The following is a 54530-nucleotide window of genomic DNA, read 5'->3' as shown; positions in this document are numbered from 1 at the left end:
AACGACTTCTCGTCCAGATCCTGCATGGCCTTGGCGTAGGTGACGAACGACGTGAGCGCGCTCGCCGCGGACTGCTGCCCAGGACCGTTGTAGTGCTGCGACACAGGGGCCTGCCTGCCCATCTGTGCGCCCTGATGCGAGGGATTCAACATGGCTCCTCTCGGAAGAAGGGATACCGCATGCGACATGGAACGCGCGCGAGTGTAGTGATGCCGGTCACGACCGCATTCGGCGCCCGGTCGTGACCGCCTTCGGCGGGGTGGTCGGGGCAGGATGCGGCCACGTCGCGGCGCCTGGGATGATGGCCGAATGCAGGGCGCGCCGACACCGACCACCACCACCCGCGAGCAGTTCCGGTTGCTCGCCGCCGAGCACCGGGTGGTCCCGGTGACCCGAAAGGTGCTGGCCGACTCCGAGACTCCGCTCTCGGCCTACCGCAAACTGGCCGACGACCGGCCGGGCACCTTCCTGTTCGAGTCCGCCGAGAACGGGCGCTCCTGGTCGCGCTGGTCGTTCATCGGCGCGGGCAGCCCGTCGGCACTGACGGTCGTCGACGGTGTGGCCGCCTGGCTCGGCACCGTCCCCGCCGACGCGCCCTCGGGCGGCGACCCGCTGCGCGTGCTGCACGAAACCCTCGAACTGCTGCGCACCGAACGGCTACCCGGGCTGCCTCCGCTCACCGGTGGCATGGTCGGCTATCTCGGCTACGACGCGGTCCGCCGCATCGAGCGACTGCCCGAGCTGGCCGAGGACGATCTGCAGCTGCCCGAGTTGGTGCTGATGCTGGCCACAGACCTGGCCGCCTTCGACCATCACGAGGGCGCGATCACGCTGATCGCCAACGCGGTGAACTGGAACGGCACCGACGAACACGTCGACGCCGCCTACGACGACGCCGTGGCCCGGCTCGACCGGATGACCGCCGCGCTGGCCACCCCCGCGTCGTCGACGGTGTCGGTCTTCGACCAGCCCGAACCCGACTACCTGCGCAGGCGGACCACCGAGGAATTCTGCTCGGGCGTACGTCGGCTCATCAAGGAGATCGAGGCGGGCGAGGCGTTCCAGGTGGTGCTCTCGCAGCGCTTCGAAATGGATTACACCGGCTCTCCGCTCGCGGTCTACCGGATGCTGCGGGCCTCGAACCCGAGCCCGTACATGTACTTGATGCACATCCCCGACGGCGACGGCGGCACCGCGTTCTCCATCGTCGGCTCGAGCCCGGAATCGCTGGTGACCGTGAAAGACGGTGTCGCCACGACACATCCGATCGCGGGCACCCGCTGGCGCGGAGCGAGCGCCGAGGACGACATCCTGCTCGAGAAGGACCTGCTCGCCGACGACAAGGAGAACGCCGAGCACCTCATGCTCGTCGACCTGGGCCGCAACGATCTGGGCCGGGTGTGCCGTCCCGGCACGGTGCGCGTCACCCAGTACCGGCACGTGGAGCGCTACAGCCACGTGATGCACCTGGTGTCGACGGTGTCGGGTCAGCTGGCCGAAGGCAAGATAGCGCTCGACGCCGTGCGCGCGTGCTTCCCGGCGGGCACCCTGTCCGGTGCGCCGAAGGTGCGCGCGATGGAGCTGATCGAGGAACTCGAACCGACCAGGCGCGGAATCTACGGCGGCGTGGTCGGCTACCTCGATTTCGCCGGTGACGCCGACACCGCCATCGCCATCCGCACCGCCCTGCTCAAAGACGGCACCGCCTACGTCCAGGCGGGCGCAGGCGTCGTCGCCGACTCCGACCCCGTCGCCGAGGACACCGAGGCGCGCAACAAGGCCATGGCGGTCCTCAAGGCGATCGCGGCCGCCAAGACCCTGCGCACCTATGAGGGCGGCGCCGAGTGAGTGCGCGGGACGCCGACACACCGAACGGCAGCGACCCGGCGCGCGACAGCGGCTCGGTGGGTGACAGCGGCTCAGCGCGTGTCGTTGGCCCGGTGGGTGATAGCGGCTCGGCGGTCGACGGCGGCGCAGCGGGCGACAGCGGCGTGAAGGGCGACGGCCTTACAGCGGGCGCGCAAGTGGCCGCACCTGCCGCCAAACCGGTGGTTCCGGTGATCTTGCTGGCCGTGGCGGCGGCTGGATTGTGGGCGTCGTCCCGGATGACGTGGGTGACGGTGCAGTCGGCCGACGGCCTCACCGAACCCCGCACCGACAACCTCGTCGGCGGCACCTGGTTCGGGGCGCTCACTCCGCTCGCACTGGTGCTCGTCGCCGCGATCGCCGCCGTGTTCGCGGTGAAGGGCGTACTGCGTCAGCTCCTCGGTGTGGTGGTCGCGGTGGTCGCCGCGGTGGCGGCCGTTCCCGGTTTCGCCCTGACCATCGGGGCGGGCAGAACCGCCGAACGGGCGGGCACGCTCGCCGAGCTGCCCGGCCGGGCGACGGTCACCGGTGCCGAAGCCCACGTCTTCCCGGCCGTGCTGTCGGTGCTGGCGGCGGCGTGCGCCCTGGCCGCGGGCGTATTGCTGACCAGGCGGGCCGAGACCACCGCCCAGCTGTCCGGCAAGTACGACAACCCGGTCTTCCGCCGGGCCGACGCCAGCGCCCAGGTGAACAAGTCCGACGGCGCCGCGCCGCTGTCGGACCGGGTGCTGTGGGATGCCCTCGACGCGGGCACCGACCCCACCGACACCGCCGACACCCCGGACGACGACGACCGCCCGGGCCGGCGCGAGCCGTGACCGGGCACGTGACCCCCGGCACCCCCGCCGCAGTGACACGCGCGGCGGCCATTTATTCTTGTCAGGCATCGGTGAGACAGCGCCCGGGGGGACTCTCGGGTGAGAAGTTCGTCTCCCCAGAAAGGATTCGAGCCAGATGACGGTACTCGACTCGATTCTCGACGGGGTTCGGGCGGATGTTGCCGCTCGCGAAGCCCTCCTCGATTTTCAGGCGATCAAAGCTGCCGCGGCCGCCGCGAAGGCGCCGCTGGACGCGCGCGCCGCGCTGCACGAGGACGGGATCGGTGTCATCGCCGAGGTGAAGCGAGCCAGCCCCTCCAAGGGCACGCTGGCCGACATTCCCGACCCGGCCGTCCTGGCCAAGGCCTACGAAGACGGTGGCGCCCGCATCATCAGCGTGCTCACCGAGCAGCGCCGCTTCGGCGGTTCGCTCGACGATCTCGATGCCGTGCGCGCCGCGGTGAACATCCCGGTGCTGCGCAAGGACTTCGTCGTCGGCCCGTACCAGATCCACGAGGCCCGCGCCCACGGTGCCGACGTGATCCTGCTGATCGTGGCCGCGCTCGAACAAGATGTGCTGTCCTCGCTGATCGACCGCACCGAATCACTGGGCATGACCGCTCTCGTGGAAGTACACACCGAAGAAGAAGCCGACCGCGCCCTGGAAGCGGGCGCCTCGGTGATCGGCGTGAACGCACGCAACCTCAAGACCCTCGAGGTCGACCGAGACGTGTTCGCCCGGATCGCGCCCGGCCTGCCCTCGGAGATCATCAGGGTGGCCGAATCCGGTGTCAACGGCACCGCCGATCTGCTGGCCTACGCCGGTGCGGGCGCCGACGCGGTGCTCGTCGGTGAGAGCCTGGTGACCAGCGGAAATCCGCGGGCCGCCGTCTCGGATCTGGTGACCGCGGGCGCCCACCCCTCGTGCCCGAAGCCGGCCAGGCGGAGCATCCGATGAGCGCGCTGCCCCAGGCCAGCGCGGGGGTGGCCCAACACAGCGACTACGAACCCGACGCGGGCGGGCACTTCGGTGTCTACGGCGGACGGCACGTGCCCGAGGCGTTGATGGCCGTGATCGAGGAGGTCACCGCCGAATACGACAAGGTGCGCTCCGATCACACCTTCCTCGACGAACTCGACCGGCTGCAGCGCGACTACACCGGTCGCCCCTCGCCGGTGTTCGAATGCACCCGCCTGGCCGAACACGCCGGTGGCGCAAGGATTTTCCTCAAGCGTGAGGACCTGAACCACACGGGTTCGCACAAGATCAACAATGTGCTCGGCCAGGCCCTGCTCGCCAAGCGGATGGGCAAGACCCGCGTCATCGCCGAGACCGGTGCCGGTCAGCACGGCGTCGCTACCGCCACCGCCTGCGCGCTGCTCGGCCTCGACTGCGTGATCTACATGGGTGCGGTCGACACGGCCCGCCAGGCGCTCAATGTGGCCCGGATGCGTCTGCTCGGCGCCGAGGTGATCTCGGTGACCAGTGGTTCGCAGACCCTCAAGGACGCCATCAACGAGGCGCTGCGCGATTGGGTCACCCACGCCGACGACACCTACTACTGCTTCGGCACCGCCGCGGGCCCGCACCCGTTCCCGCTGATGGTGCGTGATTTCCAGCGCGTGGTCGGCATGGAGGCGCGCGAGCAGATGCTCGACCGCGCCGGTCGCCTGCCCGACGCCGTGGTGGCGTGTGTGGGTGGCGGCTCCAACGCCATCGGCATCTTCCACGCCTTCATCCCCGACGCGGGCGTGCGGCTGATCGGTTACGAAGCGGCCGGCGACGGCGTCGAAACCGGAAGGCACGCAGCCACTTTCACCGGCGGCACGCCGGGTGCGTTCCAGGGTGCCTACTCGTACCTGCTGCAGGACGAGGACGGCCAGACCATCGAATCGCATTCGATCTCGGCCGGTCTGGACTACCCGGGTGTCGGCCCCGAGCACGCCCATCTCAAGGACATCGGCCGCGCCGAGTACGCGCCGATCACCGATACCGAGGCGATGGACGCGCTGCTGCTGCTCTCCCGTTCGGAGGGCATCATCCCGGCGATCGAGTCCGCCCATGCCGTGGCCGGTGCGCTGAAGCTCGGCAAGGAACTCGGCGAGGGCGCCATCATCCTGGTCAACCTGTCCGGTCGTGGCGACAAGGACATGGACACCGCGGGCCGCTGGTTCGGTCTGTTCGACGACTCCGCCGAGGAGAACAAGCAGTGAGTCAGCAGTCCCGTCTGGCCAACACCTTCGCGGCCGCACGGAGTGAGGGCCGGGCCGCTCTGATCGGATACCTGCCCGCGGGCTATCCCGATCTGGCCGGTTCCATCGACGTGGTCCGGGCGATGGTCGAATCCGGTTGCGACATCGTGGAAGTCGGCGTCGCCTACTCCGACCCGGTGATGGACGGCCCGGTCATCCAGCACGCCGCCGAGCAGGCGCTGCGCAGCGGTGTGCGCGTGCGCGACGTGTTCTCCGTGGTGGAAGCGATCACCGACGCCGGTGGTCAGGCCGTCGTGATGAGCTACTGGAACCCGGTCCTCAAGTACGGCGTCGACAACTTCGCCCGTGACCTGGCGGCCGCGGGCGGCGCGGGCATCATCACCCCGAACCTGATCCCCGACGAGGCCGACGACTGGTTCGTCGCCTCCTCCACCCACAACCTGGACCGCATCTTCCTCGTCGCCCCGTCCTCCACGGAGGAACGCTTGGTCAAGACCCTGGAAGCCTCCCGCGGATTCATCTACGCCGCCTCCACCATGGGCGTCACCGGCGCCCGCGACGCGGTCTCCTCGGCCGCACCCGCCCTGTGCTCCCGCATCCGCGCCCACTCCGACATCCCGATCGGCGTCGGCCTCGGCGTCCGCTCCGGCGCCCAGGCCGCCGAGATCGCCGCCTACGCCGACGGCGTCATCGTCGGCTCGGCGTTGGTATCAGCCGCCGCCGAAGGCCTCGACGCGGTGCGCGCCCTTACCTCGGAGCTGGCCGAAGGGGTCCGCGCCGCCACGGTGCGCTCGTAGTCGACTCACGTTGGGGTTCGGACACGAACCGCCGGGACGATGAATGATGCTCGAGGCGGGGAGGCAATCCTACGAACGGGAGCTGGGCCTTCGAATTCTTTCATAGAGTGTACGACATATAATGGTACGGCTGGTGCAGCATTGCGGTGCGTTCAGGTGTCCACATAAAGGAAGCTGAATTTATTTCGAGGTTGCCTGAACGGTGAATCGCCCAAACATCTCCGGATTCCATGAAGTAAACGATCATGTCATCCGATGTGATCCCAAGCAGTTTGGTCGCGATGAACAACATGTCGGTGACTTGAGCATCGAGGCTTTCGGTCTTATCCAATCTAAAAAGGATCGATACTGTCGGCTTGAATCCAAATTCCTCCTCGACGGGGTCTCCCCATGCTGGAGATCGAGCGGTGCTTACGCGAATATGTAGCCCGCGCCGAATCGCAACACCCTCGATGAGACCGGTCGTAATTGCTTGACCAGAAATCCCGCCCGAGAGGCAGATCGAATCCACCAAGGCGGCAATTTCTGACACGCTTCGGTCTGTTGCAATTGCCACCATGTAGTCTAGTGCCATCTAAGTCTCCATTGTCCGAATGTTAAGGGAAGACCGGCACTACATTACCAGACTGGTCGATAACAAGAACCTCCTGCAGTCCCTGGACTGGCCACTGCTTCAACTGATTCGATATGTCTTCTGGACTTGCAGTGCTGTCGCTGAGATTGAGGACTATCCGTTCAGTTTGTCCGGATGATACTTTGCCGTCGATGACGCCCGCTATATTCCTTACGTTTCCTGTCGATGGGGCGTAGCAATCGAAGACTTTTCCCTCTATCTTATAGTCTGGATTCTTGTCGCCGGGCACCGATGGATTCTGTTCAACTTGATAACCATTTCCTGCGAGGATGCTCGCCGATTCATTTTCGCGTGTGAGGGATCGAATATTGTTGGGATCCTTTTCGTTCGGGTTGATGTAAGTAGGTGAGCCGGTCGGCTTACCTCCGAGAGTTCCGGTTGGTTTGGTAGCGGTATTCTCATCGCCACGCTGATCGGGATCCGAGGCGGTGATCACTATCGGCAGTTCGGTAATGGTTAGCAGTTCGCCATTGGTCACCTCGGTTGTGGCGAAAGCGATGGTGCTCAGGGTGGTGAGGAATGTGTTGGCAGGTCCGGCTATGGCCCAGGCAGCGTCGTTGAGGAAGTCGATATCTATCTCGACGTTGTTGTCGTTGGGTGACTGTTGTTGCTTGCTTGGTGCCTTCTCCTTCGCTGGCTGCTCTTTGACATTTATCGTCGAACGCCCGATAGATATCGCAGTGACGACAACTACCGCTGCGAACTGGGTGTTGATCTCCGTGCGCATTGTCGTCAAGGCAGTGCTGTGGGCTTCGACCGCGTTGGCGATGTCGTCGGCGGCGGTGCGGATTTCGCGGAGTTTGTGAGCGAGTTTGCGAAGGTTTTCTATATGGTTCGGGATATCGTCCGGAACCTTGGCTTCGAAGCCTTGTTGAAGCCCAGAGGCAACATTTAATAGCCGTGCCACACCGTATTCGAGTGGGTCCGAATTCGCGAAGGTCTTCCACATACTTGCGGCGCGCGCGAGCTTGTCGGTATCTCCGTCGGGGACTTGGCCGCCGTTGACAAAAATGGTGACCTTGTTCTGAAGTTCGGTCCAGTCTGTCTGAAGTCCGTTGGTATAGGCTCCTGATGACGCGATACCGACTACTGTGCCCGCTCCATAGGGAAGCTCCGTCGGAATTCCGGTGGGCAATGACGGTGGGGTGCCTTTGTTGGGGTCCCGATTGGCTGTGTATTCTCCGTACTTCCAGTTGTAGCTGGACGCGGTCAGTATGTCCCCGTAGCGTTGCAGAGCTCGCGCGAAGTTGGTCGCGACCATTGTCAGTGCGGCGGCACGATCGTTGTAGGCTTTCGACCACGACTTGACTGCTTCATAACCGCCAGCCATCCCGTTTGTTTCCAAAAGTACGGTTTGCGGCGTTTCGTAGACGGTTTGGAATTTCTTCGACAAGTCGTAGCATGCCGTGGCCGCACTTTCGTAGGACTGCGGCGAGATTGCAGCCATAGAAGTCAGCCACCGCTCATTCTCAAGTTGGCTTCCGCTGCCGCACTGTAGGCGTCGCGGGCTGTGACGGCAGCGTTGTACATCTGGGTGAGTCCTTCGACTACCGTGGCAGCCCCGGCAGCCCATTCGCGGTAGGCTTCCTCTTGAGCGTCGGCGGCGGCCCCCTGCCAGTTCTGCTGGATGGCGGCGACTCGGTTGTTGATGCCGTCGAGGCTATCGGTGAGGAAGCCGATGAATCCATTGGCGCGGCTGATGAGCTGGTCCAACTCATCGATGTCGAAGGTGAAGTCGCGGGAGTCGTCGGCCATCACATGTTCAATTGTGGTAGGTCGAGCGAACTCAAAGTGTCGGAGTTCGAGATGTCCTGGCTGGCAACGGCTTTGCTTGCGACGCCCAACAGCTCGCCCATGGTCGCCAGGGCGTTCAGTACGTCTGCGGCGCCCTGCTTGGTTTCGGTCCAGCCGTCCTCGAATGCCTCTGCCGCCGCGCCGCTCCAATTGTCCAGGGCGGTCGATACCTCGCGGTCAAGCGTGCCGAGTCCGTTGATCAAAGACTCCGCAACCTGCTGGATATAGGCACCGGCATCGGTCACCTCGGCCGGAACAATCGCGAAAACCGCTCCAGGCGTATTGTTTTCATCCGCCATACGTCCCCCGTTGTCAAGCCATCGGAGCCAGCCTAGACGCGGCCGCATGGGGTTGCAACGGGACGCAGTCAGCGAAGCTCGGGGATATCTGGAATCCGCGCGACGATCTCGGCGCAGTCTTCGTTGTATGCGCGAGGTGCTGCCCTGGCGGCTTTCGCCCGGCGGATACGTTCGGCTTCCCTAGTCGCGTCGTCGGGGAACGAGTCGCGGTCCGACGGCCGCGCGGGAACCGCGGCGCGGAAGCGCTCGTCTGCGACGGTGGCTCCGGTGAGCGAGTCCGCTTGTCCGGTGAACGCTTGTGCGATCGCGCCGGTGTGCCTGACGATTCGATCGAGGTCGGCGCTGCGTTGCTCGGCCTCTGGGCTGTTGTATTCGCCCGCGCGGATGGGATACACCCGGCGAGTTGGCAAACCGCGACGAGCAACGAACCGGTGTCAGACCAGCCAGGTCATCACGGTGTATCGGACTATCAACTCGATGCCGGCCCGACCGACGACGGTGTTGCCTTCTGCTGGCTCGACTAACCCGACGATGGTCGCGATCTGCTGCAAAACCATGACAGCGAGAACTTCACGCGGTTCCGGGCGGCCCGGAAAATTCATGCGACAGATCAGCACCGAATCGATATCGTGAGCCGGACCCACCCGGCCACGTGGTAACCGACGCCCCCCAGCGGTGACCGCGACCATCTCGGGTCACAGTCCCGACCCGCCGGTCCCTCCACTAACGTGGTCACCGTGAACTCAGTCCTGGCCTACATCCCGAGTCCGCCGCAGGGTGTCTGGCAGCTCGGGCCCTTTCCGTTGCGGGCGTACGCGCTGTGCATCATCCTCGGCATCATCGTCGCCATCTGGTGGGGTGAACGCCGGTGGCAGCAGCGTGGTGGGCAGGCCGGGGCGGTGCTCGACGTGGCCATGTTCGCGGTGCCGTTCGGACTGGTCGGCGGGCGGATCTATCACGTGGCCACCGACTGGCACAAATACTTCGGGCCGGACAAGAACCCCGTCGAGGCGCTCTATATCTGGCAGGGCGGGCTCGGCATCTGGGGTGCGGTGTTCTTCGGTGGCATCGGCGCCTGGATCGCCTGCCGCATCTACAAGATCCCGCTGCCGGCGCTCGGCGATGCCATCGCCCCGGCCGTGCTGCTCGCCCAGGCCATCGGCCGGCTCGGCAACTACTTCAACCAGGAACTCTACGGTCGCACCACCGAGGTGCCGTGGGGTCTCGAGATCTACGCCCGCTACGACACCGAGACGGGCGCGCGCGACATGATGAACGGGGTGTCCACCGGGCAGGTGCTCGAGGTGGTCCACCCGACGTTCCTCTACGAGATGGTCTGGAACGTGCTCGTCGTCGTGCTGCTCGTGCAGATCGACAAGCGCTACCGGATCGGGCACGGCCGCCTGTTCGCGCTCTACGTCGCCGGATACAGCTTCGGCCGGTTCTTCGTCGAGCTGATGCGCAGCGACGAGGCGACCCACGTGCTCGGTATCCGGGTCAATTCGTTCACCTCCGCGCTCGTATTCCTCGGCGCCATGGCCTACTTCGCGCTGGCGACCAAGGGCCGCGAGGACCCGGCCCTGCTGCAGCCCGGCGCGGCGCCGCGCCCGTGGCCGTGGCAGCTGTCCAAACTGCGCGCGCTCGGAGCGGCCGAGAACGCCGACGGCGGACAGGTCGACCTCGCGAAGAAGTCGGAACCCGCGGCGGAACACAAGGATTCGGCTGTGACCACCACCGAACCGGCCGAGGACGCGGCTGCCACCGAGAAGGAGTCCGCCACCGAGGCCGACGAGGCAGGCGAGCCGACGAAATCGGACGTGAAGAAGGCCTGATCCCTCGAGGAACCGAACTGATCGACGGGTGTTCGTCAACACGACGAACACCCGTCGCGATATTCCCGTGAGTGCTGCGTGCTCGTGACGACGAGGCACCCGAGAAGACAACGGCCGGTGGTACCGGCCACAATGACCGTGATCGTCGCGGGCGCACCGCCGTTCGGCCGATCACCACATGGCCGGGGGCCACGACGGGTACCCGCACGAATGATGGAGGACATGAGTGACCGACCCCTACAACCCCAATCCGCAATACGGCCCTGATCTGAGCAAGCAGCCCGATTCGGGCGCGCACCAGCAGTACGGTCAGCCGGCCTACGGCCAGCAGCCGTCGGACCCGTACGCCCAGCAGCCCGGCTACGGCCAGCCGCAGTACGGCGCGCCGCAGCCGCAGTACGGTCAGCCCGCCGACCCGTACGCCCAGCAGCAGCCGGGCTACGGCCAGCCGCAGCCGTACGGCATGCCGCAGGGGTACAACCCGGCCGACCCGGAGGCCCCCTACGGCCGGGACATGTACGGGGTTCCGTTCTCGGACAAGCAGAAGCTGATGGCCGGTCTGCTCGAGATCTTCCTCGGCAGCTTCGGTGTGGGCCGCTTCTACCTCGGCTACACCGGTCTCGGCATCGCCCAGATCGCCGTGGTCTGGCTGACCTGTGGTCTCGGCGCCATCTGGCCGCTGATCGACGGCATCATGATGCTCACCGGCAAGGTGCCCGACGCGCAGGGCCGCCCGCTGCGCGACTGATCCGGCACCCGTCGCCGACGGGTGTCCTGCCTCGGCAGGGCACCCGTCGCGTTTCCCCGCCCCCATTCCGATCGCGATGAGCGATACTCTGTGTCGGTCGTGCGCGGCGCCGTAGCGTCGCTTGGCCTGCGCGTGTTCCGGCGCGCAGCGGAGAAAGGGATGTCCGTGCGCAAAGTTCTTGCCGCCGTCGTACTCGCCGTCGTCGCGGCGACGGGTCTGTCGGCCTGCTCGTCCGCGTCCGACCCGAATGTGCTGAAGGTGGGCACCGAGGGCACCTACGCGCCGTTCAGCTACCAGGAGAACGGCGAGCTCACCGGATACGACGTCGAGGTCGCCCGCGCGGTCGGCGAGAAGCTCGGCAAGCGGGTCGAATTCGTGCAGACACCGTGGGACTCGATCTTCGCCGGACTGGAATCCAAGCGCTTCGACCTGGTCGCCAACCAGGTGACGATCAATCCCGAGCGCACCGCGAAGTACTCGCTGTCGCAGCCGTACACCACCTCCGAGGGCGTGATCGTCACGCGCGCCGACAACACCGACATCACCGGCCTGGCCTCGCTCGCGGGCAAGACCGCCGCCGAGACCGCGACCAGCAACTGGAACCAGGTCGCCAAGGACGCGGGCGCCAAGGTCGAAGCGGTCGAGGGTTTCGTGCAGGCGGTGCAGCTGCTGAAGGCCGGCCGCGTCGACGCCACGATCAACGACACGCTCGCCGTCGGTGAGTACACCAAGAAGAACGGCAGCGCCGACATCAAGGTCGCCGCCAAGACCGGCGAGGTCAGCAAGCAGGCCTTCGCGGCCCGCAAGGACGACGCCGCGCTGGTCGCCGATGTCGACCGCGCGCTCGCCGAGCTGGCCGCCGACGGCACCCTGGCCCGCCTGTCGGACAAGTACTTCGGCACCGACGTCAGCAAGTAGCGGATGGATCAGGCGACCTGGGAGCTGATCCGGCGCAACCTGTGGCCGATGCTCGAGGCGACGGTCACGATGACGTTGCCGCTCACCGCGATCAGCTTCGTCATCGGTCTGGCCATCGCGGTGGGTGTCGCGCTGGCCAGGATGTCGGCGCGGCGGGTGCTGTCGTGGCCCGCCCGCTTCTACATCTCGATCATTCGCGGCACCCCGCTGCTGGTTCAGCTGTTCATCGTGTTCTACGCGCTGCCACAGTTCGGCGTCGTCATCGATCCGTTCCCGGCGGCGGTGATCGCGTTCAGCCTGAATGTGGGCGGTTACGCCGCCGAAGTGGTTCGCTCCTCGATCATGAGCGTGGCCCACGGTCAGTGGGAGGCGTCCGAATCGCTGGGCATGACGTATGTGCGAACACTGTGGTACGTCGTGTTCCCGCAGGCCGCCCGGATCGCGGTTCCCCCGCTGTCCAACACCCTGATCTCGCTGGTGAAGGACACCTCACTGGCCTCGACCATCCTGGTCACCGAACTGCTGCGCACCGCCCAGCTCGCCGCCGCCCCCACCTTCGACTTCTTCGCCCTCTACGGCGTCGCGGCCCTCTACTACTGGGCCATCTGCCTGGTCCTCGGCTTCGCCCAAACCCGCCTGGAAACCCGGCTCTCGCGCCACGTCGCCGTTCGGTAGCCAGAGCTCTTTCGGTGAACACGAAGGGAACTCGGGGTGCGACGCGGCAGGCGAAAAGACTGGGCGTTCCCCGAGTACTAGGCTGAGGGGCGTGATGCGACGGACGAAGATTGTGTGCACCCTCGGGCCGGCCACTGCCTCCCAGGACCGAATTCGTGAGCTCGTCGAAAGCGGCATGGATGTAGCCCGGCTGAACTTCAGCCACGGCGAGCACGCCGACCACGCCGACAACTACAAGATGGTCCGCGCGGCCTCCGACGAGACCGGTCGCGCGGTCGGCATCCTCGCCGATCTGCAGGGCCCCAAGATCCGCCTCGGCCGCTTCACCGAGGGCAAGACCCACTGGGCGACCGGCGAGCAGGTGCGGATCACCGTCGACGACGTCGACGGCTCCCACGACCGGGTGTCGACCACCTACAAGGAACTCGCCCAGGACGCCAAGGCCGGTGACCGCCTGCTCGTCGACGACGGCAAGGTCGGGCTCACCGTCGAGGCCGTCGAGGGCAACGACGTGGTGTGCCGGGTCACCGAGGGCGGTCCGGTGAGCAACAACAAGGGCCTGTCGCTGCCCGGCATGAACGTGTCGGTGCCCGCGCTGTCCGGCAAGGACGTGGAGGACCTCGAGTTCGCGCTGAAGCTCGGCGTCGACTTCATCGCGCTGTCGTTCGTGCGCTCGCCCTCCGATATCGAACTCGTGCACGAGATCATGGACCGGGTCGGGCGCCGGGTGCCGGTGATCGCCAAGCTGGAGAAGCCGGAGGCGATCGAGAACCTCGAGGCCATCGTGCTCGCCTTCGACGCGGTGATGGTCGCGCGTGGCGACCTCGGTGTCGAGTTGCCGCTCGAGCAGGTGCCGCTGGTGCAGAAGCGCGCGATCCAGATGGCGCGCGAGAACGCCAAGCCGGTCATCGTCGCCACCCAGATGCTCGAATCGATGATCGAGAACTCCCGCCCCACCCGCGCGGAGGCCTCCGACGTCGCGAACGCGGTGCTCGACGGTGCCGACGCGGTGATGCTGTCGGGGGAGACCTCGGTCGGCGCCTGGCCGATCGACGCGGTGCGCACCATGGCCCGCATCGTCACCGCCGTGGAGTCCGAGACATCGCGGGTGCCACCGCTGACCCACGTGCCGCGCACCAAGCGCGGCGTGATCTCCTACGCCGCGCGCGACATCGGCGAACGCCTCAACGCCCGCGCCCTCGTCGCGTTCACCCAGTCCGGTGACACTGTGCGGCGCTTGGCTCGCCTGCACACCCCGCTGCCGCTGCTCGCGTTCACGCCGCTGCCGGAGGTGCGCAGTCAGCTGACGCTCACCTGGGGCACCGAAACCTTCATCGTGCCCATGGTCGACAGCACGGATGCGATGATCCACCAGGTGGATCAGGCGTTGCTGTCGATGGATCGGTACCGCAAGGGCGACCTGGTCGTCATCGTGGCCGGCTCCCCGCCGGGTACCGTCGGTTCCACCAACCTGATCCACGTGCACCGCATCGGCGAAGAGGACCATTAGCAGTGAGTAGTTCGGTAGACGAGATGATCGACATCGGGCCCGGCGAGCCGACATCCGACCTGCGGGTGCTGCTCGACCTGCTCGACTTGGAGCAGATCAGCGAAGACGTCTACCTGGGCAACCATCCGGAGAAGGTGTGGAGCCGCACCTTCGGTGGTCAGCTCGTCTCCCAGGCGATCGTCGCCGCGGGCCGTACCGCGGGTGATCGCCCGCTGCACGCGATCAACGCGCATTTCGTGCGCGGCGGCGACGTGAAGAAGCCGATCGAGTACCACGTGCAGCGGCATCGCGACGGGCGCGCACTGGCCAACCGGACGGTGACCGCCAGCCAGGACGGCCAGGAGTTGTTCGTCATGCTGGCCGCGTTCCAGGACTGGGGGAAGGGTCTCGAGCACGCCCACGACGCGCCCGTGGTGCCCGATCCGGAGTCGTTACCCCGGATCGAGGAGCATTTCGCGGGGTTCGAGGACAAGCTCGAGATGTTCATCAACGCCCCGCACCCGATCGATATGCGCTACACCAACGATCCGGCGTGGATTCTCAAGGGCACCGGCGCCAAGCTCAACCACAACCGGGTGTGGATGCGCACCGACGGTTCCCTGCCCGACGATCCGCTGCTGCACGTGGCGGCGCTCGGCTATTCGTCGGACACCACGGTGCTCGATTCGATCATCACCACGCACGGTTTGTCGTGGGGGCTGGACCGGATTCTCGCGGCGACGGTGAATCATTCGATCTGGTTCCATCGCCCGTTCCGGTTCGACGACTGGTCGCTGTACGCCACCGAGTCGCCGGTAGCGGCGGGTTCGCGTGGGCTGGCGACGGGCCGGTTCTATTCGCGCAGTGGCGAATTGCTCGCCACCACGGTGCAAGAGGGCGTCATCCGCCACTTCCCGGCGCGCTGAGGCAGGTATTTCAGAGGCGCTCGACGTCGGGTTCGAACTCGACGTCGCTGCGCTGATGAGCGCGCAGTGTGAACGGCACCGTCTGGTCCGCGCCGTACACGGCGAGCGCCAGCCCGGATTCGAGGTCGGCGATGTCGTCGTCGCTGAGGTCGGTGGGTTCACCGACCAGGCTCAGCGCGATCTCGAAGGTCGCCTCGGTCTCCGGCTGGTGGCCGGGATGGCTTGCGCGCCACTGGCTTTCGAGGTCCTGGTGGACGGTGTCGGTGGCGTCGACCGGGAGGGTGAAGCGCCAGGCGAAGACGTCGCGGTCCTGGATGTGGTCGGCTAGGACGCCTCGGATATCGGCGACGATGCGGTCGAGGACGTCCGGGGTCACATACACATGGAGAGAAACATCCGAAATGCGTTTCGGCATGTCCGAGTCCTGTCGTGTGTCGAACCAGCATGGGAAACTACCACGTCCGCGCCGAAGTGTAATCGGTGTCCGCCGTCGCGAACAGACCTTCATCTCCTGCGTTGCGCGGCGAGGAAGGCCGCGAGCGGGCGTGCACCGCCGGGCTCGATGACCAGTCCCGGTCGTTCGTCCTCGCTGAGTTTGGTCTGCTCGTGCGGTGCGAGTGCGCTCAGCAGGGGGAAGAGCACCTCGGCGATGCGGTCGCCGACCTCGACGAAGGCCTCGGCGGACAGTCCGATCGGGTCGGCGATGTTCTCCCGGCCCACATAGGCGAGGTCGTTGCGGGCGCGGTGCAGTGCGGCAATGGATTTCGCGCCGGTGACCTTGGCGATACGGTGCGCCTCGATGAGGGTGAACGTGCGCGGTGCGGCGCCGAAGGCCAGTTCGGCCACCTGGTCACGTAATGCCTCGGTCATGGTGAGCACCAGATCGGCGCGATCGACCATTTCGGGCTTGAGTTTGCGGGCCTTGAATCCGGTGGTGTCGCCACCGAGCCCGGCGATCGTCTCCGCCGCGAGCGGTTCGGCCGGAAAACCGACGAGGGCACGGGTTCCCGCGCTTTCGGCGGTGAGGCCTGGCAGTCCGTTGTGCGCCGCGAATGCCCGGGTGAGCCGTTCGGCGATCACCGAGCGGCAGACATTGGAGTTGCAGACGAACAGCACGTGCATACCGATACCGTAATCCCGGTCATTGTCGTGCAGTAGGCCAGAATTGTAACCATCACAAGCGTGCTGCTATTTATTCACCTTTCGGTTGAATTCCGTACATTCATTGCGACGCGAAATCCGTTGTGTGTGACCGTGATACCCGTGTGATCGGGGTGGTAAACCTTCGTTCCAGATGTGTCGATCGTCACTGGTTCCGGACCGCGATAATTCGATTCGGAAACAAATTCCGATCGGCCGGTCATTGCCGCGAACCCGTGCGGCGGGCCGGCGGCCGACCGTGGGCGAGGCCCGGTTCGCTTCCGGGCGTGCCGGGACGCTATAGTGACCGCGGTGCGCCGGGTTGGCGGAACTGGCAGACGCGACGGTCTCAAAAACCGTTGTCCGAAAGGACGTGTGGGTTCGAGTCCCACACTCGGCACCACGGCGGAAGCGCGGCATCGGCCGCGCTCCGCGGGGGAGTATCTGTCGCGGGGCACGCGATGACCTCGCACACGTGTCACCCGCGGTTCCGGCAGCTCCACGCATTCGGAAGTGGACGCGATAGGTACTCTCGACATCGGCAGTCGGAATCCAGAGGGGTCGAACCTATGAGCACGAATGCAGCAGGCGCTGGCGCCGCGGGTGACGTGGTGGCCAAGCGCGTTGTCGTGGCCGAGGACGAGGCCCTCATCCGCATGGACCTCGTGGAAATGCTCAAAGAAGAGGGCTACGACGTCGTCGGCGAGGCCGGCGACGGTCAGCAGGCCGTCGAGCTGGCCGAGCAGCTGCGCCCCGATCTGGTGATCATGGACGTGAAGATGCCGCGCCGCGACGGCATCGATGCCGCCGCCGAGATCGCGACGAAACGTGTTGCGCCCGTGGTGATCCTGACCGCGTTCAGTCAGCGCGACCTCGTCGAGCGGGCGCGTGACGCCGGCGCGATGGCGTATCTGGTGAAGCCGTTCACCAAGTCGGATCTGGTGCCCGCGATCGAACTCGCGGCCAGCCGCTTTCACGAAATCTCCGCGCTGGAAACAGAAGTCGCGAATCTGTCCGATCGGCTCGAGACCCGCAAACTGGTCGAGCGCGCCAAGGGCGTGCTCATGCAGACCCAGGGTTTGACCGAACCCCAGGCGTTCAAATGGATTCAGCGCACGGCGATGGATCGGCGCACCACCATGAAGGCGGTGGCCGAAGTCGTGCTGGAGAACCTCACCCCGCAGTGACGCCGAACCGTAAAGCTCCGGTGCGCGCCCAGGAAACCGGAAAAACTTTACGTAAGCGAAACAATAACGTGAACTACGACGGCACAAGAAGCATCCGACATGATGCGAATGTGATGCGCGTCTAACAAACCGGCGATATGTTCTGTCCGGGTCGAACGTGGGTCGGCCCCCTCGGTGACCCCGGGGTGCACAGGACATAGAGGTGAGACGTGCTCAGTTCGACATGGCGCAGTCGTTCGACGCGAGGAGTTCTGGTAATCGGAGCTGCCGCGTCGTTGGTGTTGTCCGGATGTAGTGACAAGTCGTCCGACGGCGGCGGTGGCGGCAACACCGACCTCTCCATCCAGCCCGTCGTGCAGCTCGATACCGAGGGCAAGGCCGTCGCCCAGACCGATGCGGGCGCGGCCGCCGACCCGGCCGGTGACGGCAAGGCCAAGTGCGCACCGACGAGCATCGCGATGGCCGGACCACTGACCGGTGGCAACGCCGCGCTCGGCATCAACATCACCATGGGCGTCAAACTCGCCCTGGACAAGCACAACAAGGCGAACCCGGATTGCCAGGTCTCGGTCAAGGAATTCGACACCGAGGGCAAGCCGCAGAACGCCAGCCAGAAGATCCCGACCATCGTCGCCGATCCCAGCATCGTCGGCCTGATCGGCCCGACCTTCTCCGGCGAGACCAAGGCGACCGGCCAGATCCTCAGCGAGGCGGGCATGCCGACGCTGACCGCCTCGGCCACCAACCCGACGCTGACCCAGAACGGCTGGAAGACCTTCTTCCGCGGCCTGGGCAACGACAACTCGCAGGGCCCGGCCGTGGCGAACTACCTCACCAAGGAGAAGGGCTTCAAGAAGATCTGCGTCGTGCAGGACAACACCGACTACGGTGCCGGTCTCGCGCAGGCCTTCCTCACCGCGGCCGGCGGCGCCGCCGATCCCTCCTGCGCGGCCAACGTCAAGGAAGGCGACAAGGACTTCTCGGCGACGGTCTCCAAGCTGTCGGCGGCCAAGCCCGACGCCATCTTCTACGCCGGGTACTACGCCGAGGCCGCGCCGTTCGTGCAGCAGCTGCGTTCCGGTGGCGTGACCGCGACCTTCGTCTCCGCCGACGGCAGCAACGATCCCGAGTTCGTGCGCCAGGCCGGTTCGTCGTCCAAGGACGCGCTGCTGTCGTGCCCGTGCAGCCCGGCGCCGGAGAAGTTCGCCGCCGAGTACACCGCGTTCAACGGACAGGCCCCCGGCGTCTACTCCGTCGAAGGCTACGACCTGGCCACGATCCTGCTCAAGGGGATCGACTCCGGCAAGGTGACCCGCGCCGACCTGGTCGAGTACGTCCGTACCTACACCGGCACCGGTGTGGCCCGTGAGTACAAGTGGGGCGAGACCGGCGAATTGGCCAACATCCAGATCTGGATGTACGAGGTCAAGTAGTCCCATCTGAGCCTGTTGCGGTGCGCGTGGCAACTGTTGCCACGCGCACCGCTCGCCTGACGCGAGAGTAACCATGACATCAGCCGCATCGCTCGGTGTGACCCTGCTGGCCGAGGGGTCCATCGATTTCAATGTGTCCGGGGTGATCGACCAGTTCTGGAAACTGACGGTCGACGGTCTCACCTACGGCTCGATCTACGCGCTGGTCGCCGTCGGCTATACGCTGGTCTACGGCGTGCTGCGACTGATCAACTTCGCCCACTCCGAGATCTTCATGCTCGGTATGTTCGGTACCTACGTGGGGCTGGAGCTGCTCGGCTTCGCCCCGAGCGGCAATGTGTATTCCCAGGGTGTCGTCCTGACGATCACCTATCTCGGCCTGGCGATGCTGTTCGGCATGCTGGTCTCGGGCATCGCCGCCGTCGGCCTGGAACGCGTCGCCTACCGGCCACTGCGCAGGCGAGGCGCCAAACCACTCGCCTTCCTCATCACGGCGATCGGCATGTCGTTCGTGATCCAGGAATTCGTGCACTACATCCTGCCCAAGATCAAGCCGGGTCTCGGCGGTTCCAACGCGCAGACCGGCATCCGGCTGGTCGAGCCGAAGGTGCAGTTCACCTTCCTCGGCGCGCAGGTGACCAATGTGGCGCTGGTGATCTTCGCGGCGGCGATCGTGCTCGCGATCATCACCGAGGTCGTCATCAACCGGACCAAGTTCGGCCGCGGCATCCGTGCGGTGGCCCAGGACCCCGACACCGCGACCCTCATGGGCGTCTCGCGGGAACGGGTCATCATGCTGACCTTCCTCATCGGCGGCCTGCTGGCAGGCGCGGCCGCCATGCTGTACACGCTCTACATTCCCACCGGCATCATCTTCTCCGGCGGATTCATTCTCGGTATCAAGGCTTTCAGCGCCGCGGTCCTCGGTGGCATCGGCAACCTGCGCGGCGCACTGCTCGGCGGGTTGATCCTCGGCGTCGCCGAGCAGTACGGGCAGATCCTGTTCGGCACCGAATGGCGTGACGTTGTCGCGTTCGTGCTGCTGGTGACCGTGCTGATGTTCCGGCCCACCGGCATCCTCGGTGAGAGTCTGGGGAGGGCACGCGCATGACCGACACGACGAAAACCGCTGTGGCGGAACAGGACAAGCGTGGCATCGGCGACGCGATCCGCAGCTGGTGGGACGGGCTCTCGCGGCCCGGCCAGTGGGCGGTCGGCATCCCGGTGATCGCCGTGCTCGCGCTGCTTCCGCTGTTCCCGCCGCCGTTGCTCGACACGCCGGGCGCGAGTTTCGCGGGTGTGATGGCGCAGTTCGCCATGTACGCGCTGATCGCGATCGGCCTGAACGTGGTGGTCGGCCAGGCCGGACTGCTCGACCTCGGTTACGTCGGCTTCTACGCCGTCGGCGCCTACACCGTCGGCCTGCTGACCAGCCCGAACAGTCCGTGGAACCAGACCGATGGTGGTTGGCTCGAACCCGGCTGGGCCTGGGTGGCGTGCCTGCCGCTCGCGGTGGCGCTCACCGCGGTGGCCGGCCTGATCCTCGGCGCGCCGACCCTGCGGTTGCGCGGTGACTACCTGGCCATCGTGACGCTCGGCTTCGGTGAGATCGTGCGCCTGATGGCCGACAACCTCGGCGATCTCACCAATGGCAGCCTCGGGTTGTCCAAGATCTCCTATCCGGAAGTCGGCGAGTCCGAGACAAAACCGGGCGGATTCTTCTCCCCGGGCAACCTCGGTGACCCCGACAGCTGGAATCCGTTCACCAGGGCGAGCAACGGCGCCTGGTGGTTCTGGCTCGGCCTGGCGCTGGTCGTGGTCGTGCTGCTGGTGATCGGCAACCTCGAGCGCAGCCGGGTCGGTCGCTCCTGGGTCGCGATCCGCGAGGACGAGGACGCCGCCGAGATCATGGGCGTGCCGACGTTCAAGTTCAAGCTGTGGGCGTTCGTGATCGGTGCGTCGGTCGGCGGCCTGTCGGGCGCGATGTACGCCGGTCAGGTCACCTACGTCAACCCCAAGCAGTTCGACATCATCTTGTCGATGCTGTTCCTGTGCGCGGTGGTGCTCGGCGGATCGGGTAACAAGCTAGGCGTGATCGTCGGCGCGTTCCTCATCGCCTACCTGCCGGTGCGGCTGCAATCGGTGCAGCTGGTGTCGAACGAATCGACCGGTTATCTGCTGCTCGCGGTCGATGTCGCCGTCCTGGTCGGGCTGTGGCTGCTGTGGCGGTGGCGGGGCAACACGCTGGGGGTGTGGGCCACGCGCGCGGTGACCACCGGCGCGGTGGTCGCGGTGATCCTCGGGCTGCTGTTGCTCGGCAGTGTGCTGCTGCACCGCCAGGGCGGCGCGCAGTCCCTCGGTGACCTGAAGTACCTCTACTTCGGCATCGCGCTGGTGGTGATGATGATTCTGCGACCGCAGGGCCTGTTCCCGGTGCGGCAGAAACTGCTCACCTACGGCAGACAGGTGTACCAGGCCGTGCGCAAGCCGGCCGAACTGATCGGAGCAAGGCGATGACCGGGCCGGGCGCGGGCGACGCGCTGTACGACAACGAGGACATGGCCGCCGGGTACAAAGCGGCACCGGAGGTCGAGCCCGCGGGCGAGGTCGACGTGACCGCGGTGATGCCGGAGCTGGGCGACGCCGAGGCCGTGGCCGACGTGGTCGCACCGCACCGCGCGATCGAGACCGCCGTCGGTGAGCCCTTGTTGCGCACCGACGGGTTGACGGTGAAGTTCGGTGGTCTGACGGCTCTGGACGGGGTGAGTTTCGAGATCCGCCGCGGCGAGATCCTCGGGCTCATCGGCCCCAACGGCGCCGGCAAGACCACCTGCTTCAACGCCATCACCGGTGTGTACAAACCGGCGGCGGGCAGCGTGCACTTCGACGGCAAACCGCTGGCCAAGACCAAGCGCAACGAGATCACCCGGCTGGGGATCGCGCGCACCTTCCAGAACGTGCGGCTGTTCGGGGAGATGACGGCACTCGAGAACGTCGTCGTCGGCACGGACGCGCGCCACACCACCTCGGTGCCCGGCGCGGTGTTCCGCACCGCCAAGCACCGGCGCGAGGAGCGCGACGCCATCGAGCGCGGCATGGCCCTGCTCGAATTCGTCGGTATCGCACCCCGCGCGGTGGAGAAGGCGCGCAACCTGTCCTACGGCGACCAGCGCAGGCTCGAGATCGCGCGAGCGCTGGCCACCGAGCCGAAACTGCTGTGCCTCGACGAGCCGGCCGCCGGGTTCAACCCCAGCGAGAAGTCGGCGCTGATGGACCTGATCCGCAAGATCCGCGACGACGGGTACACCGTGCTGCTCATCGAGCACGACATGCGGTTGGTGATGGGCGTGACCGACCGCATCGTGGTGCTCGAGTTCGGCCGCAAGATCGCCGACGGGCTGCCGACCCAGGTGCGTGAGGATCCGGCGGTGATCGCGGCGTATCTCGGTGTGCCCGACGCGGATACGGTGGCCGAGGTGCGAGAGGGTGCCGATGCCGCCGCGGCGGAGGGCGCGACTCCGGCGGCGGGGGCGACCGTGGCGAGTACCACGGTGCTGGAGAAGGACGAACCCGTCGAGCCCGCCGCGCAGACACCGCTGCTCGAAGTGCGCGACATGGTGGTGCACTACGGCCGGATCGAAGCGCTGCACGGTCTTTCGCTGTCGGTGGCGCCGGGTGAGCTGGTCACGCTGCTCGGCGCCAACGGCGCGGGTAAGACCACGACCATGCGAGCGCTGTCGGGCCTGCTGCCGCTCACTTCGGGCCGCATCCTGTTCGAGGGCAAGGACATCACCACGATGAAGGCCCACGACCGGGTGGTCGAGGGTCTCATCCAGGCGCCAGAGGGTCGCGGGGTCTTCCCCGGCATGACGGTGCTCGAGAACCTCGATATGGGTTGCTACGGTAGGCCTTTCGACGACAAGGCGGAGTATCAGAAGACGCTCGAGTGGGTGTTCGACCTGTTCCCCCGGCTGGCCGAGCGCCGCAAGCAGGTGGGCGGCACGCTCTCCGGTGGCGAGCAGCAGATGCTGGCCATCGGACGCGCGCTGATGGCACGGCCCAAGTTGCTGCTGCTCGACGAGCCGTCGATGGGTCTGGCGCCGATGGTGATCCAGCAGATCTTCCGGATCATCAGTGAGATCAACCGGCAGGGCACGACCGTGCTGCTGGTCGAGCAGAACGCCCAGCAGGCGCTGACGCGCAGCGACCGGGCCTACATCCTGGAAACCGGCGAGGTGACCAAGACCGGTGCAGGCGCCGATCTGCTGACAGATCCGGCGGTGATGTCGGCGTACCTGGGCGTGGATTGATCGGGTACTGAGGAGGCCGGGCGCGCTGCCACAGCGTGCCCGGCCTTTTTTCGGAGCACACCCGCGCACCAATAGCCGCAGTGTCGGTGGGTGTCCCTACACTCATGCGGGTGAGTTCACCGACGACTGCTCAGGCATCGACTACGACCACTGCCGCGGAGGGCGAGCGGCCGACGCTGCTGCTGCTCGATGGGCATTCGATTGCCTATCGTGCGTTTTTCGCGCTACCGGCGGAGAACTTCAAGACCGTCACGGGGCAGACGACGAACGCGGTGTACGGGTTCACGTCCATGCTCATCAACCTGCTGCGCGACGAACAGCCGACGCATGTGGCGGCGGCGTTCGATGTGTCGCGCAAGACGTTCCGGACCGAGGCGTATCCAGAGTACAAAGCCAATCGCAGTGCCACGCCCGACGAGTTCCGCGGCCAGGTCGAACTCACCAAAGACGTGCTGGGGGCCATGGGCATCCCGGTGATGGCCATCGACGGGTACGAGGCCGACGATGTGATCGCCACGCTCACCACCCAGGCGCAGGCTCAGGGGTACCGGGTGCTGATCGTCACGGGCGACCGGGACGCGATCCAGTTGGTCAACGACGATGTCACGGTGCTCTACCCGAAGAAGGGCGTCTCGGATCTCACGCGGTTCACGCCCGCCGAGGTGGAGACGAAGTACGGGCTCACCCCCGCGCAGTACCCCGACTACGCGGCGCTGCGCGGCGACCCGAGCGACAATCTGCCCGGCATCCCGGGGGTGGGGGAGAAGACGGCGGCCAAGTGGATCCGCGAATACGGCGACCTCGCCACGCTCGTCGAGCGGGTCGACCAGGTGAAGGGCAAGGTGGGCGACGCGCTGCGCGCGAACCTGTCGAGTGTGGTCCTCAACCGCCAGCTCACCGAAATGGTGCGTGAGGTACCGCTGGCCTACACCCCCGACCAGCTCGTCAAGGCGCCCTGGGACCGGGAGAAGATCCATCAGCTCTTCGACGACCTGGAATTCCGGGTGCTGCGCGACCGGCTGTTCGACACCCTCGGTTCGCCCGAGCCCGAAGCCGAGTCGGGTTTCGAGATCAGCGGCGGCGCACTCGACCAGGGCGCGGTCGCGGACTGGCTGGCAGAACATGCGAAAGCGGGTGCGCGCCACGGGCTTTCGATCGTCGGCACGGGTACGCCGGTGCACGGTGAGGCTCGGGCGCTCGCTATCGCCGCGGCCGACGGCGAGGGCGGCTACATCGACCTGACCGTGCTCACGCCCGAGGACGAGACGGCGCTGGCGGCCTGGCTCGCCGACCCGGCGGTGTCCAAGGCGCTGCACGAGGCGAAGTCGGCAGGCCACGCCCTGCGCGGGCGCGGTTTCACCCTGGCCGGGCTCACCACCGATACCGCGCTGGCCGCCTACCTGGTCCGTCCGGGCCAGCGCAGCTTCAACCTCGACGACCTGTCGCTGCGCTATCTCAAGCGCGAACTGCGCGCCGAGACCAGCGAGCAGACCCAGCTGTCGCTGCTCGACGACGAGGACAGCGTCGCCGAGGGCATCGCGCGCGAGGAAATGCTGCGCGCCCGCGCCGTCGCCGACCTGGCCGAGGCCCTGGACGAGGAGCTGGCCAAGATCGAATCCACCGCCCTGCTCGAGGAGATGGAGCTGCCGCTGCTCGGCGTGCTCGGCGAGCTGGAACAGGCGGGCATCGCCGTCGACGTCACCCAGCTCGAGAATCTGCAGCAGCAGTTCGCCGACCGCGTCAGCGAGGCCGCCAATGCCGCCTACGACGTGATCGGCAAGCAGATCAACCTTGGTTCGCCCAAGCAGCTGCAGGTGGTGCTGTTCGACGAACTCGACATGCCGAAGACCAAGCGAACCAAGACCGGTTACACCACCGACGCCGATGCGCTGGAATCGCTGTTCGAGAAGACCGGCCACGCCTTCCTCGAACACCTGCTCGCCCACCGCGACGCGACCCGGCTCAAGGTGACCGTCGACGGCCTGCTCAAGTCGGTCGCCGACGACGGTCGCGTGCACACCACGTTCAACCAGACCATCGCCGCCACCGGTCGACTGTCCTCGACCGAACCGAACCTGCAGAACATCCCGATCCGCACCGACACCGGCCGCATGATCCGCGACACCTTCGTGGTCGGCCCCGGCTACTCGGAGCTGATGACCGCCGACTACAGCCAGATCGAGATGCGCATCATGGCGCACCTGTCGGGCGACGCGGGCCTGATCGAGGCGTTCAATTCGGGGGAGGACCTGCACACCTTCGTCGCGTCCAAGGCGTTCGACATCCCGCTGTCGGAGGTCACGCCGGAGATGCGCCGCCGCATCAAGGCGATGTCCTACGGCCTCGCCTACGGTCTGAGCTCCTACGGCCTCAGCGCCCAGCTCAAGATCAGCACCGCCGAGGCGAAGGACCAGATGGAGGTCTACTTCGACCGCTTCGGCGGCATCCGCGACTACCTGTCGGAGGTCGTCGAGGCTGCCCGCAAGGTCGGCTACACCCAGACCCTGTTCGGTCGTCGCCGGTACCTGCCCGATCTGGACTCGAGCAACCGCCAGCGCCGCGAGGCGGCCGAGCGGATGGCGCTCAACGCCCCGATCCAGGGCACCGCCGCCGACATCATCAAGGTCGCCATGATCAACGTCCACACCGCGATCCGCGAGGCGGGGCTGCGCTCGCGCATGCTGCTGCAGATCCACGACGAACTCGTGTTCGAGGTGGCCGAGGGTGAGCGTGAGGCGCTGGAAGCCCTTGCGCGCGAACAGATGTCGAACGCGATCGAGCTGTCGGTGCCGCTCACCGTCTCGGTGGGCACCGGGCGCAGCTGGGACGCCGCCGCACACTGAGTTCACCGGCCGCGACCTGGCGCGTTTGTCCAAGACAGCGCGCCGGGCGCGGTCCTGAGGTGGTGGTGATCGACCGAAGGAGTTGAGCATCATGACCGGATTCGTCGCGACCGTGCGGACCGACGTCGACGCCTCTCCACAGCGGGTGTGGAAGGTGCTGACCGACCCGGCGCAGATCCGCGAGTTCATGTTCGGTGCCGAGGTGCGCACCGATTGGCAGCCGGGTAGTCCGATCACGTGGACCGGTGAGTTTCAGGGCAGGGCATACGAGGACCGCGGTGAGATCATCGCCGCCGAACTCAGCGGCGACGACACGACGACACACCTGTCGCTGAGCCAGGACAACAACGCCACCGAGGCGGACGCCGAGCATTCCCGGCAGATGTGGACCGCCCACGTCGACGGGATCAAGGCGGCGGCCGAACAGTGAGCGCCCGCGCAGTTGTGAGCACCCGCGACTCGCGAGTCGTCCCCGGACTGCGACTCCGATGTGTGACAGCATCGGCTCATGCCCGTCGACGTAATCCCCACCCCGCTGCCCGACTGCCTCGACATCACGCGGGCCTTCGCGCGGTCGTGGCCGGTCCGTCTCGGCGACACCGACGACCAGGACCGGTTGCGGCTCGACGCGGTGGCACGCTACCTCCAGGACATCGGGTTCGACCACCTGGACGCGGTCGCCGACGGCGACATCCACCAGGCCTGGATCGTGCGGCGCACCGTCATCGACGTGTACGAGCCGATCGTGTTCGGCGACCGGGTGCAGTTGCGACGCTGGGCCGACGCCCTGTCCAACCGCTGGTGCGATATGCGCATCCAGCTGAAAGGCGAGCGCGGCGGGCACATCGAGGCGGCCGCGTTCCTGATCCATATCGACCCCGTGGCGGGGCGGCCCGCCCGGATGACCGACACCTTCATGGCGCCGATGCTGGCCAGTACCACCGAGCACCGGTTGCGCTGGAAAGCCGCCCTCACCGAACTCGACGACCCCGACGTGGAGACGGTGCCGTTCCCGCTGCGCGTCACCGATGTCGACCGCCTCGGCCACGTCAACAACGCCGTGTACTGGGAAGCGCTCGAGGAAACCCTCGCCGCCCACCCGGACACCCACGAACTGCCCTACCGCGCGATCATCGAACACGTGGGCCCGGTGATGGCCCGCGACAAGGTGGTCCTGCGCACGAGCGTGCGTCCGACCGGCCTGCGAATGCAGATGGACGTCGACGGCTCGGCTCGCGCCCTGGCCTCGGTGACCGCTCTGCCCGCCCGCGACGCGAGCTGACGGCAACCGCCCGAGCTCTTATCGCCGCACAGCGGCTTCAGCGTTCGCGCGCGATCAACCGCGCGGACCCGCCGCTGAGATCTATTTCGTCGCGTGGCGGCGCACCGTCGGACGGGTTCTCCCGGTGCATCAGCGTGGTCTGCCGCTGTTCGAACTCGTGATGCTTGGACCCCTGGAACATGGCGGCCAGATGCTCGAAGCCCGTCGCGGCGACAGCCGGTCCGCGGCGCTTGCGGGTCCAGGGCAGCACCCGGCTGCCGGTGAGCCGGTTGACGACCACTTCCAAGAGCGTGAGCAGGATGAGCCCGATCGCCAGCCCGGGGATCGTCATCGCGAAGACCATACCCATGCGCTCACGGTAGCGCGCCTCCGGCGAGTGGTCCCTGAGCTGCAGTGATGGTACTCACGAGTAGACACGTCGAGCGGGAAACAAGGTTGCGATTTCACGACGACGCCCCTATTGTCGTAGTCGTGCCGAATCCCGCCGACCGCTTCGCCGCGCCGCTTGTCGCTCACCGCGACCGCGCGGTCGCTGCTGCGCAGACCGCGCCGGCAGCCACACGGCAGATTCTTCTCGTAGTAACCCGCCGTAGCGGGGTCTGATTCGGACCGGCCCCCTCGCTGCGGGCTGATTTCTCTTTTGTACTGCTGGTCCCCTCTGCCAACGAAGACATCTTCGGGAAGACCTCACCTGCAATGACACTGCTCACACTGGACCATGCCATGTTCGACGCCGCGCCCAAGGCCCTGCGCGCCGAGCTCCGTGACCTCGACCCCGCCGACTTCGCCGCCCGCTACATCCGGATCACCGGGCCGGTCACCCTCGGCGAATTCACTTGTTCCGGAACGGATTTCACCGCCACGCTGGAACTCGGAAACCACCTGCGCACCGTCATCGCCGCCGGTAACCCGGTCGCCGCGATGACCTCGGCGCTCTACGACGAGGGCTACCCCCTCGAGATCCTGCGCTTCCACCAGCGTCGCACCGAGGCCGGTATCGCCACCTTCGTGCAGTGCGAGTTCAACGGCAAGCGTGGATGGGCCGCCGCCATGGGCGCCGGCGGCGCCGAGTCGACCGTGCGCGCCATGATCGCGGGCGTCAACTTGCTCGCCAACTGACAGATCGACGCGCAGGGCCCGTTCACCTCACGAAAGGTGAACGGGCCCTTGACGTTTCAGCGGTCGAGCAGGCGACCTATTCGGCAGGCGAGTTCTGCTGCTCGGCGATCTGCTTGCGCACCTCGTCCATGTCCAGGCCCTTGACCTGGGTCACCAGATCCTCGAGCGCGGCGGCGGGCAGCGCACCGGGCTGGGCGAACACGAGCACGCCCTCGCGGAAGGCCATGATGGTCGGAATCGACCGAATGTTGGCGGCGGCGGCGAGCCCCTGCTCGGCCTCGGTGTCGACCTTGCCGTAGACGACGTCGGTGTGCTTCTCCGACGACGCCTCGAAGGTCGGTGCGAAACTCTTGCAGGGCCCGCACCAGGAAGCCCAGAAATCGACGAGTACCACGTCGTTTCCGGTGACGACTTCGTCGAAGTTCTGCTGGGTCAGCGTCTGGGTGGCCATGACGTCCTCTCCTTGTCGGTGTCCTCGGCTGTAACGCCTCGGCGTCCCTCTATCTTCCACCGACTACCACATGCTCGTGCCGCGCGTCTCCGTCCCAACGGCGAATGCCCACCACAACAGCCGGAAATTCGTGGTCGGTGGCCACTGCGTGCACCGCCGCGCCGAGCTGTTCCGGGGTCACGCGGCGGGCGAGTGTCACGTGAGGTGTCCACGCGCCCGGCCGCGTGTTCGCGGGCATACCGGGGCATCCCCGGACCAGCTCGTCGACCCGGCGGTGCAGGTCGAGCAGCTCCTCGGTGACGATCACCGATCGCACGAGAATGGGCCTGCGTGCCCCGAAGATCAGCAGTCCGCCCAGGCGGACGGGCAACGGTGCGAACTCCAGGCCCGCCAGCGCCCGGTCGATCCTCGGCCAGATCTCGCGGGCCACCGCCGCGGTGATGTGCGGTCGATGAGTGTCCCCGCGCGGGGCGGCGAGGCCGAAACGGGCCAGCTCGGCCCACTGTCTGCGAACCTCGGCCTCGCCCGCGTCGTCCAGGAGGAGCTCCACCGACTGCACCATGATCCAGAAACTAGTCGCTCCGGTATGTCCCCGTGCCGGTGGCGTGGGCGGCAGGGGCGAGGATGGAGCGCGTGAACACGACGAAGGCGAGCGTGCGGCTCGGAGTGATCGACGGTGACGGCATCGGACCCGAGGTGGTGGCCGCCACCCGCGTGGTGGTCGACGAGGCAGTCGGCGCGGCCGGGCTCGACCCGGTGGACTGGGTGCCGCTGCGCATCGGCCACGACGCCATCGCCGAATTCGGTCATCCGCTGCCCGAGCAGACCCTCGCGGCACTCGACGAGCTCGACGCCTGGATCCTCGGCCCGCACGACAACGCCTCCTACCCGGCCGACATGCGGGTGGCGCCCGGCGGTGCCATCCGCAAGCGCCTCGGTCTGTACGCGAACATCCGTCCCGCCGTGGCCTTCCCGGGAGTGCGTGCGACGGCGGCCGATATCGACCTGGTGATCGTGCGGGAGAACAGCGAGGGCTTCTATGCCGATCGCAATATGTTCGCCGGGTCGGGGGAGTTCAAGCCGACCGAGGACGTGGCCATGGCGGTTGCCGTGATCACCCGGCAGGCGTGCGAACGGATCGCCCATCAGGCGCTGCGGCTGGCGCGGGAACGGCGCAAGCGGGTCACGGTGGTGCACAAGGCGAATGTGCTCCCGATGACCACCGGACTCTTCCGTGACGTGTGCTACGAGATTGCCGGGCAATATCCGGACGTGCGGGTCGACGACGCGCACGTCGACGCGATGGCCGCGCACCTCGTGCGCGCGCCCGGCGAGTTCGACGTGATCGTCACCGAGAACCTCTTCGGTGACATCCTCTCGGACCTGGCGGGCGAGCTGAGCGGGTCGCTCGGCATGGCGCCCTCGCTCAACTGCTCCGATACCAAGGCGATGGCGCAGGCGGTGCACGGTGCCGCACCCGGCCTGGCCGGACACAATCGGGCGAATCCGGTGGCATTGCACCTGTCGGCGGCAATGTTGTTGCGCTGGTTGGGAGTTCGCGATGGAAATCGTGCGCTGAATGCGGCGGCGGACCGGATCTCCGGTGCGGTCGCGGCGACGCTCGCCGCCGGAATCGCCACCGCGGATCTCGGTGGTCTCGCCTCGACCAGGGAATTCACCGAACAGGTCGCCGCCCGCGTGCACCGGAGGTGAACCCACCCCTTTCACATTCGCTGATTAATCTTCGGTTACTGTCGCACCACGCTGTGTCCGGTTCGCATACATTGCCAAACAGGCGCTGACACGTGGCCGGCGTCGACGTGAAATGTGGAGGCTCCTTTGTCTGTTCGAACTGTGCTCGGCCGCGGTGCCGTGCGGTTGCTCTGTACCGCCGCCGTGGGCGCGATGGTGTTGACCGGCTGCGCGGAAAACACCGAGGGCGATACCACCGAGGTCACCAAGGTCTCGGCCGAGAAGGTCGACGCGATCGCCGCGACGCTGCCCGACAAGGTGAAGCAAGCAGGCAAGATCGTCGTCGGCGTGAACGTGCCGTACCAGCCGAACGAGTACAAGGACGCCAGCGGCAAGATCGTCGGCTTCGACGTGGACCTGCTCGACGCGGTCGCCGCCACCCTCGGGCTGACGGTCGATTATCAGGAGTCCGCCTTCGAGAAGATCATTCCCGCGATCCAGGCAGGCACCTACGACGTGGGTATGTCCTCGATCACCGATTCGCGCGAACGCGAGCAGCAGGTCGATTTCACGACCTATTTCAACGCGGGTATCCAGTGGGCCCAGCAAACCGGCAAAACCATCGATCCGAACAATGCGTGCGGTAAACGAGTCGCCGTACAGGCCACTACGGTCGAGCACACCGAAGAGATTCCCGCCAAGAGCGCGAAGTGCGTCGCCGAAGGCAAGCCGCCGATCGATATGAAGCCGTTCGACGAGCAGAGCGCCGCGACCAACGCACTCGTCCTCGGTCAGGTCGACGCGATGTCGGCCGATTCGCCGGTGACGGCGTACGCGATCAAGCAGAGCGAAGGCAAGATCGAGTCCTCGGGCCCGCTGTTCGACTCGGCGCCCTACGGCTGGGCCGTGCAGAAGGGCTCGCCGCTGGCGGTGTCGCTGCAGAAGGCGCTGCAGCACCTGATCGACAACGGCAAGTACGGCGAGATCACCACGAACTGGGGTGTCCAGGACGGTCAGATCAAGACCTCGGTCGTCAACGGCGCAGTGAGCTGACGTGACCGACAAGGAAGACACGGTGGAGGTGCCCGGACCGGGCACCGAACCCGAACCGATCAAAGCGGTCCCGCTGCGCAGGCCGGGCCGCTGGATCGCGGCGGCAATCATCCTGATCCTGGTGGGATTGTTCGTCTACGGCGCTGCCACCAACCCCGCTTACAAGTGGGACACCTACGGCAGGTACCTGTTCGACAGCCGCATCACCCAGGGCGCGATCGTCACTCTGGAACTCACTGTGCTCGCGATGGCGATCGCGGTGGGTCTCGGCACCGTGCTCGCGGTGATGCGCCTGTCGCCGAACCCGGTGCTGCGCACCACCGCGTGGGTCTACCTGTGGATCTTCCGCGGCACCCCGGTGTTCGTGCAGCTGGTGTTCTGGGGTCTCGTCCCGTCGCTCTACAAGCAGATCGACCTCGGTGTGCCGTTCGGTCCGCAGTTCTTCCACATCGACGTGCAGAACCTGCAGGCCGCGTTCCTGTTCGCGGTGATCGGGCTCGGCCTCAACGAAGCCGCGTACATGGCCGAGATCGTGCGCGCGGGGATCAACTCCGTCGGCGAGGGTCAACGTGAGGCGTCGGTGGCGCTCGGCATGTCGTGGACGCAGACCATGCGCCGCACGGTGCTCCCCCAGGCGATGCGGGTGATCATCCCGCCCACCGGCAACGAGCTGATCGGCATGCTCAAAACCACCTCGCTGGTGACCGCGATCCCCTTGAGCACCGACCTGTTCGGTCGTGCCCGCGACATCTACGGCGTGAACTTCCAGCCGATCCCGCTGCTGCTCGTCTGTGCCACCTGGTACCTGGCGATCACCAGCGTGCTGATGGTCGGGCAGTACTACTTGGAACGGTATTACTCGCGCGGTGCCACCCGGCAGCTGACGGCCAAGCAGCTCGAGGAACTGGCCACGGCACATGCGGCGGTGAAGGCGAAATGAGCGAAGCAGTGACCGCACCTCCCATGGTGCTCGCCGATCGGGTGTGCAAGAACTTCGGTGCGCTGCAGGTGCTCAAGGGCATCTCGCTGGAGGTGCACCGGGGCAAGGTGCTCACCCTGGTCGGCCCGTCGGGCTCGGGCAAGTCGACCTTCCTGCGCTGCATCAACCACCTCGAGCAGGTGAACGCTGGCAGGCTCTACGTCGACGGCGAACTCGTGGGCTACCGGGAGAAGAACGGCAAGCTCTACGAGATGCACCCGCGCGACGCCGCGGTCCAGCGCCGCGACATCGGCATGGTGTTCCAGCACTTCAACCTGTTCCCGCATCGCACGGCATTGGAGAACGTCATCGAGGCGCCCACCCAGGTGCGTGGTATCCGCAAGTCCGAGGCGATCGCCCGGGCCGAGGAACTGCTCGAGCGGGTCGGTCTGTCGGCCAAGCGCAACGCCTACCCGGCGCAGCTCTCGGGTGGTCAGCAGCAGCGGGTGGCGATCGCGCGTGCGCTCGCCATGGATCCCAAACTGATGCTGTTCGACGAGCCGACCTCGGCGCTCGACCCCGAACTGGTCGGTGAAGTGCTCACGGTCATGCGTGAGCTGGCCGATTCGGGCATGACGATGCTGGTGGTGACCCACGAGATGGGCTTCGCCCGCGAAGTCGCCGACGAGCTGGTGTTCATGGACGGCGGTGTGGTGGTGGAGTCGGGACCGCCGCGTGAGCTGCTGTCCAACCCACAGCACGAACGGACGAAGTCCTTTCTCTCACGTCTGCTCTGACCCGCCTCTCCGCGTATTTTGGCCGGACTCAGGTGGTGAGTCCTGTGCGCCGGGCGGCTGGCGGTAACTCGCCGGGGACGTTTGCCCGTGCCCGGCGAGTTACCCATGTTCGTGCGAGATCAGGCGCTGGGAGAGGAGTCCGACCTCAGCTTTTCCAGGGACACCTGGGCCTGGGCGATGCGGCGGATGGCGGCGAGGGCGGTGTCGCCCAGGACGGTCAGGACGACGACCGCGTCGACGACGGCGTCGCGTTCGCCTGCCGAAAGCGCCGTGGCGACATCGGTTTCGGCGACGATGCGCGCGCCGTCGAAGTAGGCCGGCAACGCGGTCTCGCCCCACTCGGGGTAACCGAGCTGAGCGGCGCGTACGAGGACGGCGGTGAGGGCCTCGATCACCGGCTGGGCCGGTTTCATCGACCATCCCCGCCGATCCATTTCCCTGCGCACGGTCTCGTAGGCGCGCTCCCACTCGGCGTCGGAGGCGGCGGGAGCGGGGGAGATGAGGCTGCCCTGCACCACCCCGAGCAGGCTGAACATCGGCAGGTCGGGGGTGTCGACGGCCCTCAGGACGTCACCTACCGTGGCCACCGGTAGCCCGCCGACCTCGATCAGCGCCCGCACCAGGCGCAACCTGCGGACATGCTCGTCTCCGTAACTGGCCTGGTTGGGGCCGGTGCGTTCGCCGGGTGGCAACAGCCCTTCACGCAGGTAGTACTTGATCGTCGCCACCGCGATGCCGCTGCGTTCGCTCAACTCCGAGATCCGCACCGTCGCCTCCTTCGTTCGCCCTCTTGCTTAGCGCCCCGTTCGTGGATAGTCTAACTATCTATAACAGATAGTGTAGCTATCTAGAACGTCGGGAGATTCGCATGTCCGTCTCATTCGCAGAGTCCTTGCCTCGCCGCCACGCCCCGCTGCATCGGCCGCTGCTGTACTTCGCCGCCGTCAACGCGCTCCTGGCGGTGGTGACCGTCGTCGGGATGCTGGTCGACGACCGGGTGATCGCCGGATCGACCGCCTGGTTCAAGCCGTCCAAATTCGCCCTGTCGTTCGTGCTCTACAGCGTGGCGCTGGCCTGGCTGATCTCGTTGCGGCCCAAGCCTTCCCGATTCCTGTGGTGGATGGCCACGGTGATCGTGATCGCCGGAACCATCGAGCAGGTGATCATCGTCGGGCAGGTGGTGCGCGGCACCCGAAGTCACTTCAACACGACGACCGTGTTCGACACGGTGCTCTGGGTGACGATGGCCGTCACCATCATCGTGCTGTTCCTCGCGACGATGGCTGTCGCGGCCGGTCTGTCGCGCGCCCGCATCGGCGATGCCGCCGTCACCTGGTCGGTCCGGCTCGGGCTCGCGATCACCCTCGTCGGCCTGGCGCTCGGGCAGCTGATGCCCATGCAGGAATCGGGGGTGGAAGGCATCGCGGGCGCGCACACCGTCGGTGCGCCCGACGGCACACCGGGTATGCCGATCACCGGCTGGAGCACCACCAACGGTGACCTGCGCATTCCGCATTTCGTCGGCATGCACGCGTTGCAGATCCTGCCGCTGCTCGCCGCCGGGCTCGTAGTCCTCGCGCCACGGATTCCGTTGCTGCGGTACGCACGCGTGCGGCTCGGCCTGCTCCTCACCGCCTCGGGTGGTTACGCCGCGGTGCTGGCACTGGTGACCTGGCAGGCGCTGCGCGGGCAGCCGCTCGTCCACCCGGACCGGACAACCCTGGTCGTCGCGGCAGCGATCGCCGTGGGAGTTGGTGTCGGAGTATTGGTTTCGTTCGCGAGCGCGATCGGCAACCGGAAGGTGGTCACCGCATGAGTACGCTGTTCGACCTGTCGTTCTATGTCACGGTGCCGTTCTGGGCGCTGATGATCTTCGCGCCGACGTGGCGGCGCACCCGCCCGATCATCGCCTCGCCGTGGATCGTCGCGCCCTCCCTGGTGATCTGGGCGATCGTGGCGATCCCGGTCCTGGGGACCCTGTGGTCGCTGGTGACCTCGCCGTCGCTGGCCGCCATCACCGACGCCGCCGCCGACCCCGCGGTGCTGACCGCGCTGTGGGCCCAGATCCTCGCCTGGGATCTGTTCCTCGGCCGCTGGATCTACCTCGACAGCCGTGACCGCGCCATCCCCCCGCTGCTCATGGGACCCCTGCTGGTCGGCACGATTCTCTTGTCCCCCATCGCCTTCCCGATCTATCTCGTGTTGCGGACAGTGGTGAGCCGGGTGCCGGATCCGCCCGCGCCGCAGGCGGATCCGGCCATCGTGTGAACGCCGTCGGCCGGTCGAGGAGGTCAGCTGCGCCTGGTCAGTACGACTCGGTCGGCGAGCCGCTCCGGTTCGCCCGGCGGGGTGAAGTAGAGCTCCATGACCGTCCGGTCCGGCGACTCCAGCCTGATCACCGCGGCGACCCAGCTCCACCGCGAGACCGCGTCGCGGGTGACGATCGGGTTCTCCGGCGTGCCGCCCGCGACGAACGTGGACTTCTCGGCCGTCCACTCGCCGACCAGTTGGTTCAGCCGTGCGTGCCCCGCGTCCTGGGGCACCTGCTGGGAGGTTGTCGGCGGCACCGGGGCGGCCGCGGTGTTGTCACCGCAGGCCGATCCGAGCAGCGCGGCGGTGACCAGGACCAGCGGAGCGAGAGTGCGGAACAGTCTGGCGCGCATCGTCTTTCAGTTCTCGTCGAAGGTGGTGTCGCGGGAGACTTTCTCCCAGGTCAGTACGTCGTCACGGACCGCGTCGAGGTGGCCGAGCACCGCGTCGACCGAGTCGGACCCCAACGGCAGTCGCAGCGGGGTGTGCTCGGCGGCGAGGGCGGTGCGGATGGCGGCGGCGGCCTTGGCTGGGTCGCCCGGCTGGGTGCCGTCGCCGCCCTCGACCATGCGGCGGGTGGCTCCCGCGGTGTCGGCGTACACCTCGGACTCGGCGCTGAAGGCGGCCGCGCCCGGTCCGAACAGGCCGGTGCGGAAGGCTCCGGGCTCCACGATCAGCACCTTGATCCCGAACGGCGCCACTTCCTCGGCCAGTGCTTCCGACAGGCCCTCGAGGGCGAATTTCGTCGCGCTGTAGGCGGAGAACCCGGCGAAGGACAGTTGCCCGCCGACGCTGCTCATCTGCACGATCGCACCGCCGCGCTGCGCGCGCATGTGCGGCAGTACCGCCCTGGTCAATGCCGCGGGGCCGAACAGATGCAGGTCGAACAGGGCGCGCAGTTCGGCATCGGTGGTCTCTTCCACCGCGCCCACATGGGTGCGGCCCGCATTGTTGATCACGATCCGCAAGCTCGAAAGGCAGATCGGTACCGCATTGTTCGTGCGTGAACCGCGGGCGGTCACCGTGACGGCGGCGGGTGCGGCGCTGCTGCCGCATGCGCGTCAGGTACTCGCGGCGTGGGAGCTCGGCGAAGCTGCGGTCGCAGCCGCGAAGGCCACGCAGGCGGCGGTCCTGACGATCGGGATCAGCACGAGCCCGGGTCGTGGCATCCTGCCCGCCATCCGCTCCCGGTTCGGCACCGCCTTTCCGCACGCGAAACCGGTACTGCGCCAGTTCAGTTGGGAAGACCCGTCTGCGGGGCTGGCCGATGGCTCCAGTGATGTCGCCTTCGTCTGGTTGCCGCTCGACCGCGCCCGCTACGACTGGCACGTGGTCGTGACGGAACCGCAGCTGGTCGCCTTGCCGAGTACACACCTGCTCGCCACCCGCGAGCAGATCGACTTCGCGGATCTTCTCGCGGAACCCTTTCTGGCGCTTGCGCACTCGGCCGGGATCCTGCGCGACTACTGGCTCGCCCTCGATGCCCGTGACGGCCGCGAACCCGTCATCGGCGCGGAGGTCTCGAGCACCGAGGAAACCTACGAGGCCTTGGTCAACGGCGACGGCGTCGTGTTGCTGGCCACCGGAAACGCACCGATGGTGACCCGCGACGGCGTGGTGTGCCGACCGGTCACCGGGATCAGCCCGTGCGAACTGGCCCTGGCCTGGCGACGCGACGACACCCGCCCCCTGGTCCGCGGCTATGTGGCGGCGTGCGGGCTGGCCCGGCGTGGGCGCCGGGCCGAGCACGGTGTCACAACGGCATGAGCAGGTGTTTGCGTGGCCCTCGCATCTCGCGCTTGTCGGCGAGCAGGCGCAGGGCCTTGCGGATTTCCAGGCGGGTCCGCGACGGTTCGATCACCGCGTCGATGTAGCCGCGTTCGGCGGCGATCCACGGGGTGGCCACGGTGGTGTTGTAGAAGTCGATCATCTGCTGACGGACCTGGCCGCGCTGTTCCTCGGGGACCGCGGCCAACTGCCGCCGCTGGGTCAACCCGACCGCCGCCTCCGCACCCATCACCGCGATGCGGGCGGTCGGCCAGGCCAGGTTCACATCGCCGCCGAGCTGCTTGCAGCCCATCACGGCGTAACCACCGCCGTATGCCTTGCGCACGACGACGGTGACGATCGGCACGGTCGCCTCGACCACCGCGTAGAAGAACCGCCCGCCGCGCTTGATGACGCCGATCTTCTCCTCCTCGACCCCCGGCAGCACGCCGGGTGTGTCGACGACGAACACCAGCGGCAACCCGAATGCGTCGCAGAGCCGGATGAAATGGGCCGCCTTGTCCGAGCAGCGGGCATCGATCGCGCCGCTGGACACGAGCGGCTGGTTGGCGATCACGCCGACGCTTCGCCCGTCGACGCGCGCGAAACCGGTGATGAGATTGCGGGCGGCGTTGCCACCGATCTCGTGGAAGTCGCCGTCGTCGAAGATGCGTAACAGCACGTCGTACATGTCGTAACCGGCGCGATCGGAATCCGGGATCAGCGAGTCGAGTTCGCGATCGGACTCGGTGACCTCGGGTTCGAGACCGGGATTCACCACCGGCGCCTCGTCGAAACAGCTCGACGGCATGTAGCTCAGATACGCTCGCGCCCAGTCGAAGGCGGCCCGCTCGTCGGCGGCGACGTGGTGGATGTTGCCGTTCTGCGCCTGGTTGAACGCGCCGCCGAGTTCCTCGAGGGTGACCACCTCACCGGTGGTCTCCCGGATGATCTCGGGACCGGTGACGAACATGTACGCCGACTCGGTGGCGATCAGCACATCGGTGTTGATCGGCGAATAGACCGCTCCCGCAGCACATTTGCCGAGCATGATCGACACCTGCGGCACCAGGCCCGACAACCGGAGCTGGCGGCGGCTCATGGTCGCGTACCAGGCCAGCGAGGTCACCGCGTCCTGCACGCGCGCACCGCCGGAGTCGTTGATCGCGATGAACGGGCACTGCACATCGGCCGCGCGGTCCATGGCCATGGCCACCTTGCGCCCGAACATCTCACCGACCGAACCGCCGTACACGGTCTGGTCGTGGGCGATCACCACCACGGGGCGGCCGTCCACGGTTCCGTGCCCGGTGACCACGCCGTCGCCGTAGAGGCCGTCGCCGGGCTGCCGCACGAGGGCGCCGATTTCGACGAAACTGCCCTTGTCCAACAGCATGTCTATCCGTTCACGCGGACTCGGTATCCCCTTGGCCGCTCGCTTGGCGACGCCGGCTTCCCCCGCCGGTTCCTGTGCCGCCACCAGATTCTGCCGCAGCTCCCGCAACTTCCCCGCGGTTGTCGACTGCCCCATGTCGCGCCCTTCCTGTCGTGGTCGAGCTCTCCTTCATCAGTGTGGTGCGAGCCTAACGCCGCCGTGACGACGGCGGCGCGGGCGGCATCAGGTGCCGGTGCGCAGCGCGATGCGCAGCTGACCGAGCAGCACCTTGGCCGCCGGGGCGAGCGGGCGATCACCTCGCCAGGCCAGCGCCAGCCTGCCGCGGATCGCCGGCTCGACGATCGGGAGCACCCGAACCCCGAATCCCGCCGCTTCCTCGGCCCCGAGCGCGGGTACCACCGCCGTGCCGAGGCCGCGTGCGGCGAGCTCGAGCAGCAGCGGGGGAGCGGCGGCCTCGAACGCGATCTCCGGCACGAAACCCGCGGCGGCGCAGGAACGTTCGAAGATCCCGCGCAGGCCGGTTCCCCGGGGAAGGCAGATGAGGCGACGTTCGGTGAGTGCCCGCAGGGTGATGGTGTCGGCGGGTTCGTCGGACTCGGCGGCGACCGCGGCGACGAGCGGCGTCTCGAGCACCACGTCGGTGGCGATGCCGGGTCCGAGCTCGGCGCCGGTGAGGCCGACCAGGGCGAGGTCGAGGTCGTCGCGGTCGAGTGCGGCGAGCATGCGTTCGGAGGTGTCCTCGGTCAGGCTGATCGCGACACCGGGGTGGTCGTCGTGGAAGCCGGCCAGCACACCCGCGATGTCGAACTCGTCGGCCGCCGCACCGGAGACGGCACCCAACCGCACCCGGCCACGCAGCAGTCCGCTGAACTCCTGGACGGTCTGCTCGATGCGATCGACGGCGGCGAGGGCGGCGCGGGCGTGGTCGAGGACCGCCCGGCCGACCTCGGTCGCGGTGACGGTCCGGGCGCCGCGGTCCACGAGCCGCTGGCCGAGTTCGCGTTCGAGCTGTTTGAGCTGCGCGCTGAGACCCGGCTGACTCAGGTGCAGGCGCTGGGCCGCCCGGGTGAAGCCGCCCTCGTCGACGACGGTCACGAAGTACCGCAGCTGCCGCAATTCCATAAGCACTGATTATAGGGCCGAGAAAAACTATCTGTTGGGCTTATTCCACCAGGGTGAGCACAGTGGAGTCATGACTGAAACCGCCACTTTCACCGGCCCCGTCTTCACCCCGGACGACGCCGGGTACCAGCAGGAGATCGCCGGATTCCAGACCGCCTACACCCACCGGCCCGCACTCGTCGCCGGTGCCGTCCACACCGAGGACGTGCGCGCCGCCGTGGAATACGCGGCGCGGCACCGGGTTCTCCTCGCTGTGCAGGCCACCGGGCACGGCCTGTCGGTCGCCGTCGACGGCGGGGTGCTCGTCACCACCGGCCGGATGAACGCGATCACCGTCGACCCGGACAAACGAACCGCCAGGGTCGGCGCCGGTGTCCGGGCCGGCGCACTGGTCGAGGCCGCCGCCGCGTACGGGTTGGCCCCGCTGAACGGTTCGTCACCGTCGGTGGGTGTGGTCGGCTATGCGCTCGGCGGCGGTCTCGGGTTGCTCGGCCGCGAATTCGGTTATGCCGCAGACCATGTGCGCTCGATCGAACTCGTCACGGCGGACGGTCGCGTCCGCACCATCGGCCCCGCCGACGAACTGTTCTCGGCGGTCCTCGGCACGGGCGGCAACTTCGGTGTGGTGACCGCCCTCGAACTCGACCTCGTGCCCGTCACCGAAATCTATGGCGGCCAGTTGATGTTCGATACCCCGCTCGTCGACACGGTGCTCGACACCTGGCGGCAGTGGAGTGCGACCGTGCCCGAGGAAATCACCTCCACCGTCGCCGTGCTGACCTTCCCCGACATCCCGCCGGTCCCGCAGCTGTTGCGCGGCAGGCACGTTGCCTCCGTCCGGGTGGCGACCACGTTGCCCGGCGAGGCGGCCGAGCGCCTGATCGCACCGTTGCGCGCGATCGGTGACCGCCTGCGCGACGACCTGCGCACCATGCCCTACACCGAATCCCACACGGTGCACAGCGACCCCGACTTCCCGCACGCCTATGCCGCGACCAACGCACTGCTCGCCGACCTCACCCCCGAAGCGCTGGCCGCGTTGCGGGCGCAGACCGCACCCGGCGGACCGGTCGACGCCGTGGTCGACATCCGTCATCTCGGTGGGGCGCTGCGCCGGGGAACCGCGTCGGTCGGTCATCGCGACGCCGAGTACATCGTGCGGGTCATCACCGACGCGGGCGCCGGCGACGCCGCTCCCGAAGCGCTGAGCGCGGTGCGAAAAGCGCTGGCGCCGTGGACGATCGGCCACAGCCTCAACTTCCTCTACGGCGCGGGCGCCGCGGCAGGCCACGAGCAGACGGCGGCGGGCTATCCCCGTGCCGATTTCGACAGGCTGCGGGCCTTGAAGACGAAGTACGACCCGCACGGCATGTTCCGCGCCAATCGGACCATCCCCGGCGCGTAACCGGCGTTGTCGCCGCAGTCTGTATCTGCTATTGTAATGATATCACTCGGATATCGGAGGATGTCATGGAACTGCGGCCCGCCTTTCGCTTCAACGGATTTGCCGTCCTACTCGGGTGGTTGGTGTCCACCCTGCTGTTCGGCGCCCTCGCGGTGCTGTCGCTGATCTCGGTGTCCAAGCACGACGGTGGCGCACTCGCCTGGGCGGGCGCGGTAGTCGGCGTGCTCGGCGTGGTGATCGTCGCGGCACTGGCCACCGGGCTGATCGTGGTCGACCCCAACGAGGCCAAGGTCGTCACCTTCTTCGGCCGCTACATCGGCTCGGTCAGCGAACCCGGTTTCTTCTCGGTGGTCCCGCTCAGCGACCGCAAGTCCATCTCGCTGCGGGTGCGCAACTTCGAGACCCAGAAACTGAAGGTCAACGACGCCGACGGCAACCCCGTCGAGATCGCGGCCGTGGTGGTCTACAAGGTGGTCGACAGCTTCAAGGCCGCCTTCGCGGTCGACGACTACGAGGAGTACGTCGAGACCCAGTCCGAGGCCGCGGTCCGTCACCTGGCGACCACGCATCCCTACGACGCCCACGACGAAGCCCGCACCAGCCTGCGCGACGGCGCCGAGGTGGCCGGGGAACTCACCGTCGAACTGCGCGAACGCACCCTCACCGCTGGTATCGAGGTGATCGAGGCCCGCATCACCCACCTCGCCTACGCACCCGAGATCGCGCAGGCGATGCTGGTCCGTCAGCAGGCCGCGCAGGTGGTCGCCGCCCGCACCCAGATCGTCGAGGGCGCCGTCGGCATGGTCGCCCTGGCGCTCGACCGCCTGGCCGAACAGGGCACCGTCGAACTCGACGAGGAACGCAAGGCCAACATGGTCTCCAACCTGCTCGTCGTCCTCTGTGGCGACCGCGCGACGCAACCGGTCGTCAACGCCGGATCCCTCTACTGAGGTCGACTGTGCCCGCGCCGAAGAGAGAACCCAAAAAGGTTCTGCTGCGGCTCGACCCGGCCGTCCACGAGGCCATCGCCAAGTGGGCGGCCGACGACCTGCGCAGCATCAACTCCCAGATCGAATACGCCCTGCGCCTCGCCCTCGAGCAAGTCGGCCGAAAGCCCAAGCGCGACTGAGTCGCTCGGATCGGGGTCCTCGGACGCTCGACATGGTGATCTGTCACGGCGCCCGACCGGCCGACCTGGGCGAACACCGGGTTTCGTCTGGAACGACGCGCCGAGCCGTGCACGGGGACAACCGAACTCGACCGCGCCGGTAAATTGATCCGGTGCCCATCTCGTTCGACATTCCTGGAATGCAACAGTTGGACGACACGACCTGGGGGAATCCGGCCACTCGTGATGTCGTCGCGCTGAACTACGTCAACGGCGCACCCGATCTGCCCGCGCGGCTCGACGATCCGAAGCGGCTGCGCAAGCGGCTGGCCGAACACCACGCGCGCACCGGTTGCCTGATCGAGGCATTCGTGGTGTGGGTCGACCAGTTGCCCGCGTTGCTGCGCGTCGAGAAGACGCGGATGCCGGGTCCGCACGGTGAGCTCGTGTTCGCGGCGTCCATCGTGGTGCCCAAGGACCGCTGCTCTGCGGTGTTCCAGATCATCTGCCCGGAGACGGGACCGCCGGGGGAGCGGGAACGGACGATCGGCAGCCGATTCCGCCGCGACGAGATGTGCCCGCCCCACCCCTACGCGCCGGGCCTGCGCGGGAAACTGCCGTACCTGCTGTCCGACGAAGTCCGCTTCGACGCCGAATTCCCGCATCACGCGCTCACCAGGGCGCGTCGCTGGGTCGCCGAAACGGTGCCGAACGTCCAGGTCGCCCCGTCGTTCGCGGCGCTGCCCGACTTCTAGGCGCCGGACAGCCCGGTGCCGGCGGGCTTCTCGGTGACAAAGATGGCGGTACCGGGGAAGATCTCCCCGCGCAACGGCGACCACTGCCCCCATTCGCGGTCGAGCCATTCCGGCCAGTCCGGTTCCACGATGTCGAGCAGGGTCAGCCCCGCACCGACGATCTCACGCACCCGGTCACCGATCGTGCGATGGTGCTCGACGTAGGTCGGCACGCCCTCGCTGTCGACCTCTACATAAGGGGTGCGGTCGAAATACGGGATACGCGCGACCAGGCCGTCCTCGCCGGGATCGTCGGGGAAAATCCACCGCATCGGGTGATTCACCGAGAACACCCACCGGCCACCCGGCACGAGCACCCGCGCGACTTCGCGCATCACCCGCGCCGAATCGGCGACGAACGGCACCCCGCCGAACGCCGAACAGGCCAGATCGAAGGATTCGTCCGCGAACGGCAACGCCTCCGCGCCCGCCTGGACCAGCGGCACCTGCGGTCCGCCCTGCTCCATCGCGGCCACACCGCGTGCGAGCATCCCCATCGACACATCCAGCCCGACGGGATGCGCGCCCTGCCCCGCCAGCCACCGCGAACACGGGGCCGAACCGCACCCGATCTCGAGCACCCGCCTGCCCGTCACGTCGCCCAGAAAATGCATGTCGCCCTCGTGCAGCCCCTCCGGGCACCACACGAACTCGCCGCCGGGGGAGTCGACACCGAGGAAATCGGCGTGGGTCTGGTGGTACTGGTCGGCGTCGGCGTCCCACCAGCGCCTGCTGGCGCGTTCGCTGTCGGCCGAGCCGATCCTGGTTCGGGTGGTCGCCGCGGTTCCCAGCAGCGCGTTCGCCTGCGCATGGCGTTCGTCATCGGACACGGCGCCAAGGGTATCGGCGGGAACGGGGGGTGGTTTGCCCGGCTGGAACACCCTCGCGTACGCTGAGGCACGCGAGTGTCTTTCGAGGAACCTCTCACGAGGAACGCTGTGCGCCGGGGTTGATGCGTACAGTATCCGATGACGGAGTCGCCCGTGCTGAGTTTGATCAGCGGCAATGTCGGCGGTCCGTGCGATACTTGTTCGGTCCCTCGTCGCCTCGTCGCGGTGATCTCGCAGCGTACCGAAAGTTCCAATGTCCGCAACCGACCACAATCCGTCCGGAGCAAACCCACATATGCCCACCACCGTCACCTCGCCGCAGGTAGCCGTCAACGACATCGGCTCCGCCGAGGATTTCCTCGCCGCCATCGACGCCACGATCAAGTACTTCAACGATGGCGACATCGTCGAGGGAACCATCGTCAAGGTCGATCGTGACGAGGTCCTGCTCGACATCGGTTACAAGACCGAAGGCGTCATCCCCTCCCGTGAACTCTCCATCAAGCACGATGTCGACCCGAACGAGGTCGTTTCCGTGGGCGATGCGGTCGAGGCCCTGGTTCTCACCAAGGAGGACAAGGAAGGCCGCCTGATCCTGTCGAAGAAGCGGGCTCAGTACGAGCGCGCGTGGGGCACGATCGAGGAGCTCAAGGAGAAGGACGAGGCCGTCAAGGGCACCGTCATCGAGGTCGTCAAGGGCGGCCTGATCCTCGACATCGGTCTCCGTGGCTTCCTGCCCGCCTCGCTCGTCGAGATGCGTCGTGTTCGCGACCTCCAGCCGTACGTCGGCAAGGAGATCGAGGCCAAGATCATCGAGCTCGACAAGAACCGCAACAACGTGGTCCTGTCGCGTCGCGCCTGGCTCGAGCAGACCCAGTCCGAGGTCCGCAGCGAGTTCCTGCACCAGCTGCAGAAGGGCCAGGTCCGCAAGGGTGTGGTCTCCTCGATCGTCAACTTCGGTGCCTTCGTGGACCTGGGCGGCGTCGACGGCCTGGTGCACGTCTCCGAGCTGTCCTGGAAGCACATCGACCACCCGTCCGAGGTCGTCGAGGTCGGCAACGAGGTCACCGTCGAGGTTCTCGACGTCGACCTGGACCGCGAGCGCGTCTCCCTGTCGCTCAAGGCGACCCAGGAAGACCCGTGGCGTCAGTTCGCCCGGACCCACGCCATCGGCCAGATCGTGCCCGGCAAGGTCACCAAGCTGGTTCCCTTCGGTGCGTTCGTGCGCGTCGAAGAGGGCATCGAGGGCCTGGTGCACATCTCCGAGCTGGCCGAGCGCCACGTGGAGGTCCCGGACCAGGTCGTGGCCGTCGGCGACGACGCGATGGTCAAGGTCATCGACATCGACCTGGAGCGTCGCCGGATCTCGCTGTCGCTGAAGCAGGCGAACGAGGACTACCACGCCGAGTTCGACCCGTCGAAGTACGGCATGGCCGACAGCTACGACGAAGCGGGCAACTACATCTTCCCCGAGGGCTTCGATCCCGAGACCAACGAATGGCTCGAGGGCTTCGACAAGCAGCGTGAAGAGTGGGAAGGCCGCTACGCCGAGGCCGAGCGTCGCCACAAGATGCACACCGCTCAGATGGAGAAGATGGCTGCCGACGCGGCTGCCGAAGCCGCCGCGGGCGGTCCGGCCGCTGGCAACTACTCCTCCGAGAGCGGCAACGCCACGCAGGCCACCTCCGGTCCGGCCGAGTCCACCGGCGGTTCGCTCGCCAGTGACGCGCAGCTGGCGGCTCTGCGGGAGAAGCTCAGCGGTAACGCCTGAGTGAGCGGCAACGCCTGATTCAGGTAGAGCAACCACAGTTCGAAGGCCCCGGTCCACACGGACCGGGGCCTTCGGCCTGTTTCCGGCCCGGTCGATCACACAGGGCGCCCACGGCAACGAGCCCACCCGTTCGCAACGGGTGGGCTCGGGTAGTCGGTGCTCAGTTCGCGGCGGCGGGCACCCAGTAGGTGGCCCCCATGCTGGTGCGCTTGCGCATCGCGGCGAAACTGTGTCTGGCGGGCGAGATCAGAGCGGTGAACCAGGACCGGCGATATTCGGCGAGAGTCGCTGCCACAGCAGGGAATTCAACGCAGTGCACACCGCCGGGCATGCCGAGGCGGTGGCGAGCCGTCCGGTGTTGTGTGGTGCCCATGATCATCCTTCGCTCGCTGGTGATTGGCCTTCTCGCCTGCGCGAAGGTTAGTCGACGCGACGCGCCCGGCCCCGGATTTGCCGCCGCCGCATATCGGCGTGTCGGGAACACCTGACCTGCTCCGGGCGCGGGGATGCGAGACTTGGCGCATGTTGCGGATCGGCCTCACCGGAGGCATGGGAGCGGGTAAGTCCACAGTGGCGCGGACCATGGTCGAGCTGGGGGCGGTGGTGATCGACTCCGATGCCATCGCTCGCGAGGTCGTCGCGCCGGGAACGCCGGGTCTGGCCGCGCTCGTCGCCGAGTTCGGCGACGAGATCCTGGCCGAGGACGGCAGCCTCGACCGGCCCGCGCTGGCGGCGGTGGCCTTCGCCGACGACACCTCACGCGGCAAGCTCAATGCCATCACCCATCCGCTGGTCGGCGCCCGTACGGCCGAACTCATCGGCGCCGCACCCGCCGATGCCATTGTGGTGCAAGACATTCCGCTGCTGGTGGAGAACGGGCTCGCGCCGCTCATGCAGCTGGTGGTCGTGGTCGGCGCCGATGTGGAGACCCGGTTGCGCAGGCTGGTCGAGCAGCGTGGTGTCGCCGAGGCCGACGCGCTGGCGAGGATCGCCGCGCAGGCCACCGACGAGCAGCGGCACGCGGTGGCCGACGTGTGGCTGGACAACAACGGCGCACCCGGCGCGGTCGAGGATCAGGTGCGGGCGCTGTGGGAGCATCGGCTCGTCCCGTTCGAACGCAATCAGCGCGAGGGGGTGCGGGCGCGGGCTGAGTACCGGTTGGTGCCGCACGACCCGGAGTGGGGCGCACAGGCCCGCCGGATCATCGCCCGGCTGCACCTGGTGTGCGGTGCGGCGGCGGTGCGTATCGACCATGTCGGTTCGACGGCGGTGAGCGGGCTGCCCGCCAAGGATCTCATCGACATCCAGGTGACTGTGGCCGACCTGGAAACCGCTGACGCACTGGCAGATTCGCTGGCAGCCGCGGGATTCCCGCGCGCGGTCGGCATCACGCACGACAACCCCAAGCCCACGCCCGCGGATCCGGCGGGCACCGACGTGGACCTGTGGGCAAAACGCTTGCACGGCAACGCGGATCCCGGCCGACCGGCGAATATCCATTTGCGCGTGCAGGATTCGCCCGGCCAGCGGCTCGCGCTCGACTTCCGCGACTGGCTGCGGGCGGAGGAGGACGTGCGGACGGAGTATCTGGAGATAAAGCGGACGGCCGAACGGGCGGCGGCGGGGAAGTCGGGCGAGGCGGCGGGCGAGGCCTATTACGCGGTCAAGGAACCGTGGTTCGACGTGGTCTACCCGAGGGTCGGTGAGTGGGCTCGCGCCCGCGCGTAACTCCGGTCGGCATCTGTTAAACGTCAATGTTTCAAAAACTGTCCGCAGCGGACGGCGCGCTGGTTACATTGTGGCGAGTCACTACCGGGTGACTCGATTCACAGGGAAGTTGTAGCGCGTATGACAACACATCACCGTCTCGGCCGTGCGGGCTTCGGCATCACCGCGTTCGGCGCTGTCGCCGCCATCATCGTGCTGGCCGCCCCGCAGGCCTCGGCCTGGGTGGGCAACCTCAGCGTCGCGGGCACCGATCACAAGGTCGGGTGCAGCTACAAGCTGACGGCCAGCGTCGAGGTCGACAGGCTGACCTCGGTGAAGTTCACCGACAACGGCCGCGACATCGGCACTGTCTCCCCCTCGCTGCTCTCCGGCACGGTGAGCATGACCTGGAAGCCGACTACGACGGGCCAGCACAAGCTCGAGGCGCGGCAGCTGCTGATCAGCGACTCGATCACCGTCACCGTCGGTGAGGCGGCCGCGACCGGCAGCGCAGGCTGCGGTGGTGGCCTCGGCGACCTGCTCGGCAGCGGTTCGGCAGGCTGATCGATGGCGAAACCGCCCGCGACCTGTCCGGTCGCGGGCGGTTTCGTCGTTTCAGCGCCAGGTCAGGGTCATGCCGAGGGTGGCGAGCCACGCCTCGAGCGAGTACCCGTGCGCGGCGATCCCGTCGACCGCCGCGACCGCGTGTTCGATTGCCGCCTGAGCCTGTTCGGCATCGAGCAGGCCGTCGGTCTGCGCGGCCAGCAGTTCGTCGATGTCGACCAGACGCACATCGCGGCCCGTGCGGACCAGCAGGTCGAGGTAGTGGTCCACCGAGCGCCACAGCGTCGGGGAGTCCCTGGTGAAGACGCCGACATCGACGTAGACGTCCTGCCACTGCTCGATGCCCGGGTTGTACCAGAGTTTGGACGCGCGCAGCGACAGACTCGGCAGCAGCCACGATTCCAGATAATGGAAGCTGGCGTGGTCGGAGTGCCGCCCCATGTAGAGGCCCCACGGCTCCTCCCGGTAGACCTCGACCGGTCGTACGAAACCCTTCGGGTCGGTATTGGTCTTGGCCGCCACGTCGAACAGCTCGATTTTGGGCGGGTGCACGTGCACGGTCGAGGCCTGGGTCATGTGCGCAGAATCTACCGGCACGCGGGGCCGGGCGCCGAGCGCTTTGCGCCGCCACGAATCTGTCGGTGGGTACGCCTAACCTGGTGTGCATGGCATTCGCAACCGAGATCCCGGCCGAAGGGTACGAAGAGCGGGGGCACCCGCTCGCGCATTCGGAGCACCGCCCGGTCGGTGAGATCGAGCGCAAGGGTGGCCGCTTCGAGGTGGTCAGCCCGCATCAGCCGGCAGGCGATCAGCCCGCCGCCATCGCCGAGCTCGAGCGCCGCATCAACGCGGGGGAGAAGGACGTGGTGCTGCTCGGTGCCACCGGCACCGGTAAGTCGGCGACCACCGCCTGGCTGATCGAGAAGCTGCAGCGGCCAACCCTGATGCTCGCGCCGAACAAGACCCTGGCGGCCCAGCTGGCCAACGAACTGCGGGAGATGTTGCCGCACAACGCGGTCGAGTACTTCGTCTCGTACTACGACTACTACCAGCCCGAGGCCTACATCGCCCAGACCGACACCTACATCGAGAAGGACAGCTCGATCAACGACGACGTCGAGCGGCTGCGGCACTCGGCTACCTCCAGCCTGCTGTCGCGGCGCGATGTGGTAGTGGTCGCGTCGGTGTCGTGCATCTACGGTCTCGGTACGCCGCAGTCCTATCTCGACCGTTCGGTGCAGCTCGAGGTCGGCGGCGAGATCGATCGCGACGCGCTGCTGCGGCTGCTGGTCGACGTGCAGTACACCCGCAACGACATGGCGTTCACGCGCGGGTCGTTCCGGGTGCGTGGCGACACCGTCGAGATCATTCCCTCCTACGAGGAGCTCGCGGTCCGCATCGAATTCTTCGGTGACGAGATCGAGGCGCTGTACTACCTGCACCCGCTCACCGGCGACGTCGTCCGGCAGGTCGACTCGCTGCGCATCTTCCCCGCCACCCACTACGTGGCGGGCCCGGAGCGCATGGAGAAGGCCGTCGCCGCCATCGAGGAGGAGCTGGCTGCCCGTCTGGCCGAGCTCGAGGGCCAGGGCAAACTGCTCGAGGCGCAGCGTTTGCGCATGCGCACCGAATACGACCTGGAGATGATCCGTCAGGTCGGGTTCTGCTCGGGCATCGAGAACTATTCGCGTCATATCGACGGTCGCCCCGCCGGGTCGGCGCCCGCCACCCTGCTCGACTACTTCCCGGACGACTTCCTACTGGTCATCGACGAATCCCACGTCACCGTGCCGCAGATCGGCGGCATGTACGAGGGCGATATGTCGCGTAAGCGCAACCTCGTCGAGTTCGGGTTCCGGTTGCCCTCGGCGGTCGACAATCGCCCGCTCACCTGGGAGGAGTTCGCCGACCGGATCGGGCAGGCGGTGTACCTGTCGGCTACGCCCGGCCCGTACGAGCTCGGTCAGGTGGGCGGTGAGGTCGTCGAACAGGTCATCCGTCCGACCGGTCTCGTCGACCCGCAGGTCGTGGTGAAACCGACCAAGGGCCAGATCGACGACCTCGTGCACGAGATCCGGCAGCGCACCGAACGCGACGAGCGCGTGCTCGTCACCACGCTCACCAAGAAGATGTCCGAGGACCTCACCGACTACCTGCTCGGGCTCGGGGTCCGGGTGCGGTACCTGCATTCGGAGATCGACACCCTGCGCCGCGTGGAACTGCTGCGTCAGCTGCGCCTCGGCGAATACGACGTGCTCGTCGGCATCAACCTGCTGCGCGAGGGCCTCGACCTGCCCGAGGTGTCGCTGGTGGCGATCCTCGACGCCGACAAGGAGGGCTTCCTCCGGTCGAGCACCAGCCTCATCCAGACCATCGGCCGCGCGGCCCGCAACGTGTCGGGTGAAGTGCACATGTACGCCGACAAGATCACCGACTCGATGCGCCACGCCATCGACGAGACCGACCGCCGCCGCGCCAAGCAGATCGCCTATAACGAGGCCAACGGCATCGACCCGCAGCCCCTGCGCAAGAAGATCGCCGACATCCTCGACCAGGTGTACCTGGAAGCGGGCGACGAGGTGGCCGTCGGCGGTTCCGGCCGCAACGTCAGCCGTGGCAGGCGCGCCCAGGGCGAACCCGGCCGTGCGGTGAGCGCGGGCATCTACGCCGAACGCGACGTGAAGTCGATGCCGCGCGCCGAACTGGCCGACCTCGTCGCCTCCCTCACCGACCAGATGATGAACGCCGCCCGCGAACTGCAGTTCGAGCTGGCAGGCCGCTTACGTGACGAGATCGCCGACCTGAAGAAGGAACTGCGCGGAATGGACGCTGCGGGGTTGAGCTGAGGATGGCGACGCACCGCTGGCCGCTAGGTGGACTGAGTCGCCATCCAGGCGGCTACGCGTCGGTCGGCCTCCTCGCGGGAGACGTCCTCGACGCGGGTCATCACGGCCCAGCGGTGGCCGAACGGATCGATGATCACGCCGTAGCGGTCGCCGGTGACGAAGGTCTGGGTTTCCTCGACGACGCGGGCACCGCGGGCGACGGCACGCGCGAGCGCCTCGTCGACATCGGGGCAGTAGTGCACGATCGAGGTGTGCACCCAACCCTCGGGGGCGCGAACGCTGTTGTCGGGCAGCGGGATGCCGAGCTGCAGGGTGGAATCGCCGATGAGCAGCTCCGCGTGGACGGGCCTGCCCTCGGTATCGTCGGCGCGGCTGAGGACCTTCGCGCCGAAGACCTCGGAGTAGAAGTCGATGGCCGCCTCGCCGTCGGCGACGGCCAGGAAACAGGTGATGGAGTGGTAGCCCTCAGGGATCGGTGCAACGTTCATGGCTTCGATCCTGCTCACCCGGCGCCCACCGGTCTTGTAAGAACGCGACATCGTCGATGACGACTGGCGACATCGACGACGCGAAGGGGATCCTGCTCCCGCGAGAGCAGGCCAGACACCGTTCGCTGCGGCGGCTCGAAGTCGGTCCCGCGCTGGCGGAATTCGCCGACCGGTATTGGGTGGTGCGCTGGGATCTGCGTGGCAGGCCCGCGTTTCGTGCCGAGGTGCTGTCGTTTCCGTGCGTGAACGTCACCTTCGAACGCAGCAGCACCCGCACCGGCGGATTCGTGAACGGCGTGTGCACCACCAAGTACGTGCGCGATCTCGACGGCGAGGGCGAGACATTCGGAATCCGTTTCCGCCCCGGCGGTTTCGGGGCCTTCATCGGGTGTGATGTCGGTGCCTTCCGCGACGGTTCGGCGCTGCTCACCGAGGTGCTGCCCGAAGCGGCGGGGCTGGCCGAGCGGGTACTGGCCGAACCGTCCGACGAGAACCGGGTCGGGATCGTCGAGGAATTCTTCGGCGGCCGCGGCGGTGCCGACGACCCGCAGTTCGCGCTGGTGTCGCGCATCGTGACGGCGATGGAGCGGGATCCCGAGCTCACGCGCGTGGACCAGGTCACCGAACGGTTCGCGGTGCCCATGCGCACCTTGCAGCGGTTGTTCCGCCGCTATGTGGGCGCCGGCCCGAAATGGGTGCTGTGCCGGTTCCGGTTGCAGGACGCCGCCGATCTGCTCGCCCACTCCGACCCGGATCTGGCCGAGTTGGCCACCGGTCTGGGCTATTTCGATCAGGCGCATTTCAGCCGGGAATTCACCGCGCAGATCGGGATGCCGCCGCGCGAATACGCGCGCCGCGCCCGCGCGATGGACGCGGCCGCCGCAACGCTGTGAACGGGCACGGTACCGGCGGTGTTGTGACGAAAATCCCAGGCCCGCAGCGGCGTTGATTGTGTTGTGATCTACCACAATTTCGTCGGCTCGCCGTTCGATCGGCGCAGGTGAATGCCGACGGCGGCGCCCATAATCCGGCACCACCGGACAAAGTGGCCCAACACTCCCGGTGTGATCTGTTGCGAATTGTCGATAAATCGGCGCGTTGTGGCGTTATGGTCGACGCAATTGCCGCGCCGATGCTCGATTCCCGGGTCGTTCGGCGCTGCACCGACCAAGTTGGAGGAGAGATGACCGCCTACCGGACCATTGTCGTCGGTACTGATGGCTCGGATTCGTCGTACGTCGCGGTGGAGAAGGCTGCGGCGCTCGCTGCCGACGCGGACGCGACTCTCGTGCTGGCCTGCGCCTACTTCCCGACCGATGATCGCGATGTCGCCGCCGCCGCCGATGTGCTCAAGGACGAGGCCTACCAGGTCCGTGGCTCGGCGCCGACAAACGAGATCCTGCACGTCGCCCGCGAGAAGGCGGTGGCCGCCGGTGCGAAGAACATCGTCGAGCGCGCCATCGTCGGCGAGCCGGTGGATTCCCTGCTCGAGCTGATCAAGGAGACCAAGGCCGACCTGCTCGTCGTCGGTAACCGTGGCCTCAACACCCTCACCGGCCGCCTACTCGGCTCCGTCCCCTCGGACGTGGCCCGCAAGTCCCGCTCGGACGTCCTGATCGTCCACACGGTGCGCTGAGGTTCGACCACCCGCCGAGGGCGCCGCGCCACCGCGCGGCGCCCTCGGCTGTTTCACCGCACGACGGGCTCCTGCCTTGTGCCGTCACGCAATCCGATCGACATGATGTCGCTCGGTTCGTCGAGTTCGATCCGGTGCCAGCGTCCACGTGGCACCACGAACGCGGTGCCCGCGGTCAGCGCCACGACATACTCTCCCTCGTCGGCCGTCTCGGGTCGCAGGTACAACCGCATCGCGCCCGTCAAGCAGCACACCGCCTCGTCGGCGGTGGGATGCATCTCCCAGTGGTCGGCGTGTACGTCGGCGTCGGTCTCGACGTGGAAGGTGGCCAGCTGCCAGCCATCTGTGCCTGCGGTCATCCGGCGTTCCGCGGTGCTCACCGCTCCCTCCGGCTCGAATCGGAGGGCGCGGTCGAACAGGTTGATCGGGTACATCGTTCTTCCTTTCACTGTGCTGATGCGGGAACCGGTTGGGCGGCAAGGGGTTCCGCGCTCTGCGTGCGCGGAAGAATGACAACGGCGATCGCTGCGGCCACGGCGAACAGCAGTGCGGCGACGGCGAGGGCGAGGCCATAGCCGCCGGTCAGCGCGGTTGGATCGCTGCTGGTGCCGGTCCTGCTCGCGGCGAGGGTAGCCAGCGTGGCGACACCGATGCTGCCGCCGAGCTGACGGGCACTGTTGAAAGCGCCGGAGGCCATGCCCGCCTCGCCGGGCGCGACGGCGGTGACGGCCGCCGATGCCACCGGCGCCAAGCACAGACCGAGTCCGAAACCGCCGATCAGCGACGGACCGAGGATGTCGGCCAGGACGCTGCCGTCGGGGCTGATCAGTGCGAACCAGCCGATGCCGACCGTGGTCAGCACCGCACCGCCGATCAGGATCGGTCGGGGCGAACGATTCGCGCCGATCCGTGTCGCGACCAGCGTGCCCGCGATGACGCAGAGCGAGAACGGCAGGAAGGCCGCCCCGGCGGCGCCCGCGCCGAGCCCCAGGACCTGCTGCAGATACAGCGAGACCAGGTAGAACGCTGAGAATTGGCCTGCCGCAGCGAACAGCACGAAGAGGTTTGCACCGAGCACCCACCGGTTGCCGAACAATCCGAGGCGCAGCAGCGGGTTACGCGCACGGCGTTCGACCACCACGAACGCCGTGAGCGCGACAAGGGCCGCGACGAGCGTCGTGCCGGTCGTCGCCGAGAACCAGCCGTGGCGATCGGTGCGGATGACGCCGGTCACCAGTAGTCCGATTCCGGCTGTCGCGGTGAGCGCACCGAGGATGTCGAGGCTCGCAGGCGAGTCGGACGGTCGGTCCGCGGGAACGCCTGCGGCCGTGGACAGTAACGCCACCGCGACGATCGGGACATTGACCAGCATCACCCAGCGCCAGTCCGCGTACTCGGTGAGCAAGCCCCCGACGAGCACGCCGAGCGCACCACCCGCCGCATTGACGCCACCCCACACGCCGAGAGCGCGGACCCGCGCAGGCCCTTCCGGAAACACTGTGGTGAGGGTCGCCAGCGCGGCGGGCGCGACGGCGGCCGCCGCGATGCCC

General features: G+C 67.2%; 60 protein-coding genes, 1 tRNA gene and 1 pseudogene (1 of these 62 running past the window's edge). 39 read left to right on the top strand and 23 right to left on the bottom strand.

What is annotated here, in order from left to right:
- Positions 1–152, bottom strand: partial view of a hypothetical protein gene (locus tag NI2_RS30570; RefSeq protein ID WP_067498134.1) — the 5' portion only. Its footprint begins 127 nt before the window's first position; 152 of the gene's 279 nt are visible here — the first part of the coding sequence; it begins with the start codon at positions 150–152; its stop codon lies off the left edge, out of view.
- Positions 153–309: 157 nt separating this feature from the next.
- On the opposite strand from NI2_RS30570, the gene NI2_RS30565 reads away from it, so the two are divergent.
- The 5 genes from NI2_RS30565 (at position 310) to trpA (ending at position 5695) form a co-directional block, all read left to right on the top strand.
- Entirely contained in the window at positions 310–1848 is a 1539-nt protein-coding gene (locus tag NI2_RS30565; protein WP_067498131.1) for an anthranilate synthase component I, read from the top strand.
- Between the two features lie 143 nt (positions 1849–1991).
- A complete protein-coding gene (locus NI2_RS30560) occupies positions 1992–2684 on the top strand; it encodes a TIGR02234 family membrane protein (RefSeq protein ID WP_174552254.1) in 693 nt (230 codons plus the stop codon).
- Positions 2685–2820: 136 nt separating this feature from the next.
- Positions 2821–3642: an indole-3-glycerol phosphate synthase TrpC gene (gene trpC / locus NI2_RS30555; protein WP_067498128.1), complete on the top strand. Its 822-nt coding sequence runs from the start codon at positions 2821–2823 to the stop codon at positions 3640–3642.
- Complete coding sequence (gene trpB, locus NI2_RS30550) at positions 3639–4898, top strand: tryptophan synthase subunit beta (RefSeq protein ID WP_067498203.1); 1260 nt, start codon at positions 3639–3641, stop codon at positions 4896–4898. Before trpC ends, trpB begins: the two co-directional genes overlap by 4 nt.
- Positions 4895–5695, top strand: coding sequence for a tryptophan synthase subunit alpha (trpA, locus tag NI2_RS30545; protein ID WP_067498125.1), 801 nt, complete (start codon positions 4895–4897; stop codon positions 5693–5695). The genes trpB and trpA overlap by 4 nt, the downstream gene beginning before the upstream one ends.
- Positions 5696–5795: 100 nt before the next feature.
- Here the strand turns inward: trpA and NI2_RS34245 are convergent, their stop codons facing one another.
- The 6 genes from NI2_RS34245 to NI2_RS30520 form a co-directional block, all read right to left on the bottom strand.
- Positions 5796–6269 carry a SitI3 family protein gene (locus NI2_RS34245; RefSeq protein WP_133734246.1) on the bottom strand — a complete coding sequence of 158 codons (474 nt, stop codon included), beginning with the start codon at positions 6267–6269 and terminating at the stop codon, positions 5796–5798.
- 22 nt (positions 6270–6291) lie between these two features.
- Complete coding sequence (locus tag NI2_RS34240; RefSeq protein WP_133734247.1) at positions 6292–7776, bottom strand: CdiA C-terminal domain-containing protein; 1485 nt, start codon at positions 7774–7776, stop codon at positions 6292–6294.
- Between the two features lie 5 nt (positions 7777–7781).
- Positions 7782–8084 (bottom strand): WXG100 family type VII secretion target, encoded by a 303-nt coding sequence (locus NI2_RS30535; RefSeq protein ID WP_067498118.1) that lies wholly within the window; start codon positions 8082–8084, stop codon positions 7782–7784.
- Positions 8084–8422, bottom strand: a complete 339-nt coding sequence (locus tag NI2_RS30530) for a WXG100 family type VII secretion target (RefSeq protein WP_067498115.1) — start codon at positions 8420–8422, stop codon at positions 8084–8086. The genes NI2_RS30535 and NI2_RS30530 overlap by 1 nt, the downstream gene beginning before the upstream one ends.
- A gap of 68 nt (positions 8423–8490) precedes the next feature.
- Positions 8491–8817 carry a hypothetical protein gene (locus NI2_RS30525; protein WP_067498112.1) on the bottom strand — a complete coding sequence of 109 codons (327 nt, stop codon included), beginning with the start codon at positions 8815–8817 and terminating at the stop codon, positions 8491–8493.
- A gap of 39 nt (positions 8818–8856) precedes the next feature.
- Complete coding sequence (locus NI2_RS30520; RefSeq protein WP_067498108.1) at positions 8857–9066, bottom strand: hypothetical protein; 210 nt, start codon at positions 9064–9066, stop codon at positions 8857–8859.
- 84 nt (positions 9067–9150) lie between these two features.
- On the opposite strand from NI2_RS30520, the gene lgt reads away from it, so the two are divergent.
- From lgt to NI2_RS30490, 6 genes are all read left to right on the top strand, one after another.
- The gene (lgt, locus tag NI2_RS30515; RefSeq protein WP_067498105.1) at positions 9151–10254 is read left to right on the top strand and encodes a prolipoprotein diacylglyceryl transferase; all 1104 of its coding nucleotides are present in this window, start codon (positions 9151–9153) and stop codon (positions 10252–10254) included.
- Between the two features lie 226 nt (positions 10255–10480).
- Complete coding sequence (locus tag NI2_RS35575; RefSeq protein WP_067498102.1) at positions 10481–11002, top strand: TM2 domain-containing protein; 522 nt, start codon at positions 10481–10483, stop codon at positions 11000–11002.
- Positions 11003–11161: 159 nt separating this feature from the next.
- Positions 11162–11920 carry an amino acid ABC transporter substrate-binding protein gene (locus NI2_RS35450; RefSeq protein ID WP_243750129.1) on the top strand — a complete coding sequence of 253 codons (759 nt, stop codon included), beginning with the start codon at positions 11162–11164 and terminating at the stop codon, positions 11918–11920.
- 3 nt (positions 11921–11923) lie between these two features.
- Complete coding sequence (locus tag NI2_RS35445) at positions 11924–12595, top strand: amino acid ABC transporter permease (RefSeq protein ID WP_067498099.1); 672 nt, start codon at positions 11924–11926, stop codon at positions 12593–12595.
- A 91-nt stretch (positions 12596–12686) separates the two neighbouring features.
- Complete coding sequence (gene pyk / locus NI2_RS30495) at positions 12687–14105, top strand: pyruvate kinase (protein WP_133734248.1); 1419 nt, start codon at positions 12687–12689, stop codon at positions 14103–14105.
- Between the two features lie 23 nt (positions 14106–14128).
- The gene (locus tag NI2_RS30490; RefSeq protein WP_067498093.1) at positions 14129–15010 is read left to right on the top strand and encodes an acyl-CoA thioesterase; all 882 of its coding nucleotides are present in this window, start codon (positions 14129–14131) and stop codon (positions 15008–15010) included.
- Between the two features lie 10 nt (positions 15011–15020).
- Here NI2_RS30490 and NI2_RS30485 read toward each other — a convergent pair whose 3' ends face one another.
- Together NI2_RS30485 and NI2_RS30480 are read right to left on the bottom strand one after the other, a co-directional pair.
- Positions 15021–15425: a hypothetical protein gene (locus NI2_RS30485; RefSeq protein ID WP_067498090.1), complete on the bottom strand. Its 405-nt coding sequence runs from the start codon at positions 15423–15425 to the stop codon at positions 15021–15023.
- An 89-nt stretch (positions 15426–15514) separates the two neighbouring features.
- Positions 15515–16132, bottom strand: coding sequence for an arsenate reductase/protein-tyrosine-phosphatase family protein (locus NI2_RS30480; protein ID WP_067498086.1), 618 nt, complete (start codon positions 16130–16132; stop codon positions 15515–15517).
- A 334-nt stretch (positions 16133–16466) separates the two neighbouring features.
- On the opposite strand from NI2_RS30480, the gene NI2_RS30475 reads away from it, so the two are divergent.
- The 10 genes and pseudogenes from NI2_RS30475 (at position 16467) to NI2_RS30435 (ending at position 27205) form a co-directional block, all read left to right on the top strand.
- Positions 16467–16553: transfer RNA gene (locus NI2_RS30475), tRNA-Leu, on the top strand.
- A 166-nt stretch (positions 16554–16719) separates the two neighbouring features.
- On the top strand, positions 16720–17337 hold the full coding sequence (locus NI2_RS30470) for an ANTAR domain-containing response regulator (RefSeq protein WP_067498083.1): 618 nt from the start codon (positions 16720–16722) through the stop codon (positions 17335–17337).
- A gap of 275 nt (positions 17338–17612) precedes the next feature.
- The gene (locus NI2_RS30465) at positions 17613–18770 is read left to right on the top strand and encodes a branched-chain amino acid ABC transporter substrate-binding protein (RefSeq protein ID WP_067498080.1); all 1158 of its coding nucleotides are present in this window, start codon (positions 17613–17615) and stop codon (positions 18768–18770) included.
- Positions 18771–18843: 73 nt separating this feature from the next.
- Positions 18844–19881 carry a branched-chain amino acid ABC transporter permease gene (locus NI2_RS30460; protein ID WP_067498077.1) on the top strand — a complete coding sequence of 346 codons (1038 nt, stop codon included), beginning with the start codon at positions 18844–18846 and terminating at the stop codon, positions 19879–19881.
- Entirely contained in the window at positions 19878–21287 is a 1410-nt protein-coding gene (locus NI2_RS30455; protein WP_067498074.1) for a branched-chain amino acid ABC transporter permease, read from the top strand. Before NI2_RS30460 ends, NI2_RS30455 begins: the two co-directional genes overlap by 4 nt.
- Positions 21284–22234: pseudogene (locus NI2_RS35440) on the top strand (ABC transporter ATP-binding protein); the annotation flags it as partial. The gene NI2_RS30455 and the pseudogene NI2_RS35440, both read left to right, overlap by 4 nt.
- Before the next feature lie 150 nt (positions 22235–22384).
- Complete coding sequence (locus tag NI2_RS35435) at positions 22385–23080, top strand: ABC transporter ATP-binding protein (RefSeq protein WP_243750132.1); 696 nt, start codon at positions 22385–22387, stop codon at positions 23078–23080.
- A 110-nt stretch (positions 23081–23190) separates the two neighbouring features.
- Positions 23191–25923 carry a DNA polymerase I gene (polA, locus tag NI2_RS30445; RefSeq protein WP_245655545.1) on the top strand — a complete coding sequence of 911 codons (2733 nt, stop codon included), beginning with the start codon at positions 23191–23193 and terminating at the stop codon, positions 25921–25923.
- Between the two features lie 91 nt (positions 25924–26014).
- Positions 26015–26353, top strand: a complete 339-nt coding sequence (locus tag NI2_RS30440) for an SRPBCC domain-containing protein (protein ID WP_067498067.1) — start codon at positions 26015–26017, stop codon at positions 26351–26353.
- A gap of 78 nt (positions 26354–26431) precedes the next feature.
- Positions 26432–27205, top strand: coding sequence for an acyl-[acyl-carrier-protein] thioesterase (locus NI2_RS30435; protein ID WP_067498064.1), 774 nt, complete (start codon positions 26432–26434; stop codon positions 27203–27205).
- Between the two features lie 37 nt (positions 27206–27242).
- On the opposite strand, the gene NI2_RS30430 is transcribed toward NI2_RS30435, so the two are convergent.
- Entirely contained in the window at positions 27243–27554 is a 312-nt protein-coding gene (locus NI2_RS30430; RefSeq protein ID WP_067498062.1) for a DUF6191 domain-containing protein, read from the bottom strand.
- Between the two features lie 347 nt (positions 27555–27901).
- On the opposite strand from NI2_RS30430, the gene NI2_RS30425 reads away from it, so the two are divergent.
- Positions 27902–28324 carry a 2-isopropylmalate synthase gene (locus NI2_RS30425; protein ID WP_067498059.1) on the top strand — a complete coding sequence of 141 codons (423 nt, stop codon included), beginning with the start codon at positions 27902–27904 and terminating at the stop codon, positions 28322–28324.
- Positions 28325–28400: 76 nt separating this feature from the next.
- Here the strand turns inward: NI2_RS30425 and trxA are convergent, their stop codons facing one another.
- A complete protein-coding gene (trxA, locus tag NI2_RS30420; RefSeq protein WP_067498056.1) occupies positions 28401–28775 on the bottom strand; it encodes a thioredoxin in 375 nt (124 codons plus the stop codon).
- Between the two features lie 49 nt (positions 28776–28824).
- Positions 28825–29337, bottom strand: a complete 513-nt coding sequence (locus NI2_RS30415; protein WP_067498053.1) for a 2'-5' RNA ligase family protein — start codon at positions 29335–29337, stop codon at positions 28825–28827.
- A gap of 71 nt (positions 29338–29408) precedes the next feature.
- Between NI2_RS30415 and NI2_RS30410 the strand changes: the two genes are divergently transcribed.
- The 4 genes from NI2_RS30410 (at position 29409) to NI2_RS30395 (ending at position 33236) form a co-directional block, all read left to right on the top strand.
- On the top strand, positions 29409–30488 hold the full coding sequence (locus NI2_RS30410) for an isocitrate/isopropylmalate dehydrogenase family protein (RefSeq protein ID WP_255284052.1): 1080 nt from the start codon (positions 29409–29411) through the stop codon (positions 30486–30488).
- A gap of 192 nt (positions 30489–30680) precedes the next feature.
- The gene (locus NI2_RS30405; protein ID WP_243750133.1) at positions 30681–31520 is read left to right on the top strand and encodes an ABC transporter substrate-binding protein; all 840 of its coding nucleotides are present in this window, start codon (positions 30681–30683) and stop codon (positions 31518–31520) included.
- A gap of 1 nt (position 31521) precedes the next feature.
- Positions 31522–32460: an amino acid ABC transporter permease gene (locus NI2_RS30400; protein ID WP_174552252.1), complete on the top strand. Its 939-nt coding sequence runs from the start codon at positions 31522–31524 to the stop codon at positions 32458–32460.
- A gap of 23 nt (positions 32461–32483) precedes the next feature.
- The gene (locus NI2_RS30395) at positions 32484–33236 is read left to right on the top strand and encodes an amino acid ABC transporter ATP-binding protein (RefSeq protein ID WP_133734253.1); all 753 of its coding nucleotides are present in this window, start codon (positions 32484–32486) and stop codon (positions 33234–33236) included.
- Between the two features lie 119 nt (positions 33237–33355).
- On the opposite strand, the gene NI2_RS30390 is transcribed toward NI2_RS30395, so the two are convergent.
- Entirely contained in the window at positions 33356–34003 is a 648-nt protein-coding gene (locus NI2_RS30390) for a MerR family transcriptional regulator (protein ID WP_067498041.1), read from the bottom strand.
- Between the two features lie 101 nt (positions 34004–34104).
- Between NI2_RS30390 and NI2_RS30385 the strand changes: the two genes are divergently transcribed.
- Both NI2_RS30385 and NI2_RS30380 read left to right on the top strand, forming a co-directional pair.
- Positions 34105–35052: a hypothetical protein gene (locus NI2_RS30385; protein ID WP_067498038.1), complete on the top strand. Its 948-nt coding sequence runs from the start codon at positions 34105–34107 to the stop codon at positions 35050–35052.
- A complete protein-coding gene (locus tag NI2_RS30380; protein ID WP_067498035.1) occupies positions 35049–35504 on the top strand; it encodes an ABA4-like family protein in 456 nt (151 codons plus the stop codon). The genes NI2_RS30385 and NI2_RS30380 overlap by 4 nt, the downstream gene beginning before the upstream one ends.
- 23 nt (positions 35505–35527) lie before the next feature.
- Here the strand turns inward: NI2_RS30380 and NI2_RS30375 are convergent, their stop codons facing one another.
- Both NI2_RS30375 and NI2_RS30370 read right to left on the bottom strand, forming a co-directional pair.
- Complete coding sequence (locus NI2_RS30375) at positions 35528–35899, bottom strand: hypothetical protein (protein WP_067498031.1); 372 nt, start codon at positions 35897–35899, stop codon at positions 35528–35530.
- A gap of 6 nt (positions 35900–35905) precedes the next feature.
- On the bottom strand, positions 35906–36568 hold the full coding sequence (locus NI2_RS30370) for an SDR family NAD(P)-dependent oxidoreductase (protein ID WP_084477003.1): 663 nt from the start codon (positions 36566–36568) through the stop codon (positions 35906–35908).
- Between NI2_RS30370 and NI2_RS30365 the strand changes: the two genes are divergently transcribed.
- A complete protein-coding gene (locus NI2_RS30365) occupies positions 36495–37313 on the top strand; it encodes a LysR family substrate-binding domain-containing protein (protein WP_243750130.1) in 819 nt (272 codons plus the stop codon). The genes NI2_RS30370 and NI2_RS30365 overlap by 74 nt on opposite strands.
- Here NI2_RS30365 and NI2_RS30360 read toward each other — a convergent pair.
- Both NI2_RS30360 and NI2_RS30355 read right to left on the bottom strand, forming a co-directional pair.
- The gene (locus tag NI2_RS30360) at positions 37300–38844 is read right to left on the bottom strand and encodes an acyl-CoA carboxylase subunit beta (protein WP_067498028.1); all 1545 of its coding nucleotides are present in this window, start codon (positions 38842–38844) and stop codon (positions 37300–37302) included. The two genes, NI2_RS30365 and NI2_RS30360, sit on opposite strands and share 14 nt — an antisense overlap.
- Before the next feature lie 87 nt (positions 38845–38931).
- A complete protein-coding gene (locus NI2_RS30355; RefSeq protein ID WP_067498025.1) occupies positions 38932–39831 on the bottom strand; it encodes a LysR family transcriptional regulator in 900 nt (299 codons plus the stop codon).
- A 70-nt stretch (positions 39832–39901) separates the two neighbouring features.
- Between NI2_RS30355 and NI2_RS30350 the strand changes: the two genes are divergently transcribed.
- The 4 genes from NI2_RS30350 to NI2_RS30340 all read left to right on the top strand — a co-directional run bounded on the left by NI2_RS30350 (position 39902) and on the right by NI2_RS30340 (position 43099).
- Positions 39902–41236: an FAD-binding oxidoreductase gene (locus NI2_RS30350; protein ID WP_067498022.1), complete on the top strand. Its 1335-nt coding sequence runs from the start codon at positions 39902–39904 to the stop codon at positions 41234–41236.
- A gap of 65 nt (positions 41237–41301) precedes the next feature.
- Positions 41302–42186 carry an SPFH domain-containing protein gene (locus NI2_RS30345; protein ID WP_067498020.1) on the top strand — a complete coding sequence of 295 codons (885 nt, stop codon included), beginning with the start codon at positions 41302–41304 and terminating at the stop codon, positions 42184–42186.
- Between the two features lie 8 nt (positions 42187–42194).
- The gene (locus NI2_RS34570) at positions 42195–42365 is read left to right on the top strand and encodes a type II toxin-antitoxin system antitoxin (protein WP_166655833.1); all 171 of its coding nucleotides are present in this window, start codon (positions 42195–42197) and stop codon (positions 42363–42365) included.
- 179 nt (positions 42366–42544) lie between these two features.
- Positions 42545–43099, top strand: a complete 555-nt coding sequence (locus tag NI2_RS30340) for a hypothetical protein (RefSeq protein ID WP_067498017.1) — start codon at positions 42545–42547, stop codon at positions 43097–43099.
- On the opposite strand, the gene NI2_RS30335 is transcribed toward NI2_RS30340, so the two are convergent.
- Positions 43096–43968 carry a class I SAM-dependent methyltransferase gene (locus NI2_RS30335; protein WP_067498014.1) on the bottom strand — a complete coding sequence of 291 codons (873 nt, stop codon included), beginning with the start codon at positions 43966–43968 and terminating at the stop codon, positions 43096–43098. The two genes, NI2_RS30340 and NI2_RS30335, sit on opposite strands and share 4 nt — an antisense overlap.
- Positions 43969–44263: 295 nt before the next feature.
- Between NI2_RS30335 and rpsA the strand changes: the two genes are divergently transcribed.
- Positions 44264–45739 (top strand): 30S ribosomal protein S1, encoded by a 1476-nt coding sequence (gene rpsA, locus NI2_RS30330; RefSeq protein WP_067498011.1) that lies wholly within the window; start codon positions 44264–44266, stop codon positions 45737–45739.
- Positions 45740–45899: 160 nt separating this feature from the next.
- Here the strand turns inward: rpsA and NI2_RS30325 are convergent, their stop codons facing one another.
- Complete coding sequence (locus tag NI2_RS30325; protein ID WP_067498193.1) at positions 45900–46112, bottom strand: hypothetical protein; 213 nt, start codon at positions 46110–46112, stop codon at positions 45900–45902.
- Between the two features lie 149 nt (positions 46113–46261).
- Here NI2_RS30325 and coaE point away from each other — a divergent pair, with 149 nt between their 5' ends.
- Complete coding sequence (gene coaE, locus NI2_RS30320) at positions 46262–47467, top strand: dephospho-CoA kinase (protein WP_067498008.1); 1206 nt, start codon at positions 46262–46264, stop codon at positions 47465–47467.
- A gap of 120 nt (positions 47468–47587) precedes the next feature.
- Positions 47588–48010: a hypothetical protein gene (locus NI2_RS30315; protein WP_067498005.1), complete on the top strand. Its 423-nt coding sequence runs from the start codon at positions 47588–47590 to the stop codon at positions 48008–48010.
- 51 nt (positions 48011–48061) lie between these two features.
- On the opposite strand, the gene NI2_RS30310 is transcribed toward NI2_RS30315, so the two are convergent.
- Complete coding sequence (locus NI2_RS30310) at positions 48062–48586, bottom strand: ribonuclease FAU-1 family protein (RefSeq protein ID WP_067498001.1); 525 nt, start codon at positions 48584–48586, stop codon at positions 48062–48064.
- An 89-nt stretch (positions 48587–48675) separates the two neighbouring features.
- Between NI2_RS30310 and uvrB the strand changes: the two genes are divergently transcribed.
- Entirely contained in the window at positions 48676–50856 is a 2181-nt protein-coding gene (gene uvrB, locus NI2_RS30305) for an excinuclease ABC subunit UvrB (protein ID WP_067497998.1), read from the top strand.
- 23 nt (positions 50857–50879) lie between these two features.
- On the opposite strand, the gene NI2_RS30300 is transcribed toward uvrB, so the two are convergent.
- Positions 50880–51344 carry a VOC family protein gene (locus tag NI2_RS30300; protein WP_067498190.1) on the bottom strand — a complete coding sequence of 155 codons (465 nt, stop codon included), beginning with the start codon at positions 51342–51344 and terminating at the stop codon, positions 50880–50882.
- Positions 51345–51400: 56 nt separating this feature from the next.
- Here NI2_RS30300 and NI2_RS30295 point away from each other — a divergent pair, with 56 nt between their 5' ends.
- Positions 51401–52237 carry a helix-turn-helix domain-containing protein gene (locus NI2_RS30295; RefSeq protein ID WP_067497995.1) on the top strand — a complete coding sequence of 279 codons (837 nt, stop codon included), beginning with the start codon at positions 51401–51403 and terminating at the stop codon, positions 52235–52237.
- Between the two features lie 290 nt (positions 52238–52527).
- Positions 52528–52980 carry a universal stress protein gene (locus NI2_RS30290; RefSeq protein WP_067498187.1) on the top strand — a complete coding sequence of 151 codons (453 nt, stop codon included), beginning with the start codon at positions 52528–52530 and terminating at the stop codon, positions 52978–52980.
- 53 nt (positions 52981–53033) lie between these two features.
- On the opposite strand, the gene NI2_RS30285 is transcribed toward NI2_RS30290, so the two are convergent.
- Together NI2_RS30285 and NI2_RS30280 are read right to left on the bottom strand one after the other, a co-directional pair.
- Positions 53034–53414, bottom strand: coding sequence for a cupin domain-containing protein (locus NI2_RS30285; protein WP_067497992.1), 381 nt, complete (start codon positions 53412–53414; stop codon positions 53034–53036).
- Between the two features lie 11 nt (positions 53415–53425).
- On the bottom strand, positions 53426–54530 hold a 1105-nt coding region (locus tag NI2_RS30280), incomplete at its 5' end, for an MFS transporter (protein ID WP_157104701.1).

Source organism: Nocardia ignorata NBRC 108230, from assembly GCF_001612905.1.
In the GTDB taxonomy this organism is placed as follows: domain Bacteria; phylum Actinomycetota; class Actinomycetes; order Mycobacteriales; family Mycobacteriaceae; genus Nocardia; species Nocardia ignorata.
The sequence above is the reverse complement of the archived record's forward strand: the minus strand, read 5'-3'. Positions and strand labels throughout refer to the sequence as shown.

Excerpts from the sequence above, each read along its gene's own strand:
- NI2_RS30455 (WP_067498074.1), top strand. The coding sequence starts at position 19,878 with ATGACCGACACGACGAAAACCGCTGTGGCGGAACAGGACAAGCGTGGC.
- NI2_RS30470 (WP_067498083.1), top strand. The coding sequence starts at position 16,720 with ATGAGCACGAATGCAGCAGGCGCTGGCGCCGCGGGTGACGTGGTGGCC.
- NI2_RS34240 (WP_133734247.1), bottom strand. The coding sequence starts at position 7,776 with ATGGCTGCAATCTCGCCGCAGTCCTACGAAAGTGCGGCCACGGCATGC.
- NI2_RS30315 (WP_067498005.1), top strand. The coding sequence starts at position 47,588 with ATGACAACACATCACCGTCTCGGCCGTGCGGGCTTCGGCATCACCGCG.
- NI2_RS30480 (WP_067498086.1), bottom strand. The coding sequence starts at position 16,132 with ATGCACGTGCTGTTCGTCTGCAACTCCAATGTCTGCCGCTCGGTGATC.
- NI2_RS30355 (WP_067498025.1), bottom strand. The coding sequence starts at position 39,831 with ATGGAATTGCGGCAGCTGCGGTACTTCGTGACCGTCGTCGACGAGGGC.
- NI2_RS30325 (WP_067498193.1), bottom strand. The coding sequence starts at position 46,112 with ATGGGCACCACACAACACCGGACGGCTCGCCACCGCCTCGGCATGCCC.
- trpC (WP_067498128.1), top strand. The coding sequence starts at position 2,821 with ATGACGGTACTCGACTCGATTCTCGACGGGGTTCGGGCGGATGTTGCC.
- coaE (WP_067498008.1), top strand. The coding sequence starts at position 46,262 with ATGTTGCGGATCGGCCTCACCGGAGGCATGGGAGCGGGTAAGTCCACA.
- NI2_RS30295 (WP_067497995.1), top strand. The coding sequence starts at position 51,401 with ATGACGACTGGCGACATCGACGACGCGAAGGGGATCCTGCTCCCGCGA.
- rpsA (WP_067498011.1), top strand. The coding sequence starts at position 44,264 with ATGCCCACCACCGTCACCTCGCCGCAGGTAGCCGTCAACGACATCGGC.
- NI2_RS30375 (WP_067498031.1), bottom strand. The coding sequence starts at position 35,899 with ATGCGCGCCAGACTGTTCCGCACTCTCGCTCCGCTGGTCCTGGTCACC.
- uvrB (WP_067497998.1), top strand. The coding sequence starts at position 48,676 with ATGGCATTCGCAACCGAGATCCCGGCCGAAGGGTACGAAGAGCGGGGG.
- NI2_RS30395 (WP_133734253.1), top strand. The coding sequence starts at position 32,484 with ATGGTGCTCGCCGATCGGGTGTGCAAGAACTTCGGTGCGCTGCAGGTG.
- NI2_RS30360 (WP_067498028.1), bottom strand. The coding sequence starts at position 38,844 with ATGGGGCAGTCGACAACCGCGGGGAAGTTGCGGGAGCTGCGGCAGAAT.
- NI2_RS30300 (WP_067498190.1), bottom strand. The coding sequence starts at position 51,344 with ATGAACGTTGCACCGATCCCTGAGGGCTACCACTCCATCACCTGTTTC.
- NI2_RS30565 (WP_067498131.1), top strand. The coding sequence starts at position 310 with ATGCAGGGCGCGCCGACACCGACCACCACCACCCGCGAGCAGTTCCGG.
- NI2_RS30350 (WP_067498022.1), top strand. The coding sequence starts at position 39,902 with ATGACTGAAACCGCCACTTTCACCGGCCCCGTCTTCACCCCGGACGAC.
- NI2_RS30430 (WP_067498062.1), bottom strand. The coding sequence starts at position 27,554 with ATGGGTATGGTCTTCGCGATGACGATCCCCGGGCTGGCGATCGGGCTC.
- NI2_RS34245 (WP_133734246.1), bottom strand. The coding sequence starts at position 6,269 with ATGGCACTAGACTACATGGTGGCAATTGCAACAGACCGAAGCGTGTCA.
- NI2_RS30380 (WP_067498035.1), top strand. The coding sequence starts at position 35,049 with ATGAGTACGCTGTTCGACCTGTCGTTCTATGTCACGGTGCCGTTCTGG.
- NI2_RS30485 (WP_067498090.1), bottom strand. The coding sequence starts at position 15,425 with ATGCCGAAACGCATTTCGGATGTTTCTCTCCATGTGTATGTGACCCCG.
- trxA (WP_067498056.1), bottom strand. The coding sequence starts at position 28,775 with ATGGCCACCCAGACGCTGACCCAGCAGAACTTCGACGAAGTCGTCACC.
- NI2_RS30535 (WP_067498118.1), bottom strand. The coding sequence starts at position 8,084 with ATGGCCGACGACTCCCGCGACTTCACCTTCGACATCGATGAGTTGGAC.
- NI2_RS30415 (WP_067498053.1), bottom strand. The coding sequence starts at position 29,337 with ATGGTGCAGTCGGTGGAGCTCCTCCTGGACGACGCGGGCGAGGCCGAG.
- NI2_RS35445 (WP_067498099.1), top strand. The coding sequence starts at position 11,924 with ATGGATCAGGCGACCTGGGAGCTGATCCGGCGCAACCTGTGGCCGATG.
- NI2_RS30440 (WP_067498067.1), top strand. The coding sequence starts at position 26,015 with ATGACCGGATTCGTCGCGACCGTGCGGACCGACGTCGACGCCTCTCCA.
- NI2_RS30385 (WP_067498038.1), top strand. The coding sequence starts at position 34,105 with ATGTCCGTCTCATTCGCAGAGTCCTTGCCTCGCCGCCACGCCCCGCTG.
- NI2_RS30425 (WP_067498059.1), top strand. The coding sequence starts at position 27,902 with ATGACACTGCTCACACTGGACCATGCCATGTTCGACGCCGCGCCCAAG.
- NI2_RS30460 (WP_067498077.1), top strand. The coding sequence starts at position 18,844 with ATGACATCAGCCGCATCGCTCGGTGTGACCCTGCTGGCCGAGGGGTCC.
- NI2_RS30530 (WP_067498115.1), bottom strand. The coding sequence starts at position 8,422 with ATGGCGGATGAAAACAATACGCCTGGAGCGGTTTTCGCGATTGTTCCG.
- NI2_RS35435 (WP_243750132.1), top strand. The coding sequence starts at position 22,385 with ATGGTGGTGCACTACGGCCGGATCGAAGCGCTGCACGGTCTTTCGCTG.
- trpB (WP_067498203.1), top strand. The coding sequence starts at position 3,639 with ATGAGCGCGCTGCCCCAGGCCAGCGCGGGGGTGGCCCAACACAGCGAC.
- NI2_RS30290 (WP_067498187.1), top strand. The coding sequence starts at position 52,528 with ATGACCGCCTACCGGACCATTGTCGTCGGTACTGATGGCTCGGATTCG.
- NI2_RS30310 (WP_067498001.1), bottom strand. The coding sequence starts at position 48,586 with ATGACCCAGGCCTCGACCGTGCACGTGCACCCGCCCAAAATCGAGCTG.
- NI2_RS30435 (WP_067498064.1), top strand. The coding sequence starts at position 26,432 with ATGCCCGTCGACGTAATCCCCACCCCGCTGCCCGACTGCCTCGACATC.
- NI2_RS35450 (WP_243750129.1), top strand. The coding sequence starts at position 11,162 with ATGTCCGTGCGCAAAGTTCTTGCCGCCGTCGTACTCGCCGTCGTCGCG.
- NI2_RS30405 (WP_243750133.1), top strand. The coding sequence starts at position 30,681 with ATGGTGTTGACCGGCTGCGCGGAAAACACCGAGGGCGATACCACCGAG.
- NI2_RS30285 (WP_067497992.1), bottom strand. The coding sequence starts at position 53,414 with ATGTACCCGATCAACCTGTTCGACCGCGCCCTCCGATTCGAGCCGGAG.
- NI2_RS30345 (WP_067498020.1), top strand. The coding sequence starts at position 41,302 with ATGGAACTGCGGCCCGCCTTTCGCTTCAACGGATTTGCCGTCCTACTC.
- NI2_RS30340 (WP_067498017.1), top strand. The coding sequence starts at position 42,545 with ATGCAACAGTTGGACGACACGACCTGGGGGAATCCGGCCACTCGTGAT.
- NI2_RS30490 (WP_067498093.1), top strand. The coding sequence starts at position 14,129 with ATGATCGACATCGGGCCCGGCGAGCCGACATCCGACCTGCGGGTGCTG.